The following is a 57671-nucleotide window of genomic DNA, read 5'->3' as shown; positions in this document are numbered from 1 at the left end:
CCGCCTTGATCGTTCGGCTGCTGCCGCAATCGCCCGGTCCCGTGAGCCATTATCGCTATCGCGACCTGTTTCGCAAATATCTGGCCGTCGACCCTTTCAGCGCCAGTGCTATGGTACTCGGGAAGCTGGCTTCTAAGCATGCCGGAACGGATATGGGCGGAGAAAGCCGCGATACCTGTCTGGATCTATTGATGAGCCTGGTCATCGAGCCCCGGCTGGGCCAGGGCGAACTCAGCGTCGTGGTGGATTATCCCGCCAGTCAGGCGGCACTGGCACGCCGCCACCAGGACCCTGAAGACGGCGCCTGGGTGGCGTCACGCTTCGAGCTGTACCTGGAAGGGCTGGAACTGGCCAACGGTTACGACGAGCTTACCGATGCCGAGGAGCAACGCACCCGCTTTGGCGAAGATAATCGCGAGCGCCGAGCGCTGGGCCTGCCCGAGGTGGATGTCGATGGTCGGTTGTTGGCGGCGCTGGAGCACGGCCTGCCCGAAGGCGCCGGGGTGGCGCTGGGTATCGACCGTGTGATTCAGCTGGCGTTAGCCAAGAAAAGCGTGGCCGAGGTCATGGCCTTTGCCACGCCTCGCTGTTAGCGGTTAATGGCTGATGGCTGATGGCTGATGGCTGATGGCTGATGGTTGATCAGAAATCGTGCCTATCGACTGGCCCATCTGCACCATGCTGTTGGGGGTAAGATCGGCAAATTCCACCGGATTGGCGAAGCAGGTCACTACCGTGGAGCCTAGCTTGAATAGCCCCATCTCCTCGCCTTTTTCCAACTGGATGGGCCGGTCGAATCGCGTGCGCTGGGGCGTGCCGGAAAGCGGGGTTACCTGGCCGGCCCAGGCGGTTTCGATCGCTGCGACGATCATCGCGCCGACGAGTACCATGGCCATGGGGCCGTGCTGGGTATCGAAAATGCACACCAGGCGTTCGTTGCGCGCAAACAGATTGGGCACGTTGGCGGCGGTGGCCTGGTTGACCGAAAAGATCCGACCGGGGACGTAGATGGTTTCGCGCAATGTCCCGGTGAGCGGCATGTGCACACGATGATAATTGCTCGGCGAGAGATACACCGTGGCGAAGCTGCCCTTGCTGAACTCTTCGGCCAGGGCGGGGTCACCGCCGAGCAGCGTCTGCGCGGAAAACCGATGGCCCTTGGCCTGCACCAGTTGCCCGTCCTCGAGCTTTCCGTATTGCGAAAGCGTGCCATCGGTGGAGCAGAGTAGCCCCGCTTCAAGCGGGCGCGCATCCGCTTTCAGCGCCCGGGTGAAGAAAGCGTTGAAGGTGGCGTAAGCGGTGGGGTCGGGCTCCAGCGCTTGGCTCATGTCGACATTGAAGCGTTTTATGAATGCCCTGATCAAGGCATTCTTGAGCCAGGGCGTGGAACAGTCGGCCAGCCGCCCAACGGCGCGGGAAATGGCGTGATGGGGCAGTGGGTACTGGATCAGGGAAAACAGCTTCCCCGGAAACGTGTTCCTTACCAGCGGATTTTTCGAATGATTGGTCGTTAAATTGTCGCGCACGATAACCCTTACTTTTCGATAGGCGTGTCGTCGCGGTTGCCCCACTCGGCCCAGGAGCCGGCATAGCCGCGAATCTTGTCAAATCCCAGGGCGCGACCTACCAGCCAGGTGAAGCTGCTGCGATGGTGACTCTGGCAATGGGTGGCAATTTCCATGTCGGGCGTCAGGCCCATGACTTCCAGTTCCGTGACCAGCTCCGCGTAGTCGCGAATGCGCAATGTGCGGTTGCGATCCATGGCGGCGACCCAGTCCATGTTCACCGCACCGGGAATGTGCCCCAGGTGCTTGTTGTTGCCCCGTTCGCCGTCATATTCGGCTGGTGAACGAGCATCCCATACCGCAAAATCCCTGTCGTTGAGCCGTGCCTTGATCTCGTCGCGGTCAATTGCGACCTGCGGATTGAGAATCTCGGCTTCATAGTCGCTCGGTGTGGGCGTGTTGGGCTGGGGTTCCAGGGGCAGGCCGGCATCGCGCCAGGCATGAATGCCACCATTGAGGTAGGAATAACGGCTATGGCCGATCAGTTCCAGCGTCCAGAGAAGTCGTGCCGCCCAGCCACCGCCTTCGTCGTCGTAGGCCACCACATGGGCGTCGCGGGTCAGGCCGAGACTGCTGAACAGGCGTGACAAGGCGTCTTCGCTCGGCACCTCGTTGGGCACTGGGCCTTCACCGCGCATCAGCTGGCGAAAGTCCAGAAATACCGCGCCGGGTACGTGGCCCTGGGCATAACTGTCAGCATTCGAAGGCACATCGATGATCAACAGCGACGGCTCGTCCAGGTGTTCTTGGAGCTGTTCGGGTTCAATGATTAGCGGCAAGACATTGGTTTCGGAACTCATCTGGCAGTCTCCTGGAAAGCGGTTCAGAGTGGGCTGGGGCCTGCCTCTAGACTATCGAGTATGCGGCGATAGCTGGCAAAGCGTTCAGGATGAATTTTGCCCGCCTCAACGGCTTCGAGCAGTGCGCAGCCCGGCTCATGCCGATGACGACAGTCGCGGAAACGACAGTAGCCCAGAAAAGGATGAAATTCGATGAAGCCTTCGGTGACTGCCTGCTCGTCCAGGTGAATCAGGCCGAACTCACGAATTCCGGGAGAGTCGATCAAGTCGCCTTCTTCGACGCCACCGCCGGTCAGCGGATAGAGCCGGGCGGTGGTGGTGGTATGGGTGCCTTTGCGTGAATCTTCGGAGAGTGCACCGATGCGCAGTTGCTCATCGGGCAGCAGAAGATCGATCAACGAGGATTTGCCCACCCCGCTCTGGCCGACGAATACCGAGGTGCGCCCTGCAAGCAACTGGCGCAATTCGTCCAGGCCGTTTTCCGTGGCGGTGGTGGTGCGCACCACTGGGTAGCCAATCTCGCGGTAACGTTCAAGCAAGCGTCCCAGTTCACCACCATCTTCGGGGAGAAGGTCGGTCTTGTTGAGTACCAGTACCGGGGGAATGCCGGTCGCTTCGGCGGCAACCAAGTAGCGGTCGATCAAATTGGCATGCGGCGCCGGTTCCACGGCAAAGACGATCAGCAGTTGGTCGACATTGGCGGCCACCGGCTTGAGCTGGCCGCGCGCGTCTGGGCGCTTCAGGGCTGTATCGCGCGGTAACTGCGCCACCACTACGCCGGAGCCGTCATTGGCGGCCCGCCAGATCACTCTGTCGCCGGTGACCAGACCGTCAAGGTTGGCGCGCAGTTGGCAGCGCACCGGGGTACCGTCGGTATCGTGAACTTCCAGGGTGCGGCCGAAATGGGCGACGACACGACCAGTCTGCTCGGCGCCGTATTCACCGGCAGCGAGCTTGTCGGTCTCTTTGACGTCGAGCTTTTCTGCCCGCTTGGCGCGTTCGGCCTGGATCTTTTCGACACGCCAGCGTTGCTGACGGCTAAGTTTGCGTTTGCTCATGATTACCCGAAGGGTCGTTACAGTAGCAGTATTGTAACCACCAATTATACCCACTGTCCTGCTGTGATCGCACTGGGCGTCAAAACGACAGCTTGTTTATTCATTAATATGCATTATGTTGCTCCATGAGCGTGCAATAGTGTGTTTCAGTGAAAAGTAACCCACCGTAAACCTCATGAATTGATGGATTAGCTACAATGCAGCACGGGATGCGCTTCGTCATGTTGGTCACCCTGTTGGTCACCGGCTGTGCTCGGCAAGGCAGTGTGGATCTGCAGGCGCCACTGCCGGAAACGGCGGCGTTACCCACAGTGCAATCCCAGCAGCTGGGTGAATGGTGTCAGGCCTACCTGCCTAGCCCATTGAAAAGCCTGACTTACCGCGCTTTAAAGAACAATCACGACCTGTCCATCGCCCGAGCCAATCTGCGTGAAGCACAAGCCTCGGCCCGTGCCGCCGGTGCTTCACGTTTGCCGAATCTCAATCTGGAAGGTAGTGCCTCTCGCAGTCGTCTGGCTTCTGTGGGCGGTGTCTCGGCTGCTCCCGGCAGGCGTATGGATAGCACCATCAGCCGTTACCGGCTGGGTGTGGCGATGCAATACGAGCTGGATTTCTGGGGTCGGGTCGCCAGCGAAGCCGAAGCGGTGGCGCTCCAGGCGGATGCCAGTTGGGATGATTTACAGGCTGCACGGGTGACCCTTTCGGCGGAAGTTGCACAGCGCTGGTTCGAGCTTGTGGCAATACGTCAAGTTATCGACCTGCTTCAAACGGAAGTAGCGGCCCGCGAGCAGATGCTGGAGCTTGTTCAGCTACGCTTCGCGCAAGGTCAGGCGCAGGGCTTGGACGTGGTGGAGCAGCGTCAGCAAACTGAAACCATTCAGGGAGAACTGGCGTTGACACAGGCGCAGGCAAAGATGGTGACCAATGAATTGCAGATCCTGCTGGGAGAGTCCCCGCTAGACACGTTCGTGCAACAGCAAGAGCGTGGCTTGCCGCCATTGACGCCGTTGCCCTTGGAGGGCATTCCCGCCAATCTGCTGCAGTTGCGTCCTGACCTTTCCGCTGCTGGAAAGCGCATGGCCGCAGCAGATCAACAAGCCGCAGCGGCGGTGGCGGAACGGCTTCCCATGGTGCAGCTGACCGCAGAAGCCTTCGCGGAATCACGCACGGTAACTGAACTCTTCGAGCAGATTTTCTGGAACTTGCTGGGGTCGGTGAATGTTGTGGTGTTCGATGGCGGACGGCTCAAGGCCCAGGCTGAAATGGCCGATGCCCAGGCCGAAGCGGCCATGGAGCAGTTTGCCCAGGCTTATCTCACCGCTCTGGCGGAGGTGGGTAACGGCTTGGTGTTGGAGCAGGGACGACGCTCTCAGCTCAACAGCCTGCGGCTCCAGGCTGAAGATGCCGACCGTGCTCTGGCGCTTTCACGTACTTACTACCTTCAAGGGGTTGTGGATTATCTTCGGGTGCTCAATGCGCAGCAGCAGCGCCTGCACGTTCAGCAATCGTTGATCGAGGCGCAGCGTGAACTCCTGTCTTCCCGCTTACAGACTTGCCGTGCCCTTGGTTACGCACACGCTGAAACTGATCTGACGGAGGAATTGGCACCCTCCGGCAAAGCGAGCGCTTTATGAACCCGCCTCAGCGCAAGCATGTCAAAGCCTGGCTTTGGCCACTAGGGATTATCCTCGCCGCTGCTGGCGTGGCGGCAGCCCTGATGCTCACGCAACAGCCGCCTCCCACAATGGAAGAGGGGCCTAGAGAGCCATTGGTGGAAACGCTCACCGTTGAGTCTGGCACCCATCAGCTCGAAATTGCGGTTCAAGGGCCGATCACCGCGGCCCGCCGTGTCGTCATCCAGCCCCAGGTGGCAGGGCGCCTGGACTGGATTCATCCTGACCTGGAACCTGGCGGGGTGGTCGAGGCGGGTGAAGCGTTGCTCAGGATAGAAGACGATGACTTTCGCTTGGCCGTACAAGAACAGCAATCTCGGGTGACCGAGGCAGACGCCCAGCTGCGTCTTGAGCTCGGGCGTGGCAAAGTGGCCGAGCGTGAGCTGGAAATGTTTCGTGGCGAATTTTCTCAAGACGCAAGCCCGGACCTGGCGTTAAGAGTGCCGCAACGTGAAACGGCACGCTCGCGGCTGGATGCCGCCCGTGTGGCGCTTGAACAGGCTCGCCTGCAGCTTTCGCGAACCGAAGTGACTGCGCCCTTCACCGGATGGGTCGAGCGCGAGCAGGCGGCGTTGGGTCAGTTGGTGAGTGCCCAGGCGGACGTCGCCACCCTGGTGGCCGCCAGCCATTTCTGGCTGCAGGTGTCGGTCGAGCGTGAGCGCTTGGCGCATATCGCTATTCCCGGTGTCACGGCGGATAGCGGGGCCGAGGTCGAAATCCATTACCCTCTCGATGAGCGCACGCTTACACGCAGGGGAAAGGTCGTGCGGTTACTGGGGGATCTCAGCCCACAAGGACGCATGGCCCGCTTGTTGATCCGCATTGATGACCCGCTAAGGCTCGAACATCCCGACGATGAACTTAGAGGTATCCCGCTATTGCTGGATTCCTTCGTTGAAGCGAGCATTATCGGGCCGCGGATGGATAATCTGATCGAGCTGCCACGCCGGGCGCTGCATGAAGGAGAGCGGGCTTACGTCGTCGAGGCGGATAACACCTTGGCGGTCCGCGATCTGGATATTGTCTGGCGCCGCCGCGAAAGCGTGCTGGTACGCTCGGGGCTAAAGGGCGGTGAAAGGGTGGTTCTCAGTCCGCTGCCTTTTGCCTTCGAAGGCATGCCGGTGAGGCTCGAAGCCCCCAAAGGCCGCGTGCAGGAGGGTGGCAATGAATGAATCCTCTACTCGGATGAGCCCCTTGGAATGGGCCGCCAGGCATCCGGTTTTTGCCAATCTGGTGATGGGACTGCTGCTGATCGGCGGACTGTTCTTTGTCTTCGATGTTCAGCAGAGCGTATTTCCCGATATCGAGCCCAACCAGGTCATCATCACCGTGCCTTACGCCGGGGCTGCTCCCGAAGAGGTAGAGCAAGGCGTGGTGCTGGCGATTGAAGAGGAGGTGCGTGGCATAGAAGGGGTCGAACGGGTTCTCTCAACTGCCGCCGAAGGCCGGGCCACCGTGGTGGCGGAGCTTTTTACCAGCGCCGATCGGGATCGGGCGCGTACCGATATTGATGCTGCCGTGGCGCGTATCGTCACCTTTCCAGCCGGTGCCGAAGACCCGGTGATTCAGGTACCCGACCCCAGGGTGCAGGTGGTATCGCTGATGGTCTCGGCGCCGCTTTCTCCCGATACCTTGCACCGCCTCGGTGAGCAGTTGCGTGAGGCACTGCTGCGCGACCCTGATATCAGCCGGGTGGAAATCGGTGGTCTGCAACCGCCGGAAATCAGCGTGGAAGTGCCTCAAGCCAACCTTCGTCGTTATAACCTGAGCCTGCCGCAGATTGCCGGTCTTATCGACCAAGCTTCCATTGATCTGCCGTCCGGCGAAATCCAGGATAGCGGAGGTGACATTTTGCTGCGCATCACCGAACAGCGTGACCGCACGCAGCAATTTGCCACCATTCCCGTGGTCAGCCTAGCCGATGGCACCCAGGTTCGATTAGGCGATATTGCCACAATTCGCGAAGACTTTAGTACCGACAAGCTTGAGGCATTTCTGGATGGACAGCCTGCCATTCGCTTGAATGTTTTCCGTGTGGGTCAGCAAACCCCCATGGACGTTTCCACGGCGGTGCATGCTGTAATAGCGCAACAACGCCAGCTGTTACCTGAGCAGGTTCAGCTGCTCAGCTGGGATGATAATTCTGAGATCTATGCCGATCGCATGGGCTTATTGGTACGTAACGGCTTGATCGGCCTGGGGTTGGTGTTGGTGCTGCTGGGCCTGTTTCTAATGCCCCGCCTGGCCTTCTGGGTCACTGTGGGCATGGCGGTGTCCTTCCTGGGCGCATTTGCCTTCATGCCCTTGCTCGATGTTTCCCTGAACATGATTTCTTTGTTCGCCTTCCTGCTTGCCTTGGGGATTGTGGTGGATGATGCCATTGTGGTGGGAGAGGCGGCCTTCAGCCATCGTAACCGCGGGCTGGGCTCGCTTGATGCAGCGATTGCCGGGGTTCACGAAATGGCCAAGCCGGTAACGTTTGCGGTAACCACCACGGTCATCGCCTTTTTACCCTTACTGTTCGTGCCCGGAACCTCGGGGGATTTCTTTCGCAATATTCCGCTGATCGTGATCCCCATCCTCTTGCTGTCCTTGTTCGAGTCGTTTTTCGTCCTGCCGGCGCATATCGGTCATAGCCGTCAAACTGCCGACAACCGGCTTTCGCGTTTACAGCAACGCTTTACTCAGGCGCTTGAACGCTTCATCGCCGAGCGCTATACACCGTTTTTGCGCCTGGCGATCCAATGGCGCTATTTGACCCTGGCCTTGGGTCTGGCTGTCTTGCTGGTAGTGGCGGCAATCGTTGCCAGTGAACGTATCAGTTTTACCTTTATGCCGGAAATCGAAGGGGATAAGGTCACCGTCAGCCTGGAATTTCCTTTTGGAACCCCCGCTGTACAAACTCGTGCCGCCATAGAGCGTCTGATGACTAGCGCACAGGAGGTGGATGAGGAGCTTGGCAATATCAGCCAAGGGATCTTTGCTCAGTTGGGTAGAAGGAGCGAAGAGAATGCGATGGATGCGGGAGAAGGGGTTGAAGGCGCTCATGTCGCCTATGTTCAGGTTTTTCTGGTGAAAGCTGGGCGTCGAGAGGTGGGCGCGGGGGATTTCGCCGAGCGTTGGCGTGAGCAATTGGGCGAATTGGCCGGGGTGCGTACCTTGCGTTTCAGTACCGATGTCGGACCCTCCAGCGGTGAGGCCATTGCTATCGAGCTTGCCCATCAGGATCGTGAGCGCCTTGAGGAGGCCGCTCGTGGCCTGGCTGCTGAATTAGAGCAGTATCGTGGGGTAATCGAGATCGATGACGATGTGGAATTGGGTAAGCGACAACTGGATTTGCGTCTGTCACCGGCAGGCTATGCACAGGGCTTGATGCCTCAGGATTTGGCTCAGGTACGGGGGGCTTTTTTCGGCGCCGAGCCGCAGCGTCAGCAACGTGGGCGCCATGAACTGCGTATTTTCGTGCGTCTGCCCGAGGAGGATCGTGGCACACGTCATAGCATGGAGACGCTACTTATCCAGCTTGCCGACGGCGGGGAGATGCCGCTGGAACAGGCGGCCATCATCGAACAAAGCCGGTCACCACGCAGCATTACCCGTACTGATGGGCGCCGAACCTTGACCGTCACTGCCGATGTGCAAGCCGGTGTCATTACCCCCAATGAAGTGATTGCCGATCTGGAGGCCCAAGTGCTGCCGGGATTGCTAAATAAGCTGCCGGGGCTCGATTATCGCCTGGCCGGTGAGTTGCGCGATCAGCAGGATGCTTTGCAGGCTCTGGGCCGGGGTATGCTGCTGGCGCTACTGGCCATGTACGCACTGATGGCGATAGCGTTTCGCAGCTACGTGGAGCCGCTGCTGGTCATGTTTGCCATACCCTTCGGCGTGGTCGGCGCGGTTATTGGCCATCTCCTGATGGGCTATAACCTCAGCCTGATAAGTTTGATGGGTCTGGTGGCTCTGGCCGGGGTCGTGGTTAACGGCACGCTGGTGTATATCCTGGCCGTCGACAACCTGCGCCAGGAGGGGCGAGGCGTCGGCGATGCCATCGTGGCAGGCGGTGCCCGCCGTTTTCGACCCATCCTGATTACGTCGCTCACCACCTTCTTCGGTCTGGCGCCGATGATTTTCGAAACATCCTTACAGGCACGCTTCTTGATTCCCATGGCCATCAGCCTGGGATTTGGCGTGCTTTTTGTGACCTTGATCGTGCTAGTGCTGGTGCCGGCGGTTTATCGCATCATTGAAGATGCTCGCCAATTGCGTAAGGCGGATTGAATTGCCTGGATTGGGATGGTGTCTGGACAGGCGGTTGGCTAATGCATTTCACTGTTATAATGACGAGAATATTCAGATTGACGAAATCGGGCCTGAAACGTCCTACCAGGCCATTTTTTCACAAGCCATCTTTTCAAGACACTTTTTTCAAGAACCGGGAACACTGACCAATGACGGATAATCCCCAGCCGCGCAAGGATGTACTCATATGGATCGATCTGGAAATGACCGGTCTGGATCCCAATCGCGAGCGTATCATTGAAATAGCCACGCTGATTACCGACAACGACTTGAATATCATCGCTGAAGGCCCAGTGCTGGCGGTCAAACAGCCGGATAGCCTGCTTGAAGGCATGGATAACTGGAATCAGAAAACCCACGGTGAGTCAGGGTTGGTGACGCGAATCAAGGAAAGTACGGTGGATACCGCTGAAGCTGAGCGTCGTACCCTGGCATTTCTTAAAACCTATGCGGTGGCAGGGGTGTCTCCCATGTGTGGCAACAGTGTCCACCAGGATCGGCGTTTCATGGAACGGGAAATGCCCGAGCTCCTGGAATTCTTCCATTACCGCAATCTGGACGTCTCCACTCTCAAGGAGCTTGCCAAACGCTGGAACCCTGGGGCCATCGCCGGCTTCAAAAAGCGCAATGTGCACTTGGCGATGGAAGATATCAAGGAGTCAGTCGAGGAACTGGCGCACTATCGCGAGACCTTCTTGCGTGTGGATAGCATTCGCGACGAAGAGGAGTAACCCTAGCGATGGGCGATCAGCGCCGGGCGTTTGGCGCCTTGTTCTACCAGCGCCCAGGCGACGTGCTCACGCACCAGGGCGCTGGGGTAGCTGCGGCGAGCGATCAGTGCCGCTTCAATAGCCGTACTCCAGGGGGCGTTGCCCAGGCCAATAGCCACATTTCGCAGCCAACGCTCATAACCGATACGCCGAATGGCGCTGCCGGCGGTCTTGGCGAGAAATTCTTCTTCGCTCCAGGCGAACAGGCTCAGAAGCTCGGCGCGATCCAGGTCATGGCGGGGGGCGAAGTCGGCTTCCTGGCTGGCGCGGGTGAAACGGGTGAAGGGACATACCAGTTGGCAATCGTCGCAGCCATAAATCCGGTTGCCCATGGCGCGCCGGTAACGCTCGGGAATCGCACCGTGCAGCTCAATGGTGAGGTAGGAAATGCAGCGCCGCGAGTCGACCACTTTATCATCGACGATGGCACCGGTAGGGCAAGCGGTTCGACAAGCGTTGCAGCTACCGCAGTGGTCTCTTTCGAAGGGGGCGTCCACGGGCAGCGGCAGGTCGGTATACAATTCGCCAAGGAAAAACAGCGAGCCTGCCTGGGGGTTGAGCAACATGGCGTTCTTGCCGAACCAGCCAAGGCCGGCTTTCTGCCCCAGGGCGCGCTCCATGACCGGAGCGGAGTCGACAAAGGCGCGGTAACCGATGCGCCCGACTTCGGCCTCGATCTGCTGGGCCAGCCGCGCCAGGCGCTTGCGCATCAGCTTATGGTAGTCACGCCCCAGGGCGTAACGTGATACATAGGCACGCTGGGGTTGGCTCAGCACCCGGGTGGTTTCCACCTCGGGGGGCAGATAATCCATACGCGCACTGATCACGCGCCTTGTGCCGGGTTCGAGTTCTTCGGGGCGGGTGCGCTTGGTGCCGTGCTTGGCCATGAAGCTCATGTCGCCGTGATGGCCGGCATCCAGCCAGTGTTGCAGGTGGGCTTCATGCGCCTGCAAGTCGATATCGGTAATACCCACTTGCTGGAAACCCAGCTCGCGGCCCCAGGTCTTGATCAGTGCCGCCAGACGGTCGAGTTCGGCAGCGGATATACAGCCAGTGGAAGGCATGCTACATCACCTAGATGAAATCAGCCGCGCTATGCTAATGCATCGGGCGCCAAGAAAACACGGATGAGGAGATATCGTGACTAGCTTAAGCACTTCAATGCTTCGCCCACTCTATCGCGCGGCCCAGGTCGGTGAGCTCGACCGACGCACGATTGCCGGCGGTATAGAGGGATTCGCGCTGATGCAGCGCGCCGCCTCCAGTGCCTGGCACAGCTTTCGCGGGCGTTGGCCCCAGGTGCGCGCCGTCAGTGTTTTATGCGGCGGGGGCAACAACGGAGGCGATGGTCATGTGCTGGCGGCGCTGGCGGCTCAGGCGGGCTTGAAGGTGCAAAGAGTAGTGCTCAAGGAAATAAGCGAGCTGCAGGGCGACGCAGGGCGTGCGGCGCAACTGGCTACCTCGGCGGGCGTGGGCTGTGTGGCCTGGCATCCCGAACTTGAACTGACCGGCGAAGTGGTGGTGGACGCCTTGTTGGGCACCGGGCTCGACGGTGAGGTTAAAGGTGATTTTCGGCGTGCCATCGAGGCGATCAATCGGAGTGGCTTACCGGTGCTGGCCATCGACATTCCCTCGGGGTTGGCCGCGGATACCGGCGCGGTACTCGGCGTGGCGGTACAGGCCAGCCGTACGGTGACATTTATCGGCGACAAGCTGGGGCTGCACACCGGAGCGGCGCCGGGCTATACCGGTGAGGTGGATTTTCGTCCGTTGGGCGTCAAGGCCTTGGCGTTTTTCGATATTCCTCCTGCCGCCTGGTTGTTGGACGAAGCCATCCTTGCCGAGAGCTTTCCGCCTCGACAGCGCACCGTGCACAAGGGCGACATGGGGCATGTGTTGGTAATGGGTGGCGCACCGGGCCTGGGCGGTGCTGGAATACTCGCTTCCCAGACCGCCGCGCGTTTGGGCGCGGGCAAGATAAGCCTGGCAACGGCGCCGGAACATGTCGTGGCGAGCCTGGTACGTTGCCCGGAAGTCATGGCGCATGGAGTGCGCGGCGTGGCGGATCTGGGCGAATTGCCCGCTCAGGCGGATGTGCGGGTGGTTGGCCCTGGCCTGGGCAAGGGTGCCTGGGGACAGGCGATGTTACAGAGCGCTTTGCAGGAAGTGAGCGACTCGCCACGCATTGTGCCCTTGGTCATCGATGCCGATGGGCTCAATCTGTTGGCCACCCACTGGCCGGCGTTGCGCCGCGATGACTGGATATTGACCCCGCACCCGGGGGAGGCCGCTCGGCTGCTGGGTATTTCCGCAGGCGAGGTGCAGGCAGACCGGCCGGCGGCGGCGTTGGCTTTGCAGCGTAAGCGCGGCGGCGTGGTGATTCTCAAGGGGGCGGGGAGCCTGGTTGCCGGGCCAAGCGGCCTGATGGTTTGTCCCTACGGTAACCCGGGCATGGCCAGCGGCGGCATGGGCGATGCGCTGAGTGGCATACTCGGTGCTCTACTCGCCCAGCAATTGGGCCTTGAACGAAGTGCCTGGCTGGGCACTCTGATTCATGCGCTGGCCGCTGATTGTGCTGTTGCCGAAAAGGGTGAACGTGGTTTGCTGGCCGGTGATCTGGCATCCTATGCGCGAGAATTGGTCAACCCAGGTTGAAGGCGGTCACCATGCAGGTGCAATTGAATGACGAAGACGCTCAAGTGGCGTTTGGCGAAGCGTTGGGGAAGGTGTTGCAAGGCCGGGGGCGCGTTTACCTGGAAGGCGACTTGGGCGCGGGCAAGACGACGCTGACGCGCGGTATCCTGCGTGCCTATGGCCACCTGGGGGCGGTGAAAAGTCCCACCTATACCTTGGTGGAGCCCTACGAAATCAATGGGCGCCAGCTGTACCATCTGGACCTGTATCGCCTGGGAGACCCTGAAGAGCTTGAGTTCATTGGCGGGCGCGATCTCCTGGATGCAGATAGCTTATGCATTGTCGAATGGCCGAGCCGCGGCGAAGGGTGGTTGCCACCAGCAGATGTACAGGCATCGTTGATAGTGCAGGACGGCGGTCGTCATATCACCCTGCAAGGCGTAAGCGCTTGGGGAAAAGACGTCCTGATGCGCCTTGAACAACCGATCTCTCAACTCCAGCAAAAGAGCGATACAGATCAATGACGGTGAAGTTCAACGCTTTTGCTCGCCGTGGTGCGATGGGATGTCTTGTCTCCTTGACGTTGGCAATGCTGGCCATGATCCCGCAAGCCAGGGCGGCTGATGTGGAAAGCATGCGCCTGTGGGCTGCGCCGGATCATGCGCGCCTGGTGTTCGATCTTTCCAAGGCGGCCACGGCTAATGTGTTCACTCTGGACAATCCAGCGCGTCTGGTGATTGATCTGGACGATAGTCGCATGGCAGCTGATGCGAGTACCTTGCCATTGGAAGGCAGCGCGATTTCCGCCGTTCGCACCGGCGTACGTAACGGTGACGGGCTACGCGTGGTGCTGGAACTGAGCCGACACATCGAGCCTCGCCATTTTACCCTGGCGCCCAATGAACAGTATGGGCATCGCCTGGTAGTGGACCTGGAATATCCCGGCGAAAGTGCAGTAGAAAACCCCATCGACCCCATTGAGGCGATGATCCGCGACCAGGAAACCCAGGCCCAGCGCGCCCTTGCCCGTGCTCGGGTAAGTGGCGATGAAGCCGCTTCCGGGTCGGTACAGCGCCCGGCCCCGCAAGAAGTCCAGCCGGCGCGTTCGCACCCCAGACGCGATATCATCATCGCCATCGACGCCGGGCATGGTGGTGAAGATCCTGGCGCTATCGGGCCGAGTGGCACCCGTGAAAAAGACGTGGTACTGGAGATAAGTCGCGAGCTGGCCAATACCGTCAATGCCACCGATGGTTTTCGCGGGGTGCTGATTCGCGATGGCGATTACTACCTCGGGTTGCGCCAACGCACTGAGCTTGCCCGAGAACAGAAGGCTGATTTCTTCATTTCCATTCATGCCGATGCCTTCACCAGCCCGAGGCCTCAGGGCAGTTCGGTATATGCGCTTTCCCAGCGAGGAGCGACGTCTGAAGCCGCCCAGTGGCTGGCGGATAGCGAAAACCGTTCCGACTTGATCGGCGGAGTGGACGGCAATCTTTCCTTGCGGGACAAGGATCAGGTGCTGCGCGGTGTGTTGCTGGACTTGACCATGACGGCTACCCTCAACGACTCTCTGTCGATTGGCGGTCAAGTGCTGGATCAGCTCGGCCGGGTCAATCGTCTGCACAAGTCTCGAGTCGAACAGGCCGGGTTCATGGTATTGAAATCCCCGGATATTCCTTCGCTGTTGGTCGAAGTCGGGTTTATTTCCAATCCGGATGAAGAGCGGCGCTTGCGTGATAAATCACATCAGAAAAGTCTGGCGCTTTCCATGTTCAGCGGCTTGCATGAGCATTTCCAGCGCAATCCACCGCCGGCGAGTTTGCTGGCCTGGCAGCGCAATCGTAGCCGGAGTCCGAGTGGTGATGAATACCGCATTCAAACCGGCGATACCTTGTCTGCGATTGCGGTGCGTCACGGCGTCCCTGTCAACCGCCTGAAACAAGCCAATGAGCTCAATGGCGACGTGATACGTGTCGGCCAGGTGCTGCAAATTCCGAGTTCCTGAATGTCGTTATCGAGAATCCCTTTCGAGGTGCCTGTGTCCACCGTTTCCACACCGCGTATCCATGTGCTCGATCCTCGCCTGGCCAATCAGATTGCTGCGGGCGAAGTGGTCGAACGCCCGGCGTCGGTCACCAAGGAGTTGATCGAAAACGCTATCGATGCCGGTAGTCGCCGTATCGAAGTGGATATTGATACGGGAGGAGCGCGTTTGATTCGGGTGCGCGACGATGGGCGGGGGATTGCCGAAGACGACCTGCCCCTGGCCCTGGCTCGTCATGCCACCAGCAAGATACGTAGCTTGGAAGACTTGGAAGGGGTGCACTCGCTGGGCTTTCGCGGTGAGGCACTGGCCTCGATCAGTTCGGTGTCGCGCCTCGAACTGGTTTCCAATGCCCAGGATGACCCCACTCAAGGATGGCGCGTGGTGGCCGAAGGACGCGCCATGGAGTCCCGGGTGTCACCGGCGCCGCACCCACGCGGCACCACCGTGAGCGTCCGGGATCTGTTTTTCAATACGCCGGCCCGGCGTAAGTTCATGCGCACGGAAAAGACCGAGTTCGGGCATGTCGAAGAGGCCTTTCGGCGTCAGGCTCTGTCGCGTTATGACATCGCTTGGGTATTGCGACACAACCAGAAGGTGGTGCATCAATTACCCCCAGGTGACACGGCGACGGCACGTGAACGTCGCATAGCGGCACTACTTGGCAAGAACTTCATCGAGCATGCGCGTTATATCGAGCGCGAGGTCGGCGCATTGCGCCTGAGCGGTTGGGTGGGCTTGCCGACCCATTCCCGAGCTCAGGCCGACCAGCAATATTTTTTCGTCAATGGTCGGGTGGTTCGGGACCGCCTGGTGGCGCATGCCGTGCGTCAGGCATATCGCGATGTGATGTTTCATGGGCGCCAACCGGTATTCGTGCTCTATCTGGACCTTGATCCGGATGTGGTGGATGTCAATGTGCATCCGACCAAGCATGAAGTGCGTTTTCGTGATGGGCGTATGGTGCATGACTTTCTTTTTTCCAGTCTGCATCACTCCCTTGCTCAATCGCAGCCGCAGGAACAGTCAGGTTCTACCGCATCGGCTGTCGCTGAAGGGGAAGCCAGCGACCCTGTGCATGAAATCGGGGGGGGTGCGGCTAGGCATAATATGCCGGACTGGCAGCAGCAGGGCATGGCATTACCTCAGGATGTTCAGCGAGAGGCGCGTCATCCGGGCGCCGAGCGCGTCCGGCGCTTTATGCAAGGCTATAGCGCTTTGCACCCTGAGCACGAAGAAACATTACTCACGCCTCGAACGACTGCGCCGGTTGCAGCGGATCATCATCAGGTACGTGAAACGCCGTTATCCCGGGGGACGATGGAGACTGAGGCCGGTGGTTCGCCACCGTTGGGTTTTGCCTTGGGGCAGTTGCATGGCATTTATATCCTGGCCCAGAACGCCCAAGGCCTGGTGCTGGTAGATATGCATGCAGCACACGAGCGGATCGTTTACGAACGGATGAAAAATCAGGTTCAGATGCAGCGCCTGGACGCCCAGCCGCTACTGGTGCCGGTGTCAATGGCGGCCAGCCGTACTCAGGTGGCCACGGCGGAAAACGAGCGTGAAGCAATCTCGCGCTTGGGTGTGGAACTCGATGTGGCCGGGCCGGAAACCTTGTTGATACGGCAAATGCCGGCGCTGCTGGCGGGAGCCGACCCGGAGCCTCTGGTACGTGACATGCTCGCCGACCTGGAACGTTATGGGCGCTCCAATCAGGTGCAAGCGCATATCAATGAACTCTTATCGACCATGGCGTGCCATGGCAGCGTGCGGGCTAATCGGCGCCTGACCCTGGATGAAATGAATGCGCTGCTGCGTGACATGGAGCGTACCGAGCGGAGCGATCAATGCAACCACGGTCGCCCCACCTGGACACAAATGAACCTCAAAGCATTGGATAGCCTATTTCTGCGTGGCCAATGAAGGCTTTGGGTAGTCATTAGTCATCTTGTACGGATGTCATCTATACGTTTTTCTTCATTTTCAAAAGGAGCCTGCATGGCCGATACCCGACCCTGGGCTGTTTTTTTGATGGGCCCAACCGCCGCCGGTAAAACCGATGCGGCCATTGCGCTTCACGAGCGCCTGGGGGCGGAGCTGATCAGCGTTGATTCGGCTATGGTTTATCGTGGCATGGATATCGGCAGCGCCAAGCCTTCCGCCGAGGAGTTGGCGCGAGCGCCGCATCGGTTAATCGATATTCGTGACCCTGCAGAACCGTATTCCACCGCCGATTTTCGCGAGGATGCGTTGCACGAAATGCGACAAATCAGCGCAGCGGGAAAGCTGCCGCTGCTTGTCGGCGGCACCATGCTTTACTTCAAGCGCCTGGTCGAGGGCGTGGCGAATCTTCCCGCAGCCGACCCAGCCACGCGGGCGCGCCTGGAAGCTCAGGTTGCCACGCAAGGGTTGGCGGGTCTGCATGCTGAGTTGGTCCGGGTCGATCCGCTGTCGGCACGGCGTATTCATCCCAACGACCCTCAGCGGTTGATGCGCGCGCTGGAGGTCTATCATCTCAGCGGCACGCCGATGAGTGAGCTATGGGCGCAGCAACAGCCGGAAACCTTTCCTTGGCGGGTGTTGTCCATAGGACTCGCGCCCAGTGACCGCAGTGTACTGCATCGGCGTATCGAGGCGCGTTTCACTAGCATGTTGGCCCAAGGCTTGATCGATGAAGTGGCTGGTCTGAGACAGCGTGTGGATCTGCACCTGGAGTTGCCGGCGATGAAAAGTGTCGGCTATCGTCAAGTGTGGGAGTATCTGGACGGTGACTTGGATAAGGCCGCCTTGGTCGAGCGTGGTGTCATTGCCACCCGACAATTGGCCAAACGTCAATTGACCTGGCTGCGTAGTTGGCCACAATTGCACTGGATTGATGCACAGCGCCCCGATGCACTGGATGATGTGCTGAAAATCGTGCGTGAATGCGGGGCTTAGCGTAAGATAGTGGATTCGAGCGGCCGGACTATCAGGCCTTTCGGGTAACCAGATTCCGGCGTAGCACCAGCTGGGCACGCCACCCTCATAAACAACCCCAACGACAGTTTAGGGAGAGCAAAATGTCCAAAGGGCAGTCCCTCCAAGACCCGTACTTGAACATTCTGCGCAAGGAGCGCATTCCGGTGTCTATTTTCCTGGTCAATGGCATCAAGCTGCAGGGACAGATCGAATCATTCGATCAGTTCGTCATTCTGCTGCGTAATACCGTCAGCCAGATGGTCTATAAACATGCGATTTCCACCGTGGTGCCCTCGCGCAATGTACGCTTGCCCGTACAAGATCCAGCCGCTCCAGCGGATGAAGAGGTGTAACACTGCCACCATGGATGTATCACAGCCCGTGAGGTATTGATTGTTTTTTGAACGCCCCGACGCCGGTGAAACGGCGGTACTTGTTCATGTGGACTTCCATGATGAACAGGCACGTGAAGATCCTGGCGAATTTCTCGAGCTGGTCCGTTCAGCAGGAGCTGAACCTGCCACCTTGCTCACCGCCAGCCGTCAGCGCCCCGACTCACGTACTTTCGTGGGTTCGGGAAAACTGGAGGAATTGCGTGAAACGCTAGCCGCTCACCAAGCGGAGCTGGTGATTTTCAACCATAGCTTGAAGCCTTCTCAAGAACGTAACCTTGAGCGCGAGCTGAAGTGTCGTGTGTTGGATCGCACCGGCTTGATTCTGGATATTTTCGCCCAACGGGCGAGAACCCATGAAGGTAAGCTGCAAGTCGAACTTGCCCAACTGGAATATCTTTCCACACGCCTGATTCGTGGCTGGACCCACCTGGAACGCCAAAAAGGCGGTATTGGTCTGCGTGGGCCGGGTGAAACCCAGTTGGAAACCGATCGTCGCTTGCTGCGCGAACGCATCAAGGCGATTCACAAGCGGCTAAGCAAGGTACGTAGCCAACGTGACCAGAACCGTCGTGCCCGTTCGCGTGCCGAAGTGCCCAGTGTGTCACTGGTGGGCTACACCAACGCCGGAAAATCCACGCTGTTCAATGCGTTGACTCAATCCGATGTCTATGCCGCCGACCAGTTGTTCGCCACCCTCGACCCCACTCTAAGGCGTCTTGACATCGAGGATGTGGGTACTGTGGTTTTGGCGGATACGGTGGGTTTCATCCGCCATTTGCCGCACAAGCTGGTGGAAGCTTTTCAGGCCACTTTGCAAGAGGCGACCGAAGCGACATTGTTGGTCCACGTGATCGATGCGGCAGACCCTGATCGTGACCTCAACGTTGAGCAGGTCAATCTGGTGTTGAATGAAATCGGTGCTCGAGATGTACCGATGCTCAAGGTCATGAACAAGATCGATGCTCTCGGTAGCGCGCCGCGTATTGAACGCGATGGCGAGGGCATGCCGGAAGTCGTCTGGCTCTCGGCGCGTGAAGGGCAGGGACTCGAGCTGTTGCACCAGGCGTTATCAGAACGTCTGGCCAATGACGTGCTTGAATTCCCTGTCGTGCTCGGCCCGGAACAGGGCAAGCTGCGAGCCGGTTTACATGAGCTGGGCGCGGTCCGAGAAGAGTATTTTGACGAACAAGGCCAGTCGGTACTTGAGGTACGTTTGCCGCGGCGCGATCTCAATCAGCTGATGGCTCAGCTGGGAGAGCGTGCCGATACGTATCTGCCCAAAGCGTTGCGTGAGCCGACTGAGTGGTAGTGTGGCAATATTAAGATTCAAACAGCGATAACGCTTGAGCCGATGCCGACAGGCTTTATCTGTCGGCAAAGGTAGCAGCGAAAATTTTAGTGGAGACGACGTATGGCCTGGAACGAGCCTGGTGGTGGCAACCAGCACGACCCTTGGAGTGGTGGTGGCCGACGCGGTAGCGGTGGCAATAACAATGGCGGTGGCGGAAACGACGGTAACCGTGGGGGTAGCAATCAGGGGCCCCCGGATCTGGATGAAGCACTGAAAAAATTCCAGAACAAGCTCAATAGCCTGCTGGGTGGCAGTGGCAAGAAAGGCGGTGGCGGCAAGAAAGGTGGCGGTGGTGATAAGCCGCGCAACATCTTTGCCTTGCCTGGCCTGCTGTTGATCATTGCGTTGGCGATCTGGGCGGCCATGGGATTTTACCTGGTGGATCAGTCCGAGCGTGGTGTCGTGCTGCGTTTCGGTGAATTCCAGGAAGTGGTTACACCGGGTCTGCAATGGAACCCCCCGTTGATTGATGATGTACGTATGGTCAATGTGACGCGGGTACGTTCCTTGACCCAGACTCAATCGATGCTGACCCAGGACGAAAATATCGTCTCCGTCGAGATTTCGGCACAGTATCAGGTGGCCGATCCGCGTGACTACGTGCTCAATGTACGTAATCCGCAGCTTTCCATCGAGAACGCTCTGGATTCGGCCTTGCGTCATGTGGTCGGTGGCACTGACATGATCGAGATCCTGACTTCCGGGCGTGAAATCCTGGGTAGTTCGGTGCGCAGCCGCTTACAGTCTTACCTCGATAGTTATGGGACGGGCATGTTGCTGCAAACGATCAACGTGGAGTCCACCTCGCCTCCTACAGCGGTCCAAGATGCTTTCGATGACGTCATCCGCGCCCGTGAAGATCGTCAGCGCATCATCAACGAAGCCATGGCGTATGCCAATTCGGTGATCCCCGCCGCCCAGGGTCAGGCCCAGCGCTTTATCGAGCAGGGCCAAGGGTATCGTGAATCGGTGGTGGCCGAAGCTCAGGGTCAGTCGAATCGCTTCAATGCGCTGTTGAACCAGTATCAGGATTCTCCGGATATCATGCGCGAACGTCTCTATCTCGAGACCATGTCCACCATCTATGGCGACACGCCGAAGGTGTTGCTGGATGTGAGCGAAAATGCGCCGTTGATGTACCTGCCGTTGGATCAGATGCGGGGGGCAGGCGCCGTCACTCGTGGCAGCAGTAATGATGAAAACGAGAGTGAAGAGCTCGATCCTCGGGTGCTGGAACGCATGCGCAGTGCTCAGTCCTCTACTAACTCCAGTAATAGCAACACCCGCAGGGAGGGCCGGTAAATGATCAATAATCGTTCCCTGCTCGTCGTGGGCGGCTTGGCCGCCGTTGCCTGGCTTGCCAGCAACACCTTGTATGTGGTCGATGAAACCGAACTTGCTGTCAAGCTGCGTTTTGGTGAGATCATCGAAGAGAATATTCAACCGGGCTTGCACGCCAAGATCCCGATCACCCAGACGATCCGCAAGTTCGATATCCGGGTATTGACCCTGGATACCGATCCGAGCCGCTATCTGACCCTTGAGCAGAAAGCCGTGATCGTAGACTCCTATGTCCAGTGGCAAGTGGTCAATCCCACCCGCTACTACGAGGCAACCGCAGGCGACGAGATGATGGCTATCCGTCTGATCCAGCCGCGGGTCGACGAGAGTCTGCGCAACGAGTTCGGTCGTTTGAACCTGCAGCAGATCATCTCCGAGAAGCGTGATGATCTCATGCTCGGCCCGACCAAAGAACTCGACCGCCTGCTGCGCGATGAGCTGGGCGTGACGGTAGTGGACATTCGCGTCAAGCGTATTGACCTGCCCGAGGACGTGTCTTCGGCGGTGTATTCGCGTATGCGTTCAGAGCGTGAGCGCCAGGCGCGTGAATGGCGTGCCCAGGGCCAGGAAGAGTCCGAACGTATCCGCGCCAATGCCGACCGCCGTCGCCAGGTATTGCTGGCCCAGGCCCAGGCGCGTTCCGAAACGCTGCGTGGTGAGGGTGATGCCGAGGCAGCGGGTATCTTCTCTGAGGCTTATGGCCAGGATCAGGAGTTCTTCAGCTTCTGGCGCAGCCTCGACGCCTATCGTCAGAGCTTCGAGGGTGGGGGCAACATGCTGGTGGTGGATCCCTCCAGTGCCTTCTTCCAGTATTTCAGAAGCCCGACGTCTTCCGCAGCGGATGACGCTGAGGAGTGAGCTCAAGGCGGGCGTTATCGCCCGCCAGTCGGGGTTTATCCCTGGCATAAACATGGTAGACTTTACTGACCGGGCGTTGCCCGGTTTTTTTGTGGGCTTTTTTCTTGGCCTTTATCATCGTCGTCTTGCAGGATTGTTCACATGACCATCGCTGACCGCTGGCTGTTGCCCGACGGCATGGATGAGGTGCTGCCGCCTCAGGCAAGCCGCATGGAAGAGCTGCGCAGAGCGCTTCTCGACCTTTACCACTGCTGGGGTTATGACCACGTCATGCCACCCCCGCTGGAGTTTCTCGATTCCCTGCTCACCGGCACGGGCACTGACCTTGATCTGCAAACCTTCAAGCTGACCGATCAGTTGACCGGGCGGATGATGGGGGCGAGCGCCGACGTGACCCCGCAGGTGGCACGTATGGATGCTCATTCGCTAAAACGCCAAGGCCCGGTGCGTCTGTGTTATTGCACCACGGTGCTGCGCGCCAAGGCCGACCAGCACCAGGGCGGGCGTAGCCCGATGCAGGTAGGCGTGGAATTGTTCGGCCATGCCGGTCTGGAAGCGGATCTGGAAATCGTCTATCTGGCCCTGGCTAGCCTGGAAGCGGCCGGCGCCGGCGAAATACATTTGGCACTCGGCCATATCGGTATCTACCGCAGCCTGGTCGAGGCGGCGGCACTTAATGTCGAGCAGGAAGCCACATTGTTTGCCGCCTTGGCGCTCAAGTCTCCCGGCGAACTGGCCGCGCAGGTGGCTGCCAGTGTTCCCGACCCGGCACTGGCGAAGATGTTTCTTGCCTTGGGTGGCTTGCACGGTGGAGCAGAGGTGCTGAGCCGGGCACGCGATGTATTTGCCGGGGCTCCGGCGTCGATGCAGGCCGCTCTGGATCAGCTGGATGCCTTGCATCAGGGAGTACTGGCACGTTTCGATGTGGCGCTGTATTTTGACCTTGCAGAGCTGCGCGGCTATCAGTATCACACCGGGATGATGTTTGCCGCTTATGTGCCGGGGTACGGCCAGGCACTGGCCAAAGGTGGTCGTTATGACGACACTGGGCGTGCCTTCGGGCGTGCCCGACCGGCGACCGGCTTTTCCATGGACCTCAAGCTGTTGGCGACCTTGGTGCCGGGCACGCCCGAAACAGGCGCTATCTGGGCGCCTGCCGAGAGTGACGATGCCCTCAGGGCAATGATTGTTGCCTTGCGTCAGCAAGGAGAAAGGGTCATCCAAGCGCTGCCTGGGCAGCGTACCGGGCCGGCGGAGCATCACTGCGACCGCCGTCTTGAGTTTATCGACGGTCGTTGGCAGACAGCGACCCTGACACAAGAGACGAGAGCATAATGGGTAAGAATGTAGTAGTACTAGGTACCCAGTGGGGCGATGAAGGCAAGGGCAAGATCGTCGATCTGCTGACTGAATCTGCCTCCGCCGTCGTGCGCTTTCAAGGTGGGCACAATGCCGGGCACACCCTGGTCATCGACGGTGAAAAAACCGTATTGCACCTGATTCCTTCCGGTATTCTGCGCCCCGACAAGATCTGCGTTATCGGCAACGGTGTCGTGCTGTCGCCGGAGGCATTGATCAAGGAAATTCGTGAGCTGGAAGTCAAAGGCGTGCCGGTACGCAAACGTCTGCGCCTGTCGCCGGCTTGTCCGTTGATTTTGCCCTATCATGTACGCTTGGACCAAGCGCGTGAAAAAGCTCGCGGTGTTGCCAAGATCGGCACCACCGGTCGCGGTATCGGCCCGGCTTATGAAGACAAAGTGGCGCGTCGCGGCCTACGCTTGGGTGACATGCTGCACCGCGAGCGTTTTGCCTCCAAGCTTGGCGAAGTGCTCGATTATCATAACTTCGTGTTGACCCAGTACCATGGTGAACCCGCAGTGGATTTCCAGGAAGTGCTGGACACCGCCATGCAGATGGCGGAAGAGCTGCTTCCCATGGTGTGCGATACTGTTGGCCTGGTGCACAGCCTGCGCAGAAACGGCGAGAACATTCTGTTTGAAGGCGCGCAAGGGTCGTTGCTGGATATCGACCACGGCACCTATCCGTTCGTCACCAGCTCCAATACCACAGCCGGGGGCACGGCAACCGGCTCCGGTGTGGGCCCGTTGTACCTGGACTATGTCTTGGGTATCACCAAGGCGTACACCACACGAGTAGGTTCCGGGCCGTTCCCTACCGAGCTGTTCGACGCTCATGGGCGGCATCTGGCCGAGAAAGGCCACGAGTTCGGTGCCACTACCGGGCGTCCGCGTCGCTGCGGCTGGTTCGATGCAGTGGCACTACGCCATGCTGTGCAGATCAACTCGGTATCGGGTATTTGCCTGACCAAGCTGGATGTGCTCGATGGCCTGGAAAATATTCGGGTGTGCGTCGGCTACCGCAGCAAGGATGGCGAAGTACTCGATACACCGGTAGATTCCGAAGGCTACGAAGCCCTCGAGCCGTTGTATCAGGATTTACCGGGCTGGGATGAGTCGACGCTGGGTATCAAGAAAGTCGAGGACTTGCCCGCCAACGCGCGTGCCTATATCAGCTTCTTGGAAGAGAAAGTCGGCACTTCCATCGATATCATTTCCACCGGACCGGATCGCCACGAGACCATCGTGCTGCGTAATCCTTTCGATAGTTGATGCGATAGCTGATAAGTTCGGTCAGTTAAGCAAAAAGGCGCCCTCGGGCGCCTTTTTGCTTCTGGGATCCTATTATTCTGCATTAAGCGTTAGAAATCGATGCCGCGGCGTGCCTGAAGGCCGGCGTTGAATGCATGACGTACCTCCTGCATTTCGGTGACGGTGTCGGCTAGGGCGACGATATCACGGTGAGCATTACGCCCGGTGATGATCACCGTCTGTTCTGTCGGGCGATTTTTCAGAGCCTGGATGACCGTCTCGATGTCCAGATAACCAAACTTGAGCATGTAGGTGATTTCATCGAGCACCACGAGGTAAATGTCGGGATCAGCCAGCATGCGCTCGGCATCGCGCCAGACTGTATGGCAGGCCTGGATATCGGCCTCCCGGTTCTGGGTGTCCCAGGTAAAACCGGTAGCCATGATCGCCACTTCCAGATTGGTGTCCGCCGCTAGGCGCTCGCGTTCACCGCACTCCCAAAGCCCCTTGATGAATTGCACCACACCCACCCGGTAACCATAACCCAGCGCTCGGGTTACCGTGCCCCAGGCGGCTGTCGTCTTGCCTTTGCCGTTACCGGTATAGACCAGGATGAGGCCACGTTGCTCGGTGGCGCTGGCGACTTTTTCATCCACATGAGCCTTGAGTTTTTGCATGGAGGCCTTGTGGCGTGTTTCTCGATCGGTCATGGATCTTCCTCGAGTGTTGGCGGTATCAATAGGATGTCTGTGGCGGTCAGGCTCCTAGGGTAAGCGATGCGTAAGGTGTTAGGAAGAACTGTTGTGTATAGGAATTGTATAGAAAAGGCTGGACTTCATTAGCGCCGACAGCGCATTCAAGAAGGGAAAACACAACAGAATTGGCCGGTAGGGGTGCGGCTGCTCTAGAATGGTGAGTCATGTTTTGCCAGGAAAGCCAAAATGCCTTCATTTGATATTGTATCCGAGTTCGATAGCCATGAAGCGGCAAACGCCGTGGACCAAGCCAACCGCGAAGTGCAGTCGCGCTTTGACTTCAAGGGAGTGGATGCCAACTTCACCCTGGAAGGCGACAAGGTGGCCCTTGAAGCTGAGGTCGATTTTCAGCTCAAGCAGATGCTGGATGTGTTGCGCAATCGATTGATTGCTCGGGGTATCGATGCGCGTTGCATGGATGTTCAGGACCCTGTGCTTTCCGGTGTGAAAGCTCGCCAGGAAGTCATTCTCAAGCAAGGGCTGGATCCGGCGGAAGCCAAGGATATCGTCAAGCGAATCAAGGCCTCCAAGCTCAAGGTTCAGGCTCAGATTCAAGGAGAGAAAGTGCGTGTGACAGGCAAGAAACGTGATGATCTACAGAGTGTGATGACCCTTCTACGCAGCGAGGAAGGGCCGGAATTACCGCTTCAATTCGATAATTTCCGCGACTGACCGGTAATTGTTGCCCATTTTACTTTAAGGTCTTTGTTTATTTTGCCGCTTTCAACAGGAGCCAACTTCATGTCCGAGCCGCAGCCGGTCTATCTAAGTGATTACCAAGCGCCTGCCTACCGGGTGTCCCATACGCAGCTGACTTTCGAGCTTGACCCGGCAGCCACCAAGGTCAAGGCTCGACTGCTTGTGGAGCGTCACCCTGAGCGCGAAACCGGCCTGCCGCTCGAACTCGACGGGGAACATCTGAGCCTCAAATCGATTGCCCTGGATGGAAAACCGCTTGAAGCAGCCGACTACGAACTCACCGAGCAGGGATTGCGCATTCCCCAGGTGCCCGAACGTTTCGTGCTTGATACCGAAGTGGAAATTTCACCGCGAGACAATACCGCTCTGCAGGGTCTCTATCAGTCGAGCGGTATCTATTGCACCCAATGCGAGGCCGAGGGCTTTCGTCGAATCACCTTTTATCCCGACCGGCCGGATGTGATGGCCACCTTTTCCACCACCTTGATCGGGACAGCTGAACCGGTACTGCTTTCCAATGGTAATCCGGTCGAGAAGGGCACCTTGGACGATGGGCGTCATTTCGTGACCTGGGAGGATCCTCACCCCAAGCCCAGCTACCTGTTTGCGCTGGTGGCGGGAGACTTGAAGAAAGTGGCGGATCGCTTCACCACCATGCACGGTCGCGAGGTGAGCCTGGAAATCTGGGTGGAAGAGGAGAATCTCGACAAGACCGACCATGCCATGGCCTCGCTCAAACGTGCCATGAAGTGGGATGAGGAAACCTATGGCCGAGAGTATGATCTTGATCTGTTCATGATCGTGGCGGTGAACGACTTCAACATGGGCGCGATGGAAAACAAAGGGTTGAATATCTTCAACTCCGCTGCCGTCTTGACCCACCCCAAGACCGCCACCGACGTCGCTTATCAAAGAGTCGAGGGTATCGTCGCGCATGAATATTTTCACAACTGGTCGGGTAATCGCGTCACTTGTCGCGATTGGTTCCAGTTATCCTTGAAGGAAGGGTTCACTGTCTTCCGCGATCAATGCTATTCGGCGGATACCAACTCGGCACCGGTCAAGCGTATTCAGGACGTGTCATTCTTCCGCACCGCTCAATTCGCCGAAGATGCCGGGCCTACGGCTCACCCCATCCGCCCGGATCACTACATCGAAATCACCAACTTCTATACCTTGACCATCTACGAAAAGGGCTCGGAAGTGGTGCGGATGTTACGCAACCTGGTGGGCTGGGAAGCTTTCCGTCGCGGAAGCGATCTGTACTTCGAGCGTTTCGATGGTCAGGCCGTGACGATCGAAGACTTCGTGGACTGCATGGCCGAAGCTTCCGGCGAAGATCTCACCCGGTTCATGCGGTGGTATTCCCAGGCAGGCACGCCGGAAATCGATGCTCATGGCGAATATGACTACGTCACCAGTGAGTACCGCCTGACCCTGCGTCAGCGCACACCGACCACCCCTGGCCAGCAGGATAAGCAACCGCTGCATATCCCTGTGCGTCTGGGGCTGGTGGGTACCAAATCCGGCCGGGATCTCAACATGACCTTGGGCGGCGAAACCCTGGGCCGGGACGCGGTGATTCATCTGCGCGAGGATGAGCAGGAATTCCTGTTCACGGATGTGGCAGAATCGCCGATTCCCTCCCTGCTTCGTCATTTCTCGGCACCTGTCAAGCTCCACTTCCCCTATTCGCGGGAAGACCTGGCGTTCCTGTTGCAGCATGATTCCGATGGTTTCAATCGCTGGGATGCCGGCCAGCGTCTGGCACTGCTGGCATTGGATGATCTTATCGCCGCTCATCGCAACGGCGTGGAAAAGGTCATGGACAGCCGAGTGACCGATGCTTTCCGGACCCTCTTGACCAGCCGGATCGATGACAAGGCGGTACTCGCGGAAATGCTGACGCTGCCTTCGGAAGCCTATATTGCTGAACAGCAACCGCTGGTGGATGTGGATGCGATCCATGCCGCGCGTGAATTCGTCCGTCAATCGCTGGCCCTGGCCTTGCGTGATGAGTTCCTGGCCGTCTTTGAGGCCAATCAATCAGATGCTCCTTATGCTCCCGAACCTGAGCAGATTGCCCAGCGCAGCCTGAAAAATGTGGCATTGTCCTACTTGATGGCGATCGAAGACGAAAAGGGTCTGGCGTTTGCTCAAGCCCAATTCGATGCCGACCACAACATGACGGATGTGCGTCATGCGTTGACGCTCTTGGTGCATAGCTCCCGTGATGATTTGGCCTCTCCGGCGCTCAAGGCCTTTGGCGAAACTTGGTCGCATGATCCTTTGGTCATGGACCAATGGTTCAGCCTCCAGGTGACTCGGCCCCAGGAAGATGCGGTGGAACGTGTCAAGTTTCTGATGCAGCATCCTGCTTTCTCGCTCAAGAATCCCAACAAGGTGCGGGCGTTGATCGGTACTTTCGCTAACCAGAACCGTGTCAACTTCCATCGTCTGGACGGCGAGGGCTACAGGTTGCTAGCGGATGTGGTGATCAAGCTTAATCGCCTTAACCCGGAAATCGCCGCTCGCCTTATTACTCCCTTGACGCGCTGGCAGCGATTCGATGAACAGCGCCAGGCGCTGATGAAAGCCGAGCTTGAGCGGATCAAGGCTGAGCCTCTCTCGCCTAATGTGTATGAAGTGGTGGCCAAGGCATTGGCTTGAATAACGCAAGGAGCGCCAGGTGAACGCATCGCAGACACGCTACTTGTTAGTTGCCAATGGCAAGGCTGCCGGCAACCCTGAATTGCGTGAGGGAGTGAATGTCGCCAGGCAAGGCGGCATGTCGATCGACGTGCAAGTGACCTGGGAAACCAGAGACGCGGTGCGCTTTGCCCGAGACGCTCAGGCGCTGGGCTTCACTCATGTGATAGCCGCAGGAGGCGATGGCACGGTCAATGAAGTAGTCAATGGGCTGATGATGTTGCCCAAGGCAAAGCGTCCGATATTGGGTGTCGTGCCTTTGGGCAGCGCCAATGATTTTGCCAACTCGATAGGACTGCCTTTAGCGCCTGATAAGGCACTGCGTGCCGTTGTCTCTCTTTCAGTGCAATGGGTGGATGTGGTGCAGGTCAGTTTTGATCCAACCAGCGATAGTGCCAAAAGCTATTATCTCAATATGGCCACGGGTGGCTTCGGTGCGGAAATTTCCTCGAGCACCCCGAAGGCGCTCAAGCGCGTGCTGAGGGGACATGCCTATTCGGTTATGGGGGCGCTCAAGGCATGGCGGCATTACCGGTATCGGGCAGACTTGTGCTGGGAAGGCGCGCAACAACAGCACAGCTCCCTGCTGATGTTGGCATTGGGCAATGCCCGCCAGGCGGGGGGTGGTCAGGTGCTGGCTCCTCAGGCCAAGCTCGACGACGGCTTACTGGATGTCTTGCTGGTGAAGGAGTTTCCTTCGGTTAAAGAACTGCCTCAGCTTGTCAGGGAGTTACGCAGCTTCCCAGCCGAGGGTCAGTTGGTCAATTATTTCACTGCTTCCTGGTTTGAATTGAGCACCTATGGCGATGAACCACCTTGGCCGTTGGCTCTGGATGGTGAGACACATGAAGCGTTTTATTTTCGCGCTGAAGTCGTGCCAAGAGCGATCCAGGTGGCCATGCCCTCAACATGTCCCATGCTGTCCTCCTTCAAGCCTGCCTAGGTTTCCTGGAGCGAGTAAATGACATGATTTTATTGATACAATCGATTTAAGCAAATCAGGAGACATTGGATGGCGATGCGTATTTGGATACCCACGGTAGCGGCATTGGCACTGTTGTTGAGTGCATGTGGGGATAATGAAACAACCGAGCCGGCTCAGGAGCAAGACTCGGCCCCTTCGGCGGTGGAGCAAGCACAGGATAGCGAAGAAGCCCCAGCGGAACCTGAGCCGGGCACCATGGATGAGCAGGCGGGCGCTGTGCAGACCGATGAGGGCGCTCCAGAGCAAGCATCGCCTGCTACCGCTGAGGACATCGACGCCGGTGATGAAACCTTGGAAGCGGACGCCGCGCCCGATGTATTGAATGAAGAGGAGGCGCTGCCTGGAGAAGCCACTCGTTCGGACGTGGATGATATGATTGCCGAAACCGAACGTCGCTTCGAAGAAGCCCAGCGGCAACTCGAGGAGCAGTTCGAACAAGCCGAAAGCGAAGAACCCATACTTGAGCCGATGGAATCCTCCGATGACTTGACTCAGGAGTGGGAGAGCCAGTTACCCGAAGATATCGGTACTACACAGGAGCTGGGCACTACGCAAGAACTAGAAAGTTTCGATGTCGATGAGATGATCGAAGATAACGAGCGTCGCTTTGAGGAAGCGCAGCGGGAACTCGAAGAGCAGTACGAGGAAATCGAACAAGGGCACGAAATGGAGTCGCTCGAACCCATGGAGTCCATGCAAGAAGACGATACTGGCGAAGCAGCTCAGTAGAATGCCCGGCATGACGCCTGAACAGAGAAAAAAAGGCCCGCCAGTGCGGGCCTTTTATCATCTCGTCACGCCTTTTCAGGCGCGTCGGATGGTATCAAGCAGGTTTAATATTGGAAGCCTGAAGGCCTTTCTTGCCTTGCGTGACGTCAAAACTGACTTTTTGACCATCTTGCAAGGTCTTGAAGCCTTCCGCTTGAATTTCGGAGAAGTGGGCGAACAGATCGTCACCGCCGTCATCAGGAGAGATGAAGCCGAAACCTTTCGTATCGTTGAACCACTTGACAGTACCGGTTGCCATTGTCGATTTCCTTAACGTGCTTAATGATGATGCGAGTGGCAATAGCGCCTGCTCGCAAACTCACTGTAGATGGAAATCGTCGGGGCGTCCAGAAACACCGCAGCTAGTTTGCGTTAGTCTTCATCTGCCACATGAGTGAGAAGAGAAAATGACACAGCTGAGTTTGTTCGATGCGCAGTTTATTCCGTTCGTGATAGCCATCACGTTGCTGACGCTGAGTCCGGGGGTCGATACCTTGCTGGTGATCAGAAATACCGCCCGGGGCGGGGTTCGCGACGGTGTACTGACCAGTGTGGCCATTTGCTGTGGTTTGTTCGTGCATGCGGCGATCTCGGCCTTGGGAATCTCCTTGATTCTGCTGCAGTCGGCCTGGGCGTTCAGTTTACTCAAACTCCTCGGTGCCATTTACTTGATTTGGCTGGGCATGGTCAGTCTTTTGGCGGCGCGCAGAGGGCAACCCCTGCCGGTAGCCGGCGTGATGCAAGACGCTGCTCCGGTCTCATTGTGGCGCCCGCTTAGGGAAGGCTTCGTCTCCAATGTGCTCAATCCCAAGACCGTGGTGTTCTACATGGCATTTCTTCCCCAGTTCATAGCGCCGTCCGATCCGGCCCTGCTCAAGTCGTTGTGGCTGGCAGGGGTGCATTTCATCATCGCCAATATCTGGCAAATCAGTGTGGTGGTCATGGTGGGAAGCGCAGGGCGGTGGCTGGGAAGCGCTCGCTTTGCCCAAACACTCAATACAGTCACTGGCGGTGTGTTGATAGCACTGGGGATGCGTTTAGCATTCGAGCAGCGCCCGGTGTGAAACGGGCGCTGTGTATCCGTGCAGAAATGGCTAAAGAGTGAGAAGGGGAGCGTAAAGGCTAGCGTTGCACCAGCAATGAGCGGTCGTAGCGTCCTTGCTGTTCGGCGGCGCTGAGCAATGACACGCCCTGAGTATCGCCCGCATTGGCCAGGCTCTCGAAGATGACGCGATAGCTCAGGATAGCCTGGACGTAGTCGCGTGTTTCCCAAAACGGAATGCTTTCCACAAAAAGATCGAAGGCTTCCGGGCCATCGGTTAACCAGCGGTCGACCCGGCTGGGTCCGGCATTGTAAGCGGCGGCGGCCGCCAGACGGTTGTTCTGGTAGCGTGCGAGCTTATCGCGCAAATAAGTGCTGCCCAGACGTATATTGATCGCCGGGTCGAGGATTCCGTAAGGTCCCGGATCGGATATTCCCACCTCGCGACTCACTTGGCTTGCGGTACCCGGCATCAGTTGCATCAACCCGCGAGCCCCGGCGGGAGAAAGCGCATCGGGATTGTAGGCGCTTTCGCGGCGGGTAATCGCCATCAACAGATAAGGGTCGACCCCGGTGGCATTGCCCCAATGCAGAAACTCATTGCGATAGGCTTCGGGAAAGCGCCAGTCCAGCGCGTCCCACAAACCGGCAGCGATGGTGGTCTGTACCAGACGCGCATGCCAGCCTCGCTGAGCGGCATAGTCGGCAAGGGCGCGGGCCTGTTCAGGTGAGGCATTGCGTACCGCGTATAACCATTCGCTGTTGGCTAGCCCCGGCTCATCGATGCGCAATAGCGCCTCGGTACGTTTGACCACTGGCAGTTTGGCAATCGCCTGTCGAGCGGAGTCATCGATGTGGTTACGTTCCAGGTTGAGTTGAACGGGCTGACCGAGCCGCTCGGACGCGGCAAACCCGTAAAAATTTCGCTCTTTCGCCGCCTGCTGATAGCGTGTCTGGGCTGCCTCGGGGTTGCCTAGCTGCTCATGGGCACGCGCCAGCCAATACTGCCAACGGCTATCTTGCTGTTCGTCTGGCACCATGAGTGCAACCCAACGTATTACTGCGGGCCAATCCTGGTCGGCCAATGCACGCCGCACACGTAACTCCAGTACACGCTGGCTATCAAGGGCAGGCAAGATGCTATCGACCCAGGACTGCGCCAGGGGTACCTCACGAACCAAGGCATAAAAGGCCAATTCCTCTTCGATATCGCGCTGGACGCTAGTGCTCAGGGTCAAATGGGGGGCGATGCGTTGCCAAGTGGATAAGGCGGCGGCGGTATCGGTGCGAGTGAAGCCGCGCATGGCCGTTTGGTAAAACATCGCGGTACCTGAGCACTGCGGGCCGATACAGCGTGGTGTCTGGTCCAGCGCAGTATAATCCTTCTTAACCGTCTCGGCATTTTCCAGGGCGGTCTGCCACTGGCTATCGAGCAAGCGCCCGAGATAGGTCATCAAGCCGGTTTCTCCCGCCTGCCAAGCAAGCATCTTGCGTTCCCAGATATCGGTAGCCGCAATGTCGCCGCTGGCTCTCAAACGATCAAAGAGCGCATTACAGGCGTCGGGTTGTGATTTGCCGACGCGCCATAGCTTGCGTCCCCCTTCAATCGCTTGCTGAGGCTGGGTGCCGACCAGGGCCGTGTAGTAATGGCATTGGCGTGCAGCACCGGAAGGAGGGCCGTCAGCTATCGCCAGCAGGCTGCCGAAGCGTCCGGCATCCCCATAGCGGCTGATGGCCTGGCCACGCATCCATTCGCTCAGGGGTGAGTCCTGGTGGCGTTGGATGAAACCCAGGATCTGGCCGGGTTCCGCTTGGGGTAACCGGCTGCGAAGGCGATGATATTCCACATATCCGCTCAGCTCATGGTCGGCCAGGTCGGCGCTATTCACGTCTTGCCATTGCTGGTTGCGTGCAGCTTCCAAAGCGTCGCGCATGGTTGAATCAGAGGCTGCCTGTGAGGTTGTCGAGGCGCCTAGCAGCAAGCCGGCGCAGAGCACCCAGGCAATTTTTTTCAACGGTAGGACGGGCATGAGCGGTTCCTCTGGAGCATAAAGACAGGAGCCCCTCCACTGAACTTCGGAGGGCGAAAAAGTTCTGATATTCACATCTGAGACGGAGAATTCAATACGATGACCCCATTATCCACGTGGTGGCTCTGGCGTCGCCTTAAATCCCGCAGTTGGGCACTTAAGCGCATTGCGCGTGCCCTAAAGCTGTTTTTCCCCATGACGCGCGACGTGGTTCGCGGTGATTTTCGGCCGGTGCCCTGGAAGGCTTTCGGTTACATGGCGGCGGCTTTAGCTTACCTGGTGATGCCGTTCGATCTGATTCCCGATTTTCTGGTGCTGATAGGCCTGGTGGATGATGTGTTCATCGTTGGTTGGTTGCTCAATCAGGTGGATAAACACCTGGAACAGTATCGTGTCTGGAAAACTGCCTTAGATTCGCTTGATTCTACAGATTCGCAGTAACGCAAGCGCTCATAGTGGATTGAATCATTGCTTGAAAAGTCGTCACCCACCCCCATATCACGCTCAGGTTTTTACGCCGCAACATCATGACGATTGTCATCCGGTCATGATGTGCCGCTCCTCCCCAATGATAGACGAGGACTGATGCATGACGACTGCAACACATGAAGAAACGCTGGGTTTCCAGACCGAAGTCAAACAGCTTCTGAATTTGATGATTAATTCCCTGTATTCGAATCGGGAGATTTTCCTGCGTGAGCTGATTTCCAACGGTGCCGATGCCTGCGACAAGTTACGCTACGCCGCTCTCGACAACGATGCGTTGTATGAAAATGATAGTGAACTGCGTATCGAGATCGAACACGATCATGACACCAATACCGTGACCGTGCGTGATAACGGGATCGGGATGAACCGTGATGAGGTGATCAGTAACCTGGGCACTATCGCACGCAGCGGTACCGCCGAGTTTCTTCAGCAGCTTTCCGGTGAACAGCAAAAAGATGCCAATCTGATTGGCCAGTTCGGGGTCGGCTTCTATTCTTCCTTCATCGTCGCCGATGAAGTCACCGTTCGCACGCGCAAGGCGGGTAGTGACCATGCTGAAGGCATCGAATGGCGCTCCAAAGGCGAAGGTGAATTCACCGTTGCGCAAATCGAGCGCGAGCTCCACGGTACGGAAATCATCTTGCACCTGAAAGAGGATGCCCGGGAATTTGCCGACGATTATCGGTTGCAGGGGCTGGTGCGCAAATATTCGGACCATATCGAAGTGCCGGTGCGCATGCCCAAGCTCGAGACGGCCAAGGACGATGAAGGCAACCCCATCGAGGGCAGCGAAGTCGTCACCTGGGAGACCGTCAATGAAGCGACGGCCTTGTGGGTGCGCCCCAAGAGCGATATCAGTGACGACGAATACAAGGCCTTCTACAAGCACGTCGCCCACGACTTTAACGATCCGCTGACCTGGAGTCACAACAAGGTGGAAGGCAAGCTTGAGTATACAAGCTTGCTGTACGTGCCCAGCCGGGCACCGTTCGATCTTTACGAGCGTGACGGTGCGCGTGGCGTGAAGCTGTATGTGCAGCGTGTCTTCATCATGGACGATGCCGAGCAGTTCCTGCCGCTGTATCTGCGTTTCATCAAGGGAGTGCTGGATACCCGCGACCTGTCGTTGAACGTGTCTCGTGAATTGCTCCAGCAAGATCCCAAGGTCGACAAGATCAAGGGTGCCCTGACCAAGCGTGGTCTGGATATGCTCGAGAAGCTTGCCAAGGACAAGGAGCAGTACCAGACCTTCTGGAATACCTTCGGCAGCGTGCTCAAGGAAGGCCCGGGCGAAGACGCCGCCAACCGCGAAAAGATCGCCGAGCTGCTGCGCTTTGCCACGACGCATACCGACATCGCGATCCAGAATCAGTCGCTTGCTGATTATGTCGAGCGGATGAAGGAAGGCCAGCAGAAGATCTATTACATCGTGGCGGATAGCTTCAATGCCGCCAAGAGCAGCCCGCACCTGGAGATTTTCCGCAAGAAGGGCATCGAAGTACTGTTGCTCTCGGATCGTGTCGATGAGTGGCTGATGAACCATCTTACCGATTTCGACGGCAAATCCTTTGCCGACGTGGCCAAGGGCGAGCTGGATCTCGGCGATGTAGAAGACGAGGAAGAAAAGAAGGCCCAGGAGGAAACCGCCAAATCCAAGGAAGAGCTGGTCAAGCAGGTCAAGGATGCCTTGGGGGCTAGCGTGCAAGAGGTCAAGGTGACGAATCGTCTGACCGATTCTCCCGCCTGTGTGGTATTGCCCGAGCATGAAATGGGCTTTCAGATGCGGCGTATCATGGAAGCGGCCGGCCAGACCTTGCCTGAAGTCAAGCCGATTCTGGAACTCAATCCTTCGCATCCTCTGGTGGCACGTCTGGAAAGCACTGAAGGCGAGCGTTTCACCGAGCTTGCGCACATCCTGCTCGATCAGGCGATCATTGCCGAAGGCGGCCATCTCGATGACCCCGCGACGTATGTCAAACGCTTGAATAGCTTGCTGACTGCCTGATGTATTACTAACGCCTATTGCGGCCCGCTTGGATCACCAAGCGGGCCGTTTGTTTTGATAGGGTAGGGAGTAAAGTAGACACTTCGTTCAGTGAGATAGCTTCAGGAAACCGTCATGTCTGAGCAACAGATCAAGGTCGCCGTGTTGGGCGGCGGAAGTTTCGGCACCGCGCTGGCGAGCATTGCTGCCGACAATGGCGCTCGGGTGCGCCAATGGATGCGGGATGCGGCGCTGGTTGAGCAGATCAACCGCGAGCATCGAAATGGGCGCTATCTACCCAATTACGCCATGAATCCCGCGGTCGAGGCATCGACCGAGATGGCTCAGGTGCTCGAAGATGCCGAGCTGGTACTGATTGCGATTCCCTCGAAAGCGTTCCGTAGTGTGGTGCAAACTGCCAAACCCTGGCTCAAACCGGAGCATATTCTGGTAAGCACTACCAAGGGCATCGAGCAGGATAGCTTTTTGCTGATGAGCCAAGTGCTTGAGCAGGAAACTGGCTTTACCCATATCGGGGTGATCGCCGGCCCCAACCTGGCCTCGGAAATTGCCGACAAGCAACTCACGGCTACCGTCATTGCCAGCTACGATGCCCTGACCCGCACTCGTGTCCAGCAGGCGCTTGGGTGTGGTTATTTTCGCGTCTACGCCAGCAACGACCGCCATGGGGTCGAGCTGGCGGGGGCGCTTAAGAATATCTACGCGATTGCAGCCGGCATGGCAGCTGCACTGGGCATGGGTGAAAACACCCGCAGCATGCTGATGACAAGAGCCTTGGCGGAGATGAGTCGGTTTGCCGTGGTTCAGGGTGCCAATCCCATGACGTTTCTCGGTTTGGCGGGTGTAGGCGACTTGATCGTCACCTGTTCTTCCAATCTCTCGCGTAATTATCGTGTGGGCTACGCCCTGGGAAAGGGCGATTCGCTCGAGCAGGCAGTCGAGTCTCTGGGCCAGGTCGCCGAAGGGGTCAATACCGTGCGCCTGGTATGCGCCAAGGCACGCGAAGCGGGTGTTTACATGCCGCTCGCCGAAGGCCTTTATAAAGTATTGTTCGAAGGCGTTCCCGCTCGTGACATGGCGGGTTACTTGATGCTCGGGGAGCAAAGCAGTGACGTGGAGTTCATCCTGCCTCGAGAGGCAGTCCAGCAAGCTCATCGTGAATCAGGCGAGTGGCGTGAATGAATAACCGCCGTATCAAGATGAATGGAGATGCTACCAATACGTTATTGATCATGCGCCATGCAGAGGCTGCCATGGGCGTGCCGGATGCAGAACGTCGCTTGACGCTGCGCGGTGCGCAACAGGCTGAGCAGGTGGCCGCCTGGCTGGCTGGGTGCGCTGAGCAGGGCGAATTGGCAGGACTGCGGCTTCTGGCAAGCCCTTATCATCGTGCCCAGCAAACCGCTCAGGCGGTCGGTAGAGCATTGAACGTAACGGTGGAAACGCTGGGACTGATCACGCCCGAGGATAACCCGCGCGAGGTCAACGAATGGTTGCTGGCCCAGCCGGAACGTCAGCCGTTGCTGCTGGTGAGTCATATGCCGTTGGTGGCTGATCTGACCGGCTTGATGGTGGAAGGGCGGCTTGGCTGCGGGCCGGGATTCTCACCCGCCGCCATCGCCGAACTCAAGGCCGAGGTCTGGGCGTCGGGCTGTGCCACCTTGGCCGGTTTTTTCCAGCCCGAGTTGCGCTGAACGCCAAAGGCCGCCGCACATCATGTTCGCGGCGACCTTTGGTTGTTTGCCGAGGAATTGCGTGCCTGGAAGACTTTCGCTTACTTACAGCAGGGCGTCGAGCTTCTCCTTGAGTAGCCCATTGACCTGCTGAGGGTTGGCCGTACCGCGAGAGGCCTTCATTACCTGGCCCACGAAATAACCGATCATCTTGCCGCGTTTTTCCGGTTCGGCATCACAATACTGGGCGACTTGGGCGGGACTGTCGGCGATCACCTGGTCGATCATCGCTTCGATGGCGCCACTGTCGGTAACCTGCTTCAATCCTTGGGCCTCAATCACGTCATCAGCCGAATGTCCCTGGCCGTTCCAGAGTGCTTGGAAGACTTGCTTGGCGGCCTTGCCGCTGATGGTGTCGTCCATCACTCGGCTAACCAGCTCCCCCAGTTGGCGAGCGGAGACCGGGCTTTGGGTAATCACCAGGTTCTCACGATTGAGTGCGCCGGAAAGCTCCCCTTGTACCCAGTTGGCCGCCTGTTTGGCATCGCCGCACACGGTTTTCACTTCCTCGAAGTATTCGGCCATGTCGCGGCTGGCCGAAAGCACGCCAGCGTCATAGGCAGAAAGCCCCAGCTCACGCTCGAAACGTTCACGCTTGGCGGCGGGAAGTTCCGGCAATTGGCCACGCAGATGCTCCACGTAGGCTTGATCAAGCACCACCGGCAAGAGGTCAGGGCAAGGGAAGTAGCGGTAGTCGTTGGCTTCTTCCTTGGTGCGCATGCTACGGGTTTCATCACGTTCAGGATCGTACAGCCGAGTTTCCTGGATGACCTTGCCGCCATCTTCGATCAGCTCGATCTGACGCTCGACCTCGAAGGCGATAGCGCGCTCGACGAAGCGAAAGGAGTTGACGTTCTTGACTTCCGCGCGGGTGCCCAGGCTGGCTTGACCCTGAGGACGTACCGAGACGTTGACGTCGCAACGCATCGAGCCTTCGGCCATGTTGCCGTTGGAGATGCCCAGATAGGTCACGATCGAGTGAATGGCCTTGAGGAAGGCGGCGGCCTCCTTGGCGTTGCGCATGTCGGGTTCGGAGACGATCTCGAGCAGTGGAGTGCCGGCGCGGTTCAGGTCGATCCCGGTCATGCCGTGAAAGTCTTCATGTAATGATTTCCCGGCATCTTCCTCCAGGTGGGCATGATGAATGCGGATGGGCTTGGTGCTGCCATCCTCAAGGCTGACTTCCACTTCCCCCGGGCCCACGATGGGGTGATACATCTGGCTGGTCTGGTAGCCCTTGGGCAGGTCCGGGTAGAAGTAGTTCTTGCGATCGAACACCGATACCTCGGGAATCTGTGCATGAACCGCCAGGCCGAACTGCACAGCCATGGATACGGCTGCTTCATTGAGCACCGGCAGTACCCCTGGGAGCCCTAGGTCCACTGCGCAGGCCTGAGTGTTGGGCTCGGCGCCGAACGCCGTGGAGGCACCGGAAAAGATCTTGGAGCGGGTGGCAAGTTGAACGTGGACCTCAAGCCCGATCACGGTTTCCCATTGCATCATGCGTTCTCCTTGGCAAAGGCGGGGCGTTGGCGGTGCCAGTCGGTCGCCTGTTGGAACTTGTGGGCTACGTTAAGCAGTTGCGCTTCGGCAAAGTGGGTGCCCAGAATCTGCAAGCCTACCGGACGATTGCCGACAAACCCTGCCGGTACACTGATGCCGGGAATGCCCGCCAGGTTAACGGAAATGGTGTAGATATCCTGGAGGTACATCGATACCGGGTCTTTCTTGGCGCCGAGGTCGAAAGCCGGGCTGGGGGAGGCAGGCCCCATCAGAACGTCGACCTCTTCGAAAGCATCCAGGAAATCTTGACGAATCAAGCGGCGTACCTGCTGGGCTTTCTTGTAGTAGGCATCGAAGAAACCTTCGGACAGCGTGTGGGTGCCGATCAGGATGCGACGTTTCACCTCGTCGCCAAAACCTTCATCGCGAGAGCGCTTGTAGAGATCGGTCAAGTCCAGCGGGTTTTCGCAGCGATGGCCGAAGCGCACGCCGTCATAGCGCGCCAGGTTCGAGGAAGCTTCCGCCGGAGCAATGACGTAATAGGCCGGAATCGCGTAATGCGTATGCGGCAGGCTAACCTCGCGTACTGTGGCACCCAGGGATTCATATACCCTGACTGCTTCGCGCACGGCAGCTGCTACGTCGGCATCCAGTCCATCGCCGAAATATTCTTTGGGCAGGCCGATCTTGAGTCCGGAAAGCGGCGCGTCGAGGGTTTCCAGATAATCGGGTACCCCGCGGGCCAGACTGGTGGAATCACGCAGGTCGTGGCCGGCGATATGATTCAGCAAGTGAGCGCAATCTTCCGCAGTGCGGGCCATCGGGCCTGCTTGGTCGAGGCTCGATGCATAGGCAATGATGCCATAGCGCGATACTCGGCCGTAGGTAGGCTTGAGCCCGGTGATGCCACAGAATGCCGCTGGCTGGCGAATCGAGCCGCCGGTATCGGTGCCCATGGCGGCGGGCACCAAACCCGCCGCGACCGCCGCGGCACTGCCGCCGGAGCTGCCGCCGGGTACGGCGGAAAGATCCCAGGGGTTTTTCACCGGCCCATAGAAGCTCGACTCGTTCGAGGAGCCCATGGCAAACTCATCCATGTTGGTCTTGCCCAGTGACACCGTGCCGGCGGCATTGAGTTTTTCCACCACGGTGGCGTTATAGGGGGCAATGAAGGTATCCAGCATCTTCGAGCCGCAGCTGGTCTTGACTCCCTCGGTACAGAAGATGTCCTTGAGTGCTAGCGGGACACCCGTCAACAGGCCGGCATTGCCCTTGGCGCGGGCCTGGTCAGCGGCATCTGCCGCTTTCAGGGCCTGCTCGGCGGTCACTGTGATAAAACTGTTCAGTTTGCCGTCGAGGCGTTCGATACGTTGCAGATAATGGTAGGTCAGCTCGCGGCTGGAGAGCTCGCCGCCGGCCAAGGCCGCCGCGAGTTGGGTGACTGTCTTGTCATGCATGGCCCAGAGGCTCCATCAAGGTTGCCGAAGAAAAATACAGGCAGCAAAGGCGCGTGCTCGGCGTCATTCCACCACACGCGGGACGAGGTACAGGCCGTTTTCCACGGCGGGGGCCGAGTACTGGAACGTATCGCGTTGGCTTGACTCGGTGACTTCGTCGGCGCGTAAGCGCTGGGTGGCATCCAGGGGATGGGCCAGGGGGACAACGCCTTCGGTGTCCAGGCCTTGGAGTTGATCGACCATCTCCAGAATACGGTTCAGGTCGTCGACGAAGCCGCGAGCCTGGTCGTCACTGACAGCGAGCCGGGCCAGGTGCGCAGCCCGACGCACATGAGAATCTTCAAGCGCCATGATCGAAATGTCCTCGCGAACGTGGGTGAAAACACATCTCCAGACGAGATGTCGAAAAATCGTGGTCAAAAGATCCTGCTCGATGGTGACATCGACTATCACAGGAAAATAACCGCAAAAGGTACCACATATTGGCCCCAACGGGCAGCGTGGCACGCGACTCATGCTTGCTGCCGGGGGGTTGCGGTGATACCGTTTGCGTCCGCACAGGGTTCCCGGTCTGCACTAGGTAATAACGTCCATGTTCAAACGCTTGAGGGGGCTGTTCTCCAGCGATCTATCGATCGATCTGGGTACGGCCAATACACTGATTTATGTACGCGGTCGGGGCATCGTGCTCGACGAACCATCCGTGGTGGCCATTCGCCAGTCCGGTAACATGCGTAGCGTGGCCGCTGTGGGTACGGATGCCAAGCGCATGTTGGGACGTACACCCGGCAATATTACCGCGATTCGTCCCATGAAAGACGGAGTCATTGCTGATTTCACCGTCACCGAGCAGATGCTTCAACACTTCATCCGCAAGGTACATCAAAGCACCTTCCTGACGCCCAGCCCGCGTGTACTGGTATGTGTGCCATGCATGTCGACCCAGGTGGAACGCCGCGCGATTCGTGAATCTGCTGAAGGCGCAGGCGCCCGTGAAGTGTTTCTGATCGAAGAGCCCATGGCGGCAGCGATCGGAGCAGGCTTGCCGGTGGATGAAGCCCAGGGCTCGATGGTAGTGGATATTGGTGGCGGTACCACCGAAATTGCGATCATCTCGCTCAATGGCGTGGTGTATTCCGAGTCGATCCGTGTTGGTGGTGACCGCTTTGATGAAGCCATCACCGCCTATGTTCGGCGCCATTTCGGCAGTTTGATCGGTGAGGCCACGGCCGAGCGCATCAAGGAAGAGATCGGATGTGCCTACCCAGGCGGCGAGCTGCGCGAGATCGACGTGCGCGGGCGCAATCTGGCCGAAGGCATTCCGCGCAGCTTTACGCTCAATTCCCATGAAATCCTGGAAGCTTTACAGGAAACCTTGGGGTCGATTATCGCCGCAGTGAAAAGCGCTCTGGAACAATCGCCGCCCGAGCTTGCCTCCGACATCGCCGAACGTGGCTTGGTGTTGACCGGCGGTGGGGCGCTGCTGCGTGACCTTGACAAGCTGATTGCCGAAGAAACCGGCTTGCCGGTGATCGTGGCGGAAGATCCTTTGACCTGCGTGGCACGCGGCGGCGGCAAAGCGCTGGAAATGATCGACCAACATGCTTTTGAACTGTTATCCAGCGACTAAGCGTTTAACTGCATCGATCTAGATAGCGGTCAACCGCGGGGGAACTGCCTATCAAACCGCTGTTCTCGCATGGACCACTGCCCGGCTATCGGTTGTTCTTCTGTGCTCTGGCAGCGGGTGCGTTGATGTTTGCCGACCAGCGTTTCACGCGGATGGAAGACGTACGTGCCCAGCTTTCCATGGTGGTGGCGCCCATCCAGTGGGTGGTCAGCGTACCCAGTGACTTGCTCAACTGGGGAGCGCTTGCGCTCTCCGATCAGCGTGCTCTGGTAGAAGAAAACCGCTATTTACGTGAGCATATCCTGACACTTTCCCATCGTGCCCAGCGCATGGCCAGCCTGACCGCCGAAAATGTGCAATTACGTGAATTGTTGGGTGCAGCGCAGCGTAAGGATGTGCCGTATATGACGGCAGAGCTGTTATCTCTGGATAATGATCCCTTCAGCCATCAGATGGTCATTGATCGCGGGCACCGCAACGGCGCCTACGTGAGTCAACCGGTGATTGATGCCTCCGGCCTGGTGGGGCAGATTACGGCGGTATCCGCTTATTCCAGCCGAGTGTTGATGCTGGCAGATGCCAGCCATGCCTTGCCAGTACAGGTCAACCGCAATGGTCTGCGTTTCATTGTCCAGGGGGCGGGGCGCTACGGTAGCTTGAATGTGCTGCATGTGCCGGATACCGCTGATATTCGTGAAGGCGACTTGCTCATCACATCGGGCCTGGCAGGACGGTTCCCAGTAGGATACCCGGTAGCGAAGGTCACCGAAGTTTATCACGACCCTGGCCAGCCATTCGCCCGTGTCACCGCTCAGCCGATGGCGCAGTTGCAACGTTCGCGACACTTCCTGTTACTGTTTCCGGCAAAGCAAAAACCCATAGAAGAAATTGCATGGGATGAAACCTTGATTCTCTCGGGAAATGCACTGCGTGCCGCGCTAAGGGTGGCCTCCCAACGTTCTGCCGGTAACGCCGGGGAGGCGAGATAATGGCGCGTGCTCCGGTGATTTCCTGGGCGGTGATCTGGTTGAGCTTGTTGCTGGCGCTTTGCTTGCAGGTCATGCCATTGGCGGAGGGCTGGCAGGTATTTCATCCTGACTGGCTGGGGTTGACGTTAATCTATTGGTGCATGCGTACACCGGACAGAGTCGGGGTTTATCACGGCTTTGTATTGGGGATACTGCTGGACCTGATAGAAGGCACTGCCTTGGGACAAAATGCCTTGGCCCTTGCGTTGTTGGCCTTTCTATGTGCCTTGTTGTACCCGCGTTTTCGTGCTTACTCCCTACTCCAGCAAGCGGTGCTGGTGCTGGTGCTGCTGGGTATCGTGCAATTGGCGGAGCAATGGCTGCGTACCTTGATCGGCGAGTTTTCGATTCACTTGGCCTTCTTGATTCCTTCCTTGATCAGTGCTGCGCTGTGGCCGTGGTTGGCTACGTTGTTCAAGGCGCTGGAACAGCGGTTGGCAAGAACCCACTAGGAGAACCAGGAGCTGACATGCCGCATCCTCAATTCCCGGTGTTATGCTTGGCATCGGCATCACCGCGGCGCAAAGCATTATTGGCCTCCATCGGCGTGAAGGTGGACATCATCGCCTGTGATGTCGATGAGACCCTGCTGCCAGGTGAGGTGAGCGTTGATTATGTGATCCGCTTGGCAATGGCCAAGGCCTCGGCGGCTATCCCGAGCACCGACTTGCCAATTCTTGGTTCGGACACTGCCGTGGTGCTTGACGACTGTGTGCTGGGTAAGCCGCAGGATGCTGATCATGCGGCTGCCATGCTGCGCTCACTTTCCGGGCGCAGCCATGACGTCGTGACAGCCGTGGCGGTCCATGGACCAGGGGGAATGCTAACCGCCTGTGTCACGACTCAAGTGACGATGCGCCGTTTGAGTGAAGCTGAGATTGCAGCCTATTGGCGTACCGGCGAGCCACAGGATAAAGCCGGTGGCTATGCGATTCAGGGCAAAGCGGCGATTTTTGTCGAGCGTATCGCCGGTAGCCACTCTGCCGTGGTCGGGTTGCCGCTTTACGAAACCGCCGAGCTTTTAAGCCGGCAAGGTGTACCGCTGTGGGACGGCGCATGGGAGCATGATGCGGGCTTGCCATGCTGACGCAGCCCTGTAAATTAACCGAACCCAGAAGTGAAATCGAACCTACAAGGAATTTTGCATGAGCGGCGAAGTCCTCATCAACCTGACGCCAATGGAAACCCGGGTCGCGGTCGTCGAAAATGGCGTATTGCAAGAAGCGTTGATCGAGCGTTCACGACGTCGCGGCATTGTCGGAAATATCTACAAAGGCAAGGTGGTGCGCGTGCTTCCGGGCATGCAAGCAGCATTTATCGATATCGGCCTGGATCGTGCGGCTTTCATTCATGCCCATGAAGTCATGCCGTCAGGCACGCCCCCCGACGAACAGTTGACCATCGGCCAGTTGCTTCACGAAGGCCAGGCATTGGTGGTGCAGGTCACCAAGGACCCGATTGGTTCCAAGGGTGCTCGCCTGACCACGCATCTCTCGATTCCTTCGCGTTACCTTGTTTACATGCCGGACTCAGCCAACCACGGCGTGTCGCAACGCATCGAAGATGAATCTGAGCGCGAACGTCTTCGGGAATTGCTGATCGGCAGTGTTGCCGAGCAAACCCTGGAGGTCCAAGGGGGGTTCATTGTGCGTACCGCTGCCGAAGGGGTAAGCCAGACGGAGCTGGCCAGCGACATGTATTTCCTGTTGCGGCTTTGGCGCAAGATCAGTGAGCGCAAGATTACCGCCACTCCCGGCGCAGTGATTTATGACGACCTCCCTTTGTTCATGCGTACCCTGCGCGACGTCATGCGTGACGAGATCGAGAAGGTGCGTATCGATTCCCGGGAAAATTTTGCCAAGCTGGTGGAATTCGCCGAAGAATTCATGCCCACCGCCGTGGAACGCATCGAGTATTATCCGGGGGAACGACCGATTTTCGATCTCTACAGTGTGGAGGACGAAATACAGAAAGCTCTGGGGCGCAAGGTGCAGCTCAAGTCAGGCGGCTATCTGGTGATAGATCCTACCGAGGCCATGACTACCATTGACGTCAATACCGGCGGCTATGTTGGGCATCGCAATCTTGAAGAGACGATCTTCAAGACCAACTTGGAGGCGGCCAACGCCATTGCCCGCCAGTTACGCTTGCGTAATCTGGGAGGGATCATCATCATCGATTTCATCGATATGGAAGATACCGAACACCAGCGCCAAGTGCTGCGGGTGCTCGAGAAGGCATTGGAGCGCGACCACGCCAAGACCAAATGCACCGGTGTCACCGAGCTGGGCCTGGTGCAGTTGACGCGTAAGCGTACTCGGGAAAGCCTGGAGCAGACCCTGTGCGAGGCATGCCCCACTTGCGCCGGTCGAGGTACCTTGAAAACACCGGAAACCGTCTGTTATGAAATTTTCCGGGAAATCCTGCGGGAAGAACGCGCCTATAATGCGGATACCTACATGGTGCTGGCCTCGCAGGCGGTGGTCGATCGGCTTCTGGATGAAGAATCAGCGGCAGTGGCCGACCTTGAAGTCTTCATTGGCAAGACCATTCGATTTCAAGTGGAGCTGCATTATTCCCAGGAGCAGTACGACATCGTGCTGATGTAATCCATGATGAGGCGTTCGCTGGTGCGTTGGGGGTTGGCACTGCTGGCTGTGGTATTGGGAGGCCTTGCGGTACTGCTAGTGGTTCTACGCCTGCTCATGAGCCAGGCGGATGCCTTGATACCCCACATCGAGACCTTGCTGGAAGCCCGCATCGGCGCTTCTGTAAAGATCGACCATCTTTCCTTGCAACTGGCCCGCAATGATCCGCTCATGCGCCTTTCCGGGGTGCATGTCACTACCGCGGAAGGCGAAACGTTGCTGGCGCTGGAGCAGGCGAAGCTGCGGCTGGATACGTTTGCCACGCTGGGCACCATGGCGCCGGTCTTCAACGATGCCCGCATAAGCGGTCTGGCAGTGCATCTTTATCAACAGGACGAAGGCGCCCGCTGGTACTGGCCGGGCACTACCGAACTGCCGCTTGAGTATGAGCTGGATCTGGAAACGCTGGACGCCTGGGCTGCACTGATCCTGCGCCAGCGTCTATGGGTTCAGGAAACCAGCATCGTGCTGCATGGCCGTCAACGAACAGTCACCTTGCTGGCACCTGAGTTGCTGATGAGTGGGGATTATCGCCGTACCCGCCTGGAAGGTACCTTGGAAATCGCTCGGCAGGATGCGCCTGGGCAAGTCGTCGAAAATTGGCCTGCGGTACAGATGCAGGTGGAAGTACAGCCGGGAAAGCACGGTTTCCGCGATTTCTCCGCCGCCCTGCAACTGGATATGCAACTGGATAACTTGCGCACCCTGGCACAGTTGTTATTACCCGCACGAAGCCCGCAATTGCAGCATGCCAGCGGCGAGGCGCGCCTCTGGGGGCGCTGGCAGGCAGGTGCGCTTGCCGATGCCCGTATCGATCTCGATATGTCTCACTTGGCCTTGCGCCATCAAACCCAAGAGGCCGTACTGCGTGATATTCATGCTCAAGGCCAGTGGTTGCGGCGGGGCGACGGGGGTGAAGCCTGGCTGGAAGGCGATGCTGACACGGTTGACTGGATGCAACCGACAGAATCGGGCGATGTCGGCCCGGCACTGCCGCACCATTGGTACCTGATCCATGACCCGGATGGCTGGGAAGTACGCACCAGCGAGTTTGAGCTGTCGTCACTAGCGGCCTGGCGTGAGCACGTTCCGTTGCCTGAAGCCTTGTCGCGGGTAGTGGCGACACTGGCGCCGCGAGGCCAAGTGAGCGGGCTAAGTCTGGGACATCGCCATGATCAGTGGGAAGCCACGGCAGCTATCAGCGGCCTTGAAGCATCCCCTTGGGGGCATGTGCCGGGCGGCGGCCCCCTGGATGCCTGGGTCGAAGCCCGGGATTTGCGCGGCAGGGTCTTATTCAATAGTGACGGGGCCAGTACCCTGTATTTCCCTAATATCTTTTCGGCGCCCATGACATTGAATCATGCTCAAGGGGAAGTGCAGTGGGTCTACGATGGCCCCGACAGCCTGATCAGTGGCAGGAACCTGCTGGTTGATTGGGAAGGCGCCCGGGTCCAGGGCGGGTTCGGTCTGGTCACTGGAAAGCCGCGAGGTCACTTTGGCTTGGATATTGCCTTTCGCGACGTTGACGCCGTCGAGCGTCCCTTGGCCCAATGGCTACCCATGGGAATTCTGGGGGAAGACTTGAGTGAATGGTTACTTAGCGACGTGGGGGCTGTAGTAAGAAAGGGAACGTTTTCGTTAAGCCAGCCTTTATTCGAAGGCGTTAACATAGAGGATATAGAGCTGGAATTGGCGCTGGATATTGTCGACGGCTACTTGCCCATCGCTCCCGGCTGGCCGATGCTGGAAGGTATCGAGGGGCACCTGCAATTGAGTAATCAGCGCTTGCAGGCCGTCATCGACAGCGCCCATAGCCATGGAGTGAAGGCTACTTCCGCCGAGGTGCTTTTGGAAGATGGCCAGTTAAGAATCGACGGCAAGGTCGCATCTTCTGTTGAAGAAGCTAGGAACTTTCTGCAAGCCGCCCCTCTGGAAGGCATGCAGGCGTTGGATGATTGGCAGGGAGAAGGGCGTATCAATGCCGACATCGCCTTGAACACCTTCCTTGAAGCACCCGAGGCCCTGCAACTCGAGATCAATGCCCAGCCCCAATTGTCACGGCTGACCTATGAGCCCTTGTCGTTGAACGTCGATCAGGTCGGTGGGATGCTCAGCTGGACTCAGCAAGGGCAGGACGGTGGGCTTGCCGGGCAAATGGCTGGGCGTCTCTGGGAAGGCGATGTCTCGGCGACTATCGACACTCATGAAGACCGTCTGAGCCTGCAGGGTGAGTCCGAAGCGGGAGCCCTGCTACGCTGGGCGGGAGTGCCGCCTGAGAGAACCCAGGCATTGGCGAAGGGGCGCGCCGCCTGGCAGGGGCGACTTGAACTCGAACCCAGCCTGCAGTTACAGCTGAATAGCACCCTGCAAGGCTTGGAATTGATGTTCCCCGCTCCCTTACAAAAGCCCGCTCAAGCCGCCTGGCCATGGTCGATGAAGGTTGATATAGAGAATGGAACCATACAAAGCGAGCTGGCCAATGTAGTGGATTTTCGTGGCCGGCTTCTTGACGAGGGATTGGCTGGAGCGCTCTGGTTGGGTGAGGCAACCCCTCTGCCCGTCGATTGGCCCACCCAGCCCGGCTGGACGGTGAAAGCCAATGTGCCCCGCCTGGAGCCGCTTGACTGGCTCAGCTTGGTCGAGCTCTTTAAAGAGGATATGCCGGTAGAAAACAAACCCGCGAATACTCAGCGAAGCGATTGGCAACTGGCGGTTCAGACGCCTTGCCTGACGTACCAGGATCAGTGCCTAGGGTCGGTGGAGGCTGAGGGCCGCATGAGCCCCGCAGGCATTGAACTCAACCTGAGTGGCAGTCTTGTGGCGGGCCGTGTGCACTATCGCCCTCAGGCAGAAACTCCGCTGGATATTAGCGTAGGCCGCCTGATGCTGGATGATCTGATGGTCTTGTCCGATCAGTTCACAGGTCGGGCAGGCTCGGGCGAAACCGTTTCGGCTACAGCCACTGGCGACGAGCAAGCACAACCCCGTGCCTGGATGAGCGAAATCGAAACCCGTGCATCCGCTGAGCTTAGCGGGATACCCCCCTGGCTTGAGGCGCTACCCGATGGGCGACTGCGGGTGGCGGAAATAGTGCATGAGGAAAAGCGTGTCGGGCCATTGACCGCTTACTGGAAAACGCGTGGCAATCAGTTCACTCTGGCTCCGGTAGGACTAACGTTGGGGCAGATATCGGCGCGTGGCGAGTTGCGCTGGGAAGGTGATGCCACCAAGAGTCGCACCCATGTGGACCTCACCTTGCAAGGCGGTGATATCGGCACCGCCTTGGCACGGCTGGCGCAACCCAATGTCATGCACAGCCGGCGGACCAATCTGGCAACCCGACTGACCTGGCCGGGCGCCCCATGGGAATTGGAACTCAGCCGATCTGAAGGCGAATTGTCCATCGAGCTGCATGATGGGCGTTTTCTCAATATCGAATCGACGCCTGTTGAACTTATCGGCTTGTTGAACTTTGATAATCTAGTGCGCCGTTTACGCCTGGACTTCTCCGATGTCATCGGGCAGGGAACCGTTTTCAACCGTGTGCACGGCAGCGTCGATATTGCTGATGGCGAATTGACCACTCGAGAGGTATTGGAAATCGATACACCAGCCACCACCTACACCATGGCGGGCACTGTCGATCTTATACGTCGGGAACTCGACCAACGCTTGGGCGTCAGATTGCCCATCAGTCAAAGCATGCCACTTGCCGCGCTCATTGCGGGAGGACCGCTGGCGGGAGGAGCCTTCTTTATCGCTCACCAGCTGTTTGGTGACGCTATCAATCGGGCGACAACGATCTATTACCGCGTGCGTGGCCCTTGGGCGGCGCCGCAAATCACTTTGGAAGGTACTCAATGACCCCAGACAATGCCATGTTGGAAACAGCCGTCACCACCTTGTTGACCCCGGGAGGCTTGGATCTCGACGCACTGGAGACGGGACTCTCGCATGCGCTGGGGGCAGGAGTGGACTATGCCGATCTATACTTTCAACGCACTTGGCAGGAAGGCTGGGTACTTGAAGACGGTGAGGTAAAAGAAGCCAGCTACAACATCGATGGCGGGGTGGGTGTGCGTGCTCTGGCCGGTGAAAAGACCGGTTTTGCCTACTCGAATCAAATCACTGCCGATGCCTTGGCGGACACCGGACGTACCGCTGCAGGTATCGTGCGTAGCGGCCAGCGGCTACCTGGCCAGGCTGTGGCCACCTCAACAGCTACGTCACGCTATACCGGCCTTGACCCTCTCGCCGGCCTGACTGCCGAAGACAAAGTGGCGATGCTCAAGCTGGCGGATCGCGTCGCGCGTAGCGCCGACCCCAGCATCAGCCAGGTAAGCGCTTCGCTTTCGGGAACCTACGAAGTCGTTCTGGTACGTGCCAGTGACGGCACCCTAGGGGCGGATATCCGTCCCTTGGTGCGTTTCAACGTCAGCGTGATCGCGGTCAAGGATGGCCGCCGTGAGCGGGGCAGTGCCGGAGGCGGAGGACGCTTTTCCATGGCCCGCTTGCGCGACGACAACGTGGCTGAAACCTATGCCCGTGAAGCGGTACGTCAGGCACTGGTCAACCTTGAGGCCGTGGCCGCCCCGGCGGGACAGATGCCGGTAGTGCTGGGTCCCGGCTGGCCGGGCATTTTGCTGCATGAAGCCGTCGGTCATGGCCTGGAAGGGGATTTTAACCGCAAGGGCAGCTCGGCATTTGCCGGGCGCATGGGCCAGCGCGTGGCCGCCAAGGGCGTGACCGTAGTGGATGATGCCACGCTCGATGGTCGTCGTGGATCGCTGAGCATGGACGACGAGGGCACGCCCGGCCAGTACACCCCCTTGATCGAAGATGGCATTCTCACCGGTTATATGCAGGACAAGGTGAACGCACGGCTCATGGGCATGGCGCCGACGGGCAATGCCCGGCGCGAGTCCTTTGCCGATCTGCCGATGCCACGCATGACCAACACCTACATGCTGGCCGGTCAGGACGAGCCGCAGGACATTATCCGGAGTGTTAAAAGAGGCATTTATGCGGTCAGCTTCGGTGGCGGCCAGGTGGATATCACCTCTGGTAAGTTCGTGTTTTCCGCAAGCGAAGCCTACCTGATCGAAGACGGCAGGATTACCGCTCCGGTCAAGGGAGCGACCTTGATCGGTAATGGCCCGGAAGCCATGGGCCGGGTCTCGATGATCGGCCACGACATGGCACTGGATACCGGTATTGGCGTATGTGGAAAGGAAGGGCAGGGCGTACCGGTGGGTGTCGGTCAGCCCACCTTGAAACTTGATGAGCTGACCGTAGGGGGAACCCAGTCTTAACGCTTTTCGCGTTACAGGTCAGCGCTTTCGCGAAGGAATTTGAACAGCTTGCGGGCGCTGGTCGGTGGTTTGGCCTGGTCGCGTTCACGGCGTGCGTTGCGTATCAACTGACGGAGCGTTTGGCGATCCGTGTCGGGATAGTCTGCCATGAAGGCATCTATTGCCGAGTCGTCTTCCTCGATCAGGCGGTCGCGCCATTTTTCCAGGCGATGAAAGGCATGATCACGCTGCTGTTGTTCCTGGTCGACACTGTCAAACACCGCTTGGATCGCGACCAGGTCTTCCTTGCGGATCAGTTTGCCGACGTATTGCATGTGTCGCCGGCGCCCTTCATGGGAGCGGATGCGTGACGTTTCCTCGATGGCACGCAGCATGTCATCGGAAAGCGGAAACCGTGCCAACTCAGCGGGTTTCATGGCAATCAGGTTTTCCCCCAGTTCCTGCAGGGCGTGCATTTCACGCTTGAGCTGCGATTTGCTGGGGCGTTCTTGTTCATCGTTTTCGATGAAGTCAGGGCGTTTTTTGGACATGATGTGGCTCGTTAACGAATTCAGGTTGCGGCAGTATATCAGGCCGCAAGCGACAGCATTCACCTGCCGAGGATTCTCGGCTGAGGAAGGAGAAAAACATGACACAAGCGTTTGATGCGCCGGCGCAGCAACAGCTGCTGGAAACGCGTGCCGAAGAGGCGTTGGCACTGGCCAAACAGTTGGGTGCAGATGCCTGCGAGGTTGGGGCAAGTGTCGATCAAGGCGTGGGTGTCAGTGTGCGTCTGGGCGAAGTCGAAACCGTCGAGCTGTCCCGAGATCAAGGTATCGCCGTCACGGTATATGTCGGTATGCGCAAAGGGAGTGCTTCCTCAACCGATGCCGGGCAGGCGTCAATTCGTGCAGCGGTGGAAAAAGCCATGGCGATTGCGCGCTACACCGGCGAAGACCCAGCGGCAGGTCTGGCGGATGCTGCATTGATGGCCACGGATTTCCCCGATTTAAACGTCCATCACCCTTGGGAGCTGAGTACCGAGCAGGCTATTGAAATAGCGCTTGCCTGCGAAAGCGCCGGTCGCGGCGTCGAAGGCATCACCCATTCTGAGGGCGCGTCCCTTTCGACAGGAGAAGGCGTGCGGGTCTATGCCAATAGCCATGGGTTCCTGGGGAGTCAGAAAGGCAGCCGTCACTCACTCTCCTGCATGTTGATTGCCCAGGACGGCAGCGGCATGCAGCGTGACTATGATTACACCTCGGCCCGCGACCCACGACAGTTACAGGACCCCGAAGCGGTTGGGCGGCAGGCAGCTGAGCGAACGCTGCGCCGGCTTGGTGGAAGGCGTCCCAGGACCGGCCGTTTTCCGGTACTCTTCGACCCGAGCCTGGCGGCTGGTCTGGTAGGCAATCTGATGGGCGCCCTGGCCGGCGGCGCTCTGTATCGCCAAGCGTCATTCTTGTGTGACCGCCTGGGAGATCCTTTGTTTCCCGACTGGTTCTCCTTAAGCGAACGGCCCATGGAGGTCGGCGCCATGGCCAGTTCGCCGTTCGATAACGAAGGTGTACAAACGCGCAATAACTGTTTTATCGATCGGGGACGCCTGGAAAGTTATATGCTCTCGAGCTATAGCGCTCGACGCCTGGAAATGCAGACCACGGGCAATGCCGGGGGAGCTCGGAATCTACGTATCTCGGCACCGTTAAGCGCACCGCAAGACTTGCTGCAAAAAATGGGGCGTGGGGTATGGGTGACGGAATTGATGGGACAAGGGGTCAATGGCGTCACCGGGGACTACTCTCGCGGTGCTACCGGCTTCTGGGTGGAAGATGGCAAGGTCCAGTATCCCATTGAAGAGTTCACCATCGCCGGTAACCTCGAACAGATGTTCAGTGGCTTGGTAGGTATCGGTAACGACACCGATACGCGAGGCAGCATTCACACTGGCAGCTGGTTGATTGATGAAATGACAGTGGCCGGCGACCAGGAAACTCGCTAGGCGTCTTCATCGAAGCGGGCGTCAAAGAGTTCCTGGATCGCTTCGAGTGCCTGTTCTGCATCGTCGCCTTCTGCGCTTATTGTAAGTTCGGTGCCACAGGGAGCGGCCAGCATCAAGAGAGCCATGATGTTGGCCGCATCTGCTTCTTGACTGGCTTTTTGAACGTGTACGCGTGCGTTGAAATCCTGGCAGCACTGCACCAGTTTGGTGGCAGCACGAGCATGCAGACCGCGTCGGTTGATAAGCGTCAGCTTGCGTTGAGGCACCGTATTTCCTTTATCTTGCGTGTGCGCTGAGTGGCGTTGATGTTGAGCCTTCATCACCGGTGAATTCTACCTGGCCTTTCTCGGCACTGAGGGTGTATTGCAGCCCCAGTTCGCGATGGCGCAGACTGATATTACCGTAATTATTCATGACTTGTCTGGCCAGGCGTTCGGCCATATAAACTGATCGATGCTGCCCACCGGTACAACCGATGGCCACCGTCATGTAACTGCGTTGACTGCTCTGATAAGCAGGTAGCCAACGTTCCAGCCAGTCATGGATATCGTTGTACATGCTATGGACGATGGGGAAGTCATCAAGAAATTCGATGATAGTGGCATCGCGTCCATTCGATTGACGTAGCCGAGGGTCCCAGTAGGGGTTGGGCAGGCAGCGTACGTCAAATACCAGATCGGCATCCAGGGGAACCCCACGCTTGTACCCAAACGACTCGAAGGTGAGCGCAAGCTGGTCACGTTGATGATGAGCCACCTGGTCGACAAGGCGGCGACGCAGGTCATGCACGGATAACCGCGAGGTGTCGATCATCAAGTCGGAAAGGTTGCGGATTTCACTGAGAGCCTTTTCTTCCTCGGTGATGGCTTCTTCCAATGTCATGTCACTGTTGCGAGTCAATGGATGACGTCGACGCGTCGCTGAGTAACGTTCCAGCAGGATACGGGCATCGGTGGTCAGGTAAATGACCTGGCAATCGATACCCCGTTCGCGCAATTCCATTAACAGGCTGGGAAAGCGCTCCAATGCGTAGGGCAGGTTGCGTGCATCGATGCTCACCGCCAAATGGGTTCTTTCGCTTTCCTGGACCAGTTCATCCACCAGTGAACCCAGCAACATGGCGGGTAAGTTATCAATGGCGTAATAATCCAGGTCTTCCAAGGCTTGCAGAGCGATGGATTTTCCCGAGCCGGAGCGCCCGCTGATGATCACGAGTTGCATATGAATCTCCTGCTCCTGGCCAGGCGTCACCCTGCAGCGTCTAGTGAGGGGCTGCGAGGAGGCAACGAAGGTATGACGGATAAGGTACTCGTAGGCTGATGCAGAAAACAATAACGTTCAGAACGTGAACAATAAAGTTCAGGAAACGTCCTGGTTTCGAATTGTCGTCGTCAGTATGTCAAGCAGTTCGCGTTGGCTGGCACTCTTGCGTAACTGAGCGCGGGTGTCCGCATCGTTCATGATCGTGGCTACCTGGCCGAGAAGCGCGAGGTGAGTGTCATCGGCTTTTTCCGGTACCAGCAACACAAACAGTAAGTCGACCGGGTCGCCGTCAATGGCGTCAAAATCCACCGGTTCGGCAAGCTTGAGAAAACTGGCAATAGGCGCATCGCAGTGGGGACTGCGGGCATGAGGAATAGCGACTCCATTGCCGATTCCCGTACTGCCTAGGCGTTCTCTGCCAATGAGTCGACTGAAGACCTCTTGGCTATCCAGGCTCGGGGTATTCTGAGCAATGAAGGTGCTGAAAAATTCCAGTATACGCTTCTTGCTCCCCCCGGGCACGTCGTAAAGCACACGCTCGGGGGGCAGGATGGCTTCCAGTGACATCAGGTTAACGCACCCCGGCGCCTTGGGCGCGGGCTTGTGCTTTTTCCTTATGCTTGACGAGCTGGCGATCGATCTTATCCGCCAAGGCATCTATGGCAGCGTACATATCGACATCCGTGGCTTCGGCATGCAGTTCGTCAATACCGCCTGCATGCAGGGTACAGGCGGCTTGTTTACGTTCTTTTTCGACAGACAGGACTACTTGTACCGTGGTGATATTGTCGTAATGTCGCTCTACGCGAGCGAGCTTTTCATTGACATAGTCACGCAAGGCGTCAGTCAGTTCCACATGATGACCGGTGATATTGACTTGCATTGACGTACTCCTTCTCTGTCGGGCTGTGACTTGATTGTAACCCTTTTTCCTTTCAAGCAAAGCCCTTGGGAAAAGATTCTTGAATCTCATTGATTCAGCTCGGCTTATGCGTTGATTGCGGGCTTTGTTCAGGCTTTTTTCTGTAAGATCTTTTCTCGAGACTATCTTAATCGACGGCGTTCACTGGAAGGGGGGATTCCCATGGCTTCGCGGTATTTGGCGACCGTGCGACGTGCCACCTTGACGCCGTTTTCCTGTAGCAGTACCACGATTCGGCTATCGGAAAGGGGTTTGCCCGGAGGCTCTTCCTGAACCAGTTTCTTGAGCCGTGCGCGAATGGCGGTACTTGAATGGCTATCGCCCTGGCTTTCGCCGCCTCCCACCTGGCTGGAAAAAAAGTACTTGAGCTCGAAGACGCCACGCGGGGTATGGATGTATTTTTGCGTGGTTACTCGCGAGATGGTGGATTCGTGCATCTCAACGGCTTCGGCAATATCCGCCAGTATGAGGGGTTTCATGGCTTCCTCGCCATGCTCCAGAAAACCGATCTGCCGGATAATGATTTCGCGCCCTACGCGTAGCAGGGTGTCATTGCGGCTGGACAGGCTCTTGATCAACCAACGTGCTTCCTGGAGATGCTCCTTGAGGAACTGGTTATCGTGGCTCTTGTCAGCGCGCTTGATCAGGCTTGCGTAATCCGGTTGAATTCTCAACCGGGGAAGTGCCTCAGGGTTGAGCTCCAGGTGCCAGCCTTGCGCATCATGGCGTACTACCAGGTCGGGAATCACATAACTCTCGGTCGTTTCGGAAAAGGCGCTGCCTGGCCGCGGGTCGAGGCTGCGTATCAGCTGAATGACCTCATTCAGCTGCTGGTCATCGAGACCCAGGCGGCGCTTGAGCAGGCGTAAATCGTCCTTGCCCAAGACTTCCAGAAACTGACGCACCAGACGTCGTGCCTGGGGCAGCAACGGCGTCTCATCGGGTAACGTTGCCAGTTGAAGCATCAGGCATTCACGCAGATCTCGGGCGAAGACGCCGGTAGGCTCGAATTGTTGCAAGCGCAGCAGTATCCCTTCCACTTCTCGCAAGGTGATGCGCTCGACCTGCCCGCGCAATCCTTCGCGGATCTCGTTGAGCGTCTGGGTCAGGTAGCCATTGGTATCGAGGGCATCGATAAGACTTTCCGCTACCAGCTGTTCACGGTCGTCGAAATCAGTCATCGCGAGTTGCCAGAGCAAGCGGCTTTGGAGGTTTTGCCCAGCGGCCTGGCGTTCAAAATCCGGTCCTTCCGAGGTGCCGCCAACCATAGAACCCATGTCCTGGTAGGTGTCCGACCAGTCGCTATCGACGGCAAGCTCGGTGGGGATATCCTCCGACCATTCCGGCTCGGGGGTTTCATTGACGGTTTGCTCGCCGAACTCATCCTCCTGTTCCAGCATCGGGTTGCTGTCGAGTGCCTGCTGAACTTCCTGTCGCAGATCAAGCGTGGATAACTGCAGCAGTGCAATGGCCTGTTGCAATTGCGGCGTCATGGTCAGCTGAGTACCCATGCGCAATTGAAGTGAGGCTTTCATGACCATAGGGAAGTCCCGCTTGCTTGATCGAAAGTTTTTACCCTAGTGCGGGCCACGACCTGACGCAACCCAGCTTTGGGTAATGATTAGCAATAAATATGCCACTAGGCTGGGAAAATATTGCCTATAAGCGGAAATCGGCACCTAGGTACACATCGCGTACTTGCTGGTTGTCTAAAATGCTTTGGGGGGGACCATTGGCGATGATCTGGCCGTCGCCGACGATATAAGCCGTATCGCAGATGTCCAGGGTCTCACGCACGTTGTGGTCAGTGATCAAGACGCCTATATGGCGTGCCTTGAGTGCGCGGATGATGGTCTTGATCTCACCCACGGAAATAGGGTCGACTCCGGCAAAAGGTTCGTCGAGCAGTACGAACGCCGGTTCGGTAGCGAGCGCGCGGGCGATTTCCACGCGCCTGCGCTCACCACCGGAAAGGCTCATGCCCAGGTTGTCGCGTATATGAGTGACATGAAAGTCTTCGAGTAGCGCTTCTCGGCGTTGTTCGCGAGCGCTTCGATCAAGGTCCTTACGCGTTTCCAGAATCGCCATGATGTTGTCGGCCACCGACAGCTTGCGAAATATCGAGGCCTCCTGGGGCAGGTAGCCAATGCCGGCCATGGCGCGTTCGTGCATGGGGGCGCCGCTGAGGTCATGCTCATCGATACTTACTTCGCCGGCATCGGCGCGTACCAGGCCGACGATCATGTAAAAGGAAGTTGTCTTGCCGGCCCCATTAGGGCCCAGCAGTCCGACCACGCTACCCTGAGCGATCTCGAGACTGATATCCTTGACCACGCGCCGGCGCTTGTAGC

50 protein-coding genes (2 of these 50 cut by a window edge) are annotated in these 57671 nt (G+C 58.1%); 33 read left to right on the top strand and 17 right to left on the bottom strand.

Annotated elements, in window-relative coordinates; genetic code table 11:
- Positions 1 to 593 carry the 3' portion of an EF-P lysine aminoacylase EpmA gene (gene epmA, locus GPM19_RS01540; protein ID WP_160417267.1) on the top strand. It extends 382 nt beyond the left edge of the window, so the window shows 593 of its 975 coding nt (coding positions 383-975); the start codon falls outside the window, past its left edge; the stop codon is at positions 591 to 593.
- 3 nt (positions 594 to 596) lie between these two features.
- On the opposite strand, the gene asd is transcribed toward epmA, so the two are convergent.
- The 3 genes from asd to rsgA are packed head-to-tail and all read right to left on the bottom strand — an operon-like array spanning position 597 to position 3423.
- Positions 597 to 1526, bottom strand: coding sequence for an archaetidylserine decarboxylase (asd, locus tag GPM19_RS01535; RefSeq protein WP_371829342.1), 930 nt, complete (start codon positions 1524 to 1526; stop codon positions 597 to 599).
- An 8-nt stretch (positions 1527 to 1534) separates the two neighbouring features.
- A complete protein-coding gene (locus GPM19_RS01530; protein WP_160417113.1) occupies positions 1535 to 2365 on the bottom strand; it encodes a sulfurtransferase in 831 nt (276 codons plus the stop codon).
- Between the two features lie 23 nt (positions 2366 to 2388).
- A complete protein-coding gene (gene rsgA, locus GPM19_RS01525; RefSeq protein WP_160417112.1) occupies positions 2389 to 3423 on the bottom strand; it encodes a small ribosomal subunit biogenesis GTPase RsgA in 1035 nt (344 codons plus the stop codon).
- 197 nt (positions 3424 to 3620) lie between these two features.
- Here rsgA and GPM19_RS01520 point away from each other — a divergent pair, with 197 nt between their 5' ends.
- From GPM19_RS01520 to orn, 4 genes are all read left to right on the top strand, one after another.
- On the top strand, positions 3621 to 5057 hold the full coding sequence (locus tag GPM19_RS01520; protein ID WP_160417111.1) for an efflux transporter outer membrane subunit: 1437 nt from the start codon (positions 3621 to 3623) through the stop codon (positions 5055 to 5057).
- Positions 5054 to 6268 carry an efflux RND transporter periplasmic adaptor subunit gene (locus tag GPM19_RS01515; protein WP_160417110.1) on the top strand — a complete coding sequence of 405 codons (1215 nt, stop codon included), beginning with the start codon at positions 5054 to 5056 and terminating at the stop codon, positions 6266 to 6268. Before GPM19_RS01520 ends, GPM19_RS01515 begins: the two co-directional genes overlap by 4 nt.
- Complete coding sequence (locus GPM19_RS01510; protein ID WP_160417109.1) at positions 6261 to 9374, top strand: efflux RND transporter permease subunit; 3114 nt, start codon at positions 6261 to 6263, stop codon at positions 9372 to 9374. The genes GPM19_RS01515 and GPM19_RS01510 overlap by 8 nt, the downstream gene beginning before the upstream one ends.
- Before the next feature lie 170 nt (positions 9375 to 9544).
- Entirely contained in the window at positions 9545 to 10126 is a 582-nt protein-coding gene (gene orn / locus GPM19_RS01505; protein WP_160417108.1) for an oligoribonuclease, read from the top strand.
- A gap of 2 nt (positions 10127 to 10128) precedes the next feature.
- On the opposite strand, the gene queG is transcribed toward orn, so the two are convergent.
- Entirely contained in the window at positions 10129 to 11229 is a 1101-nt protein-coding gene (queG, locus tag GPM19_RS01500; RefSeq protein WP_160417107.1) for a tRNA epoxyqueuosine(34) reductase QueG, read from the bottom strand.
- Between the two features lie 97 nt (positions 11230 to 11326).
- Here queG and GPM19_RS01495 point away from each other — a divergent pair, with 97 nt between their 5' ends.
- From GPM19_RS01495 to GPM19_RS01445, 11 genes are all read left to right on the top strand, one after another.
- Complete coding sequence (locus GPM19_RS01495) at positions 11327 to 12820, top strand: NAD(P)H-hydrate dehydratase (protein WP_202114650.1); 1494 nt, start codon at positions 11327 to 11329, stop codon at positions 12818 to 12820.
- An 11-nt stretch (positions 12821 to 12831) separates the two neighbouring features.
- The gene (gene tsaE / locus GPM19_RS01490) at positions 12832 to 13323 is read left to right on the top strand and encodes a tRNA (adenosine(37)-N6)-threonylcarbamoyltransferase complex ATPase subunit type 1 TsaE (RefSeq protein WP_160417105.1); all 492 of its coding nucleotides are present in this window, start codon (positions 12832 to 12834) and stop codon (positions 13321 to 13323) included.
- A gap of 35 nt (positions 13324 to 13358) precedes the next feature.
- A complete protein-coding gene (locus tag GPM19_RS01485) occupies positions 13359 to 14807 on the top strand; it encodes an N-acetylmuramoyl-L-alanine amidase (protein WP_160417265.1) in 1449 nt (482 codons plus the stop codon).
- Positions 14808 to 16772: a DNA mismatch repair endonuclease MutL gene (gene mutL / locus GPM19_RS01480; protein WP_160417104.1), complete on the top strand. Its 1965-nt coding sequence runs from the start codon at positions 14808 to 14810 to the stop codon at positions 16770 to 16772.
- Between the two features lie 75 nt (positions 16773 to 16847).
- Positions 16848 to 17786: a tRNA (adenosine(37)-N6)-dimethylallyltransferase MiaA gene (gene miaA, locus GPM19_RS01475; RefSeq protein WP_160417103.1), complete on the top strand. Its 939-nt coding sequence runs from the start codon at positions 16848 to 16850 to the stop codon at positions 17784 to 17786.
- 122 nt (positions 17787 to 17908) lie between these two features.
- The gene (gene hfq / locus GPM19_RS01470; protein WP_114486590.1) at positions 17909 to 18160 is read left to right on the top strand and encodes an RNA chaperone Hfq; all 252 of its coding nucleotides are present in this window, start codon (positions 17909 to 17911) and stop codon (positions 18158 to 18160) included.
- 40 nt (positions 18161 to 18200) lie between these two features.
- Positions 18201 to 19511, top strand: a complete 1311-nt coding sequence (gene hflX, locus GPM19_RS01465) for a ribosome rescue GTPase HflX (protein ID WP_160417102.1) — start codon at positions 18201 to 18203, stop codon at positions 19509 to 19511.
- Between the two features lie 102 nt (positions 19512 to 19613).
- Positions 19614 to 20855 (top strand): FtsH protease activity modulator HflK, encoded by a 1242-nt coding sequence (gene hflK / locus GPM19_RS01460; RefSeq protein WP_160417101.1) that lies wholly within the window; start codon positions 19614 to 19616, stop codon positions 20853 to 20855.
- Positions 20856 to 21752 carry a protease modulator HflC gene (gene hflC, locus GPM19_RS01455; RefSeq protein ID WP_160417100.1) on the top strand — a complete coding sequence of 299 codons (897 nt, stop codon included), beginning with the start codon at positions 20856 to 20858 and terminating at the stop codon, positions 21750 to 21752. It abuts the gene before it with no gap.
- 141 nt (positions 21753 to 21893) lie between these two features.
- Positions 21894 to 23087: an ATP phosphoribosyltransferase regulatory subunit gene (locus tag GPM19_RS01450; RefSeq protein ID WP_160417099.1), complete on the top strand. Its 1194-nt coding sequence runs from the start codon at positions 21894 to 21896 to the stop codon at positions 23085 to 23087.
- The gene (locus GPM19_RS01445; protein ID WP_160417098.1) at positions 23087 to 24382 is read left to right on the top strand and encodes an adenylosuccinate synthase; all 1296 of its coding nucleotides are present in this window, start codon (positions 23087 to 23089) and stop codon (positions 24380 to 24382) included. The genes GPM19_RS01450 and GPM19_RS01445 overlap by 1 nt, the downstream gene beginning before the upstream one ends.
- 89 nt (positions 24383 to 24471) lie before the next feature.
- Here GPM19_RS01445 and cobO read toward each other — a convergent pair whose 3' ends face one another.
- The gene (gene cobO / locus GPM19_RS01440; RefSeq protein WP_160417097.1) at positions 24472 to 25071 is read right to left on the bottom strand and encodes a cob(I)yrinic acid a,c-diamide adenosyltransferase; all 600 of its coding nucleotides are present in this window, start codon (positions 25069 to 25071) and stop codon (positions 24472 to 24474) included.
- 231 nt (positions 25072 to 25302) lie between these two features.
- Between cobO and GPM19_RS01435 the strand changes: the two genes are divergently transcribed.
- From GPM19_RS01435 to GPM19_RS01420, 4 genes are all read left to right on the top strand, one after another.
- Positions 25303 to 25788 carry a YajQ family cyclic di-GMP-binding protein gene (locus GPM19_RS01435; protein ID WP_160417096.1) on the top strand — a complete coding sequence of 162 codons (486 nt, stop codon included), beginning with the start codon at positions 25303 to 25305 and terminating at the stop codon, positions 25786 to 25788.
- A gap of 69 nt (positions 25789 to 25857) precedes the next feature.
- The gene (gene pepN, locus GPM19_RS01430) at positions 25858 to 28485 is read left to right on the top strand and encodes an aminopeptidase N (RefSeq protein WP_160417095.1); all 2628 of its coding nucleotides are present in this window, start codon (positions 25858 to 25860) and stop codon (positions 28483 to 28485) included.
- A gap of 19 nt (positions 28486 to 28504) precedes the next feature.
- Positions 28505 to 29467, top strand: coding sequence for a lipid kinase YegS (yegS, locus tag GPM19_RS01425; protein ID WP_160417094.1), 963 nt, complete (start codon positions 28505 to 28507; stop codon positions 29465 to 29467).
- Between the two features lie 69 nt (positions 29468 to 29536).
- On the top strand, positions 29537 to 30238 hold the full coding sequence (locus tag GPM19_RS01420) for a prolipoprotein diacylglyceryl transferase (RefSeq protein WP_160417093.1): 702 nt from the start codon (positions 29537 to 29539) through the stop codon (positions 30236 to 30238).
- Positions 30239 to 30332: 94 nt separating this feature from the next.
- Here GPM19_RS01420 and GPM19_RS01415 read toward each other — a convergent pair whose 3' ends face one another.
- Positions 30333 to 30536: a cold-shock protein gene (locus GPM19_RS01415; RefSeq protein ID WP_114486580.1), complete on the bottom strand. Its 204-nt coding sequence runs from the start codon at positions 30534 to 30536 to the stop codon at positions 30333 to 30335.
- A 148-nt stretch (positions 30537 to 30684) separates the two neighbouring features.
- Here GPM19_RS01415 and GPM19_RS01410 point away from each other — a divergent pair, with 148 nt between their 5' ends.
- The gene (locus GPM19_RS01410) at positions 30685 to 31341 is read left to right on the top strand and encodes a LysE family translocator (RefSeq protein ID WP_160417092.1); all 657 of its coding nucleotides are present in this window, start codon (positions 30685 to 30687) and stop codon (positions 31339 to 31341) included.
- A gap of 58 nt (positions 31342 to 31399) precedes the next feature.
- Here GPM19_RS01410 and GPM19_RS01405 read toward each other — a convergent pair whose 3' ends face one another.
- Positions 31400 to 33349, bottom strand: a complete 1950-nt coding sequence (locus GPM19_RS01405; RefSeq protein WP_160417091.1) for a transglycosylase SLT domain-containing protein — start codon at positions 33347 to 33349, stop codon at positions 31400 to 31402.
- A gap of 99 nt (positions 33350 to 33448) precedes the next feature.
- Between GPM19_RS01405 and GPM19_RS01400 the strand changes: the two genes are divergently transcribed.
- The 4 genes from GPM19_RS01400 (at position 33449) to sixA (ending at position 37537) form a co-directional block, all read left to right on the top strand.
- Positions 33449 to 33790 carry a YkvA family protein gene (locus tag GPM19_RS01400; RefSeq protein WP_160417090.1) on the top strand — a complete coding sequence of 114 codons (342 nt, stop codon included), beginning with the start codon at positions 33449 to 33451 and terminating at the stop codon, positions 33788 to 33790.
- Between the two features lie 148 nt (positions 33791 to 33938).
- Complete coding sequence (gene htpG / locus GPM19_RS01395; protein ID WP_160417089.1) at positions 33939 to 35843, top strand: molecular chaperone HtpG; 1905 nt, start codon at positions 33939 to 33941, stop codon at positions 35841 to 35843.
- A gap of 114 nt (positions 35844 to 35957) precedes the next feature.
- Positions 35958 to 37025 (top strand): NAD(P)H-dependent glycerol-3-phosphate dehydrogenase, encoded by a 1068-nt coding sequence (locus GPM19_RS01390; RefSeq protein ID WP_160417088.1) that lies wholly within the window; start codon positions 35958 to 35960, stop codon positions 37023 to 37025.
- Complete coding sequence (sixA, locus tag GPM19_RS01385; RefSeq protein ID WP_227842047.1) at positions 37022 to 37537, top strand: phosphohistidine phosphatase SixA; 516 nt, start codon at positions 37022 to 37024, stop codon at positions 37535 to 37537. Before GPM19_RS01390 ends, sixA begins: the two co-directional genes overlap by 4 nt.
- Positions 37538 to 37621: 84 nt before the next feature.
- Here sixA and gatB read toward each other — a convergent pair whose 3' ends face one another.
- From gatB to gatC, 3 genes are all read right to left on the bottom strand, one after another.
- Positions 37622 to 39076: an Asp-tRNA(Asn)/Glu-tRNA(Gln) amidotransferase subunit GatB gene (gene gatB / locus GPM19_RS01380; protein WP_160417263.1), complete on the bottom strand. Its 1455-nt coding sequence runs from the start codon at positions 39074 to 39076 to the stop codon at positions 37622 to 37624.
- Entirely contained in the window at positions 39076 to 40536 is a 1461-nt protein-coding gene (gene gatA / locus GPM19_RS01375; RefSeq protein ID WP_160417087.1) for an Asp-tRNA(Asn)/Glu-tRNA(Gln) amidotransferase subunit GatA, read from the bottom strand. The genes gatB and gatA overlap by 1 nt, the downstream gene beginning before the upstream one ends.
- Before the next feature lie 63 nt (positions 40537 to 40599).
- On the bottom strand, positions 40600 to 40887 hold the full coding sequence (gene gatC / locus GPM19_RS01370; protein ID WP_160417086.1) for an Asp-tRNA(Asn)/Glu-tRNA(Gln) amidotransferase subunit GatC: 288 nt from the start codon (positions 40885 to 40887) through the stop codon (positions 40600 to 40602).
- 241 nt (positions 40888 to 41128) lie between these two features.
- Here gatC and GPM19_RS01365 point away from each other — a divergent pair, with 241 nt between their 5' ends.
- From GPM19_RS01365 to tldD, 7 genes are read left to right on the top strand one after another with little or no spacing between them, the layout of a single operon-like run.
- The gene (locus GPM19_RS01365) at positions 41129 to 42166 is read left to right on the top strand and encodes a rod shape-determining protein (protein ID WP_160417085.1); all 1038 of its coding nucleotides are present in this window, start codon (positions 41129 to 41131) and stop codon (positions 42164 to 42166) included.
- A 44-nt stretch (positions 42167 to 42210) separates the two neighbouring features.
- Entirely contained in the window at positions 42211 to 43155 is a 945-nt protein-coding gene (gene mreC / locus GPM19_RS01360; protein WP_160417262.1) for a rod shape-determining protein MreC, read from the top strand.
- Positions 43155 to 43646 (top strand): rod shape-determining protein MreD, encoded by a 492-nt coding sequence (gene mreD, locus GPM19_RS01355; RefSeq protein ID WP_160417084.1) that lies wholly within the window; start codon positions 43155 to 43157, stop codon positions 43644 to 43646. The genes mreC and mreD overlap by 1 nt, the downstream gene beginning before the upstream one ends.
- A 17-nt stretch (positions 43647 to 43663) precedes the next feature.
- Complete coding sequence (locus tag GPM19_RS01350) at positions 43664 to 44281, top strand: Maf family protein (RefSeq protein ID WP_160417083.1); 618 nt, start codon at positions 43664 to 43666, stop codon at positions 44279 to 44281.
- A 58-nt stretch (positions 44282 to 44339) separates the two neighbouring features.
- On the top strand, positions 44340 to 45803 hold the full coding sequence (gene rng, locus GPM19_RS01345; protein ID WP_160417082.1) for a ribonuclease G: 1464 nt from the start codon (positions 44340 to 44342) through the stop codon (positions 45801 to 45803).
- Between the two features lie 3 nt (positions 45804 to 45806).
- Positions 45807 to 49706 carry a YhdP family phospholipid transporter gene (locus tag GPM19_RS01340; protein WP_160417081.1) on the top strand — a complete coding sequence of 1300 codons (3900 nt, stop codon included), beginning with the start codon at positions 45807 to 45809 and terminating at the stop codon, positions 49704 to 49706.
- Positions 49703 to 51154, top strand: coding sequence for a metalloprotease TldD (gene tldD, locus GPM19_RS01335; protein ID WP_160417080.1), 1452 nt, complete (start codon positions 49703 to 49705; stop codon positions 51152 to 51154). The genes GPM19_RS01340 and tldD overlap by 4 nt, the downstream gene beginning before the upstream one ends.
- Positions 51155 to 51165: 11 nt before the next feature.
- Here the strand turns inward: tldD and yjgA are convergent, their stop codons facing one another.
- A complete protein-coding gene (gene yjgA / locus GPM19_RS01330) occupies positions 51166 to 51684 on the bottom strand; it encodes a ribosome biogenesis factor YjgA (protein ID WP_160417079.1) in 519 nt (172 codons plus the stop codon).
- A gap of 98 nt (positions 51685 to 51782) precedes the next feature.
- Between yjgA and pmbA the strand changes: the two genes are divergently transcribed.
- The gene (gene pmbA, locus GPM19_RS01325; RefSeq protein ID WP_160417078.1) at positions 51783 to 53135 is read left to right on the top strand and encodes a metalloprotease PmbA; all 1353 of its coding nucleotides are present in this window, start codon (positions 51783 to 51785) and stop codon (positions 53133 to 53135) included.
- Here the strand turns inward: pmbA and GPM19_RS01320 are convergent.
- The 6 genes from GPM19_RS01320 to lptB all read right to left on the bottom strand — a co-directional run.
- Complete coding sequence (locus tag GPM19_RS01320) at positions 53132 to 53401, bottom strand: HPr family phosphocarrier protein (protein WP_160417077.1); 270 nt, start codon at positions 53399 to 53401, stop codon at positions 53132 to 53134. The two genes, pmbA and GPM19_RS01320, sit on opposite strands and share 4 nt — an antisense overlap.
- Positions 53402 to 53411: 10 nt before the next feature.
- Positions 53412 to 54356: an RNase adapter RapZ gene (gene rapZ / locus GPM19_RS01315; protein ID WP_160417076.1), complete on the bottom strand. Its 945-nt coding sequence runs from the start codon at positions 54354 to 54356 to the stop codon at positions 53412 to 53414.
- Positions 54357 to 54494: 138 nt separating this feature from the next.
- Complete coding sequence (ptsN, locus tag GPM19_RS01310; protein ID WP_160417075.1) at positions 54495 to 54965, bottom strand: PTS IIA-like nitrogen regulatory protein PtsN; 471 nt, start codon at positions 54963 to 54965, stop codon at positions 54495 to 54497.
- 4 nt (positions 54966 to 54969) lie between these two features.
- On the bottom strand, positions 54970 to 55281 hold the full coding sequence (hpf, locus tag GPM19_RS01305; protein ID WP_160417074.1) for a ribosome hibernation-promoting factor, HPF/YfiA family: 312 nt from the start codon (positions 55279 to 55281) through the stop codon (positions 54970 to 54972).
- 161 nt (positions 55282 to 55442) lie between these two features.
- Positions 55443 to 56861 carry an RNA polymerase factor sigma-54 gene (locus GPM19_RS01300; RefSeq protein WP_160417073.1) on the bottom strand — a complete coding sequence of 473 codons (1419 nt, stop codon included), beginning with the start codon at positions 56859 to 56861 and terminating at the stop codon, positions 55443 to 55445.
- A gap of 118 nt (positions 56862 to 56979) precedes the next feature.
- On the bottom strand, positions 56980 to 57671 hold the 3' portion of the coding sequence (gene lptB, locus GPM19_RS01295; RefSeq protein ID WP_160417261.1) for an LPS export ABC transporter ATP-binding protein. Its footprint extends 34 nt past the window's final position; only the last 692 of its 726 coding nucleotides appear in the window; its start codon lies off the right edge, out of view; the stop codon is at positions 56980 to 56982.

Origin of the sequence: Vreelandella zhuhanensis (genome assembly GCF_009793355.1) — a bacterium.
Lineage (GTDB): Bacteria > Pseudomonadota > Gammaproteobacteria > Pseudomonadales > Halomonadaceae > Vreelandella > Vreelandella zhuhanensis.
The sequence above is the reverse complement of the archived record's forward strand: the minus strand, read 5'-3'. Positions and strand labels throughout refer to the sequence as shown.

Excerpts from the sequence above, each read along its gene's own strand:
- GPM19_RS01530 (WP_160417113.1), bottom strand. The coding sequence starts at position 2,365 with ATGAGTTCCGAAACCAATGTCTTGCCGCTAATCATTGAACCCGAACAG.
- rsgA (WP_160417112.1), bottom strand. The coding sequence starts at position 3,423 with ATGAGCAAACGCAAACTTAGCCGTCAGCAACGCTGGCGTGTCGAAAAG.
- GPM19_RS01520 (WP_160417111.1), top strand. The coding sequence starts at position 3,621 with ATGCAGCACGGGATGCGCTTCGTCATGTTGGTCACCCTGTTGGTCACC.
- GPM19_RS01515 (WP_160417110.1), top strand. The coding sequence starts at position 5,054 with ATGAACCCGCCTCAGCGCAAGCATGTCAAAGCCTGGCTTTGGCCACTA.
- GPM19_RS01510 (WP_160417109.1), top strand. The coding sequence starts at position 6,261 with ATGAATGAATCCTCTACTCGGATGAGCCCCTTGGAATGGGCCGCCAGG.
- orn (WP_160417108.1), top strand. The coding sequence starts at position 9,545 with ATGACGGATAATCCCCAGCCGCGCAAGGATGTACTCATATGGATCGAT.
- queG (WP_160417107.1), bottom strand. The coding sequence starts at position 11,229 with ATGCCTTCCACTGGCTGTATATCCGCTGCCGAACTCGACCGTCTGGCG.
- GPM19_RS01495 (WP_202114650.1), top strand. The coding sequence starts at position 11,327 with ATGCTTCGCCCACTCTATCGCGCGGCCCAGGTCGGTGAGCTCGACCGA.
- tsaE (WP_160417105.1), top strand. The coding sequence starts at position 12,832 with ATGCAGGTGCAATTGAATGACGAAGACGCTCAAGTGGCGTTTGGCGAA.
- GPM19_RS01485 (WP_160417265.1), top strand. The coding sequence starts at position 13,359 with ATGGGATGTCTTGTCTCCTTGACGTTGGCAATGCTGGCCATGATCCCG.
- mutL (WP_160417104.1), top strand. The coding sequence starts at position 14,808 with ATGTCGTTATCGAGAATCCCTTTCGAGGTGCCTGTGTCCACCGTTTCC.
- miaA (WP_160417103.1), top strand. The coding sequence starts at position 16,848 with ATGGCCGATACCCGACCCTGGGCTGTTTTTTTGATGGGCCCAACCGCC.
- hfq (WP_114486590.1), top strand. The coding sequence starts at position 17,909 with ATGTCCAAAGGGCAGTCCCTCCAAGACCCGTACTTGAACATTCTGCGC.
- hflK (WP_160417101.1), top strand. The coding sequence starts at position 19,614 with ATGGCCTGGAACGAGCCTGGTGGTGGCAACCAGCACGACCCTTGGAGT.
- hflC (WP_160417100.1), top strand. The coding sequence starts at position 20,856 with ATGATCAATAATCGTTCCCTGCTCGTCGTGGGCGGCTTGGCCGCCGTT.
- GPM19_RS01450 (WP_160417099.1), top strand. The coding sequence starts at position 21,894 with ATGACCATCGCTGACCGCTGGCTGTTGCCCGACGGCATGGATGAGGTG.
- GPM19_RS01445 (WP_160417098.1), top strand. The coding sequence starts at position 23,087 with ATGGGTAAGAATGTAGTAGTACTAGGTACCCAGTGGGGCGATGAAGGC.
- cobO (WP_160417097.1), bottom strand. The coding sequence starts at position 25,071 with ATGACCGATCGAGAAACACGCCACAAGGCCTCCATGCAAAAACTCAAG.
- GPM19_RS01435 (WP_160417096.1), top strand. The coding sequence starts at position 25,303 with ATGCCTTCATTTGATATTGTATCCGAGTTCGATAGCCATGAAGCGGCA.
- pepN (WP_160417095.1), top strand. The coding sequence starts at position 25,858 with ATGTCCGAGCCGCAGCCGGTCTATCTAAGTGATTACCAAGCGCCTGCC.
- GPM19_RS01420 (WP_160417093.1), top strand. The coding sequence starts at position 29,537 with ATGGCGATGCGTATTTGGATACCCACGGTAGCGGCATTGGCACTGTTG.
- GPM19_RS01415 (WP_114486580.1), bottom strand. The coding sequence starts at position 30,536 with ATGGCAACCGGTACTGTCAAGTGGTTCAACGATACGAAAGGTTTCGGC.
- GPM19_RS01410 (WP_160417092.1), top strand. The coding sequence starts at position 30,685 with ATGACACAGCTGAGTTTGTTCGATGCGCAGTTTATTCCGTTCGTGATA.
- GPM19_RS01405 (WP_160417091.1), bottom strand. The coding sequence starts at position 33,349 with ATGCCCGTCCTACCGTTGAAAAAAATTGCCTGGGTGCTCTGCGCCGGC.
- GPM19_RS01400 (WP_160417090.1), top strand. The coding sequence starts at position 33,449 with ATGACCCCATTATCCACGTGGTGGCTCTGGCGTCGCCTTAAATCCCGC.
- htpG (WP_160417089.1), top strand. The coding sequence starts at position 33,939 with ATGACGACTGCAACACATGAAGAAACGCTGGGTTTCCAGACCGAAGTC.
- GPM19_RS01390 (WP_160417088.1), top strand. The coding sequence starts at position 35,958 with ATGTCTGAGCAACAGATCAAGGTCGCCGTGTTGGGCGGCGGAAGTTTC.
- sixA (WP_227842047.1), top strand. The coding sequence starts at position 37,022 with ATGAATAACCGCCGTATCAAGATGAATGGAGATGCTACCAATACGTTA.
- gatB (WP_160417263.1), bottom strand. The coding sequence starts at position 39,076 with ATGCAATGGGAAACCGTGATCGGGCTTGAGGTCCACGTTCAACTTGCC.
- gatA (WP_160417087.1), bottom strand. The coding sequence starts at position 40,536 with ATGCATGACAAGACAGTCACCCAACTCGCGGCGGCCTTGGCCGGCGGC.
- gatC (WP_160417086.1), bottom strand. The coding sequence starts at position 40,887 with ATGGCGCTTGAAGATTCTCATGTGCGTCGGGCTGCGCACCTGGCCCGG.
- GPM19_RS01365 (WP_160417085.1), top strand. The coding sequence starts at position 41,129 with ATGTTCAAACGCTTGAGGGGGCTGTTCTCCAGCGATCTATCGATCGAT.
- mreD (WP_160417084.1), top strand. The coding sequence starts at position 43,155 with ATGGCGCGTGCTCCGGTGATTTCCTGGGCGGTGATCTGGTTGAGCTTG.
- GPM19_RS01350 (WP_160417083.1), top strand. The coding sequence starts at position 43,664 with ATGCCGCATCCTCAATTCCCGGTGTTATGCTTGGCATCGGCATCACCG.
- rng (WP_160417082.1), top strand. The coding sequence starts at position 44,340 with ATGAGCGGCGAAGTCCTCATCAACCTGACGCCAATGGAAACCCGGGTC.
- GPM19_RS01340 (WP_160417081.1), top strand. The coding sequence starts at position 45,807 with ATGATGAGGCGTTCGCTGGTGCGTTGGGGGTTGGCACTGCTGGCTGTG.
- tldD (WP_160417080.1), top strand. The coding sequence starts at position 49,703 with ATGACCCCAGACAATGCCATGTTGGAAACAGCCGTCACCACCTTGTTG.
- yjgA (WP_160417079.1), bottom strand. The coding sequence starts at position 51,684 with ATGTCCAAAAAACGCCCTGACTTCATCGAAAACGATGAACAAGAACGC.
- pmbA (WP_160417078.1), top strand. The coding sequence starts at position 51,783 with ATGACACAAGCGTTTGATGCGCCGGCGCAGCAACAGCTGCTGGAAACG.
- rapZ (WP_160417076.1), bottom strand. The coding sequence starts at position 54,356 with ATGCAACTCGTGATCATCAGCGGGCGCTCCGGCTCGGGAAAATCCATC.
- ptsN (WP_160417075.1), bottom strand. The coding sequence starts at position 54,965 with ATGTCACTGGAAGCCATCCTGCCCCCCGAGCGTGTGCTTTACGACGTG.
- hpf (WP_160417074.1), bottom strand. The coding sequence starts at position 55,281 with ATGCAAGTCAATATCACCGGTCATCATGTGGAACTGACTGACGCCTTG.
- GPM19_RS01300 (WP_160417073.1), bottom strand. The coding sequence starts at position 56,861 with ATGGTCATGAAAGCCTCACTTCAATTGCGCATGGGTACTCAGCTGACC.